The sequence below is a fragment of the Rhodococcus sp. IEGM 1306 genome, assembly GCF_036541985.1.
GTDB classification, from domain to species: Bacteria; Actinomycetota; Actinomycetes; order Mycobacteriales; family Mycobacteriaceae; genus Rhodococcus_F; species Rhodococcus_F qingshengii.
Map to the genome: position 1 here is coordinate 557,936 of NZ_JAZHFF010000001.1, position 57,115 is coordinate 615,050.

At 63.5% G+C, this 57,115-nt stretch carries 59 protein-coding genes (2 of these 59 cut by a window edge); 36 read left to right on the forward strand and 23 right to left on the reverse strand.

Going from position 1 to position 57,115, the window contains the following annotated elements:
* Window positions 1-510, forward strand: partial view of a hypothetical protein gene (locus V3587_RS02820; RefSeq protein WP_283376097.1) — the 3' portion only. It extends 417 nt beyond the left edge of the window; 510 of the gene's 927 nt are visible here — the last part of the coding sequence; the start codon falls outside the window, past its left edge; the stop codon is at window positions 508-510.
* Here V3587_RS02820 and V3587_RS02825 read toward each other — a convergent pair.
* Window positions 498-1,109 (reverse strand): phosphoribosylanthranilate isomerase, encoded by a 612-nt coding sequence (locus V3587_RS02825; protein ID WP_058037744.1) that lies wholly within the window; start codon window positions 1,107-1,109, stop codon window positions 498-500. The genes V3587_RS02820 and V3587_RS02825 overlap by 13 nt on opposite strands.
* Window positions 1,110-1,178: 69 nt before the next feature.
* Here V3587_RS02825 and V3587_RS02830 point away from each other — a divergent pair, with 69 nt between their 5' ends.
* From V3587_RS02830 to V3587_RS02840, 3 genes are all read left to right on the forward strand, one after another.
* Entirely contained in the window at window positions 1,179-2,480 is a 1,302-nt protein-coding gene (locus tag V3587_RS02830) for an alpha/beta hydrolase (protein WP_283376098.1), read from the forward strand.
* A 91-nt stretch (window positions 2,481-2,571) separates the two neighbouring features.
* Window positions 2,572-3,801 carry an acyl-CoA dehydrogenase family protein gene (locus tag V3587_RS02835; RefSeq protein WP_037128824.1) on the forward strand — a complete coding sequence of 410 codons (1,230 nt, stop codon included), beginning with the start codon at window positions 2,572-2,574 and terminating at the stop codon, window positions 3,799-3,801.
* 156 nt (window positions 3,802-3,957) lie between these two features.
* Window positions 3,958-4,554: a CatB-related O-acetyltransferase gene (locus V3587_RS02840; RefSeq protein ID WP_283376237.1), complete on the forward strand. Its 597-nt coding sequence runs from the start codon at window positions 3,958-3,960 to the stop codon at window positions 4,552-4,554.
* A gap of 12 nt (window positions 4,555-4,566) precedes the next feature.
* Here the strand turns inward: V3587_RS02840 and V3587_RS02845 are convergent, their stop codons facing one another.
* Window positions 4,567-5,172, reverse strand: coding sequence for a hypothetical protein (locus tag V3587_RS02845; protein ID WP_283376099.1), 606 nt, complete (start codon window positions 5,170-5,172; stop codon window positions 4,567-4,569).
* A gap of 67 nt (window positions 5,173-5,239) precedes the next feature.
* Between V3587_RS02845 and V3587_RS02850 the strand changes: the two genes are divergently transcribed.
* Window positions 5,240-5,593, forward strand: a complete 354-nt coding sequence (locus V3587_RS02850; RefSeq protein WP_020970627.1) for a VOC family protein — start codon at window positions 5,240-5,242, stop codon at window positions 5,591-5,593.
* A gap of 73 nt (window positions 5,594-5,666) precedes the next feature.
* Window positions 5,667-6,986 carry a M18 family aminopeptidase gene (locus tag V3587_RS02855; protein WP_283376100.1) on the forward strand — a complete coding sequence of 440 codons (1,320 nt, stop codon included), beginning with the start codon at window positions 5,667-5,669 and terminating at the stop codon, window positions 6,984-6,986.
* A 27-nt stretch (window positions 6,987-7,013) separates the two neighbouring features.
* On the opposite strand, the gene V3587_RS02860 is transcribed toward V3587_RS02855, so the two are convergent.
* On the reverse strand, window positions 7,014-7,991 hold the full coding sequence (locus tag V3587_RS02860) for a Dyp-type peroxidase (RefSeq protein WP_283376101.1): 978 nt from the start codon (window positions 7,989-7,991) through the stop codon (window positions 7,014-7,016).
* Between the two features lie 251 nt (window positions 7,992-8,242).
* Here V3587_RS02860 and purL point away from each other — a divergent pair, with 251 nt between their 5' ends.
* From purL to purM, 9 genes are all read left to right on the forward strand, one after another.
* Window positions 8,243-10,531 carry a phosphoribosylformylglycinamidine synthase subunit PurL gene (gene purL, locus V3587_RS02865; protein WP_003940379.1) on the forward strand — a complete coding sequence of 763 codons (2,289 nt, stop codon included), beginning with the start codon at window positions 8,243-8,245 and terminating at the stop codon, window positions 10,529-10,531.
* 3 nt (window positions 10,532-10,534) lie between these two features.
* Window positions 10,535-12,319, forward strand: a complete 1,785-nt coding sequence (locus V3587_RS02870; RefSeq protein WP_003940273.1) for an alpha/beta hydrolase — start codon at window positions 10,535-10,537, stop codon at window positions 12,317-12,319.
* On the forward strand, window positions 12,316-12,972 hold the full coding sequence (locus tag V3587_RS02875) for a CPBP family intramembrane glutamic endopeptidase (RefSeq protein ID WP_042451413.1): 657 nt from the start codon (window positions 12,316-12,318) through the stop codon (window positions 12,970-12,972). Before V3587_RS02870 ends, V3587_RS02875 begins: the two co-directional genes overlap by 4 nt.
* Window positions 12,972-13,361, forward strand: a complete 390-nt coding sequence (locus V3587_RS02880; protein ID WP_007733822.1) for a sterol carrier family protein — start codon at window positions 12,972-12,974, stop codon at window positions 13,359-13,361. Before V3587_RS02875 ends, V3587_RS02880 begins: the two co-directional genes overlap by 1 nt.
* 170 nt (window positions 13,362-13,531) lie before the next feature.
* Window positions 13,532-15,109, forward strand: a complete 1,578-nt coding sequence (gene purF / locus V3587_RS02885; RefSeq protein ID WP_003940541.1) for an amidophosphoribosyltransferase — start codon at window positions 13,532-13,534, stop codon at window positions 15,107-15,109.
* A gap of 144 nt (window positions 15,110-15,253) precedes the next feature.
* On the forward strand, window positions 15,254-15,862 hold the full coding sequence (locus V3587_RS02890; RefSeq protein ID WP_003940441.1) for an AIM24 family protein: 609 nt from the start codon (window positions 15,254-15,256) through the stop codon (window positions 15,860-15,862).
* A gap of 3 nt (window positions 15,863-15,865) precedes the next feature.
* Complete coding sequence (locus V3587_RS02895) at window positions 15,866-16,543, forward strand: AIM24 family protein (RefSeq protein WP_003939918.1); 678 nt, start codon at window positions 15,866-15,868, stop codon at window positions 16,541-16,543.
* A 13-nt stretch (window positions 16,544-16,556) separates the two neighbouring features.
* Window positions 16,557-17,303, forward strand: a complete 747-nt coding sequence (locus tag V3587_RS02900; RefSeq protein WP_003939813.1) for an AIM24 family protein — start codon at window positions 16,557-16,559, stop codon at window positions 17,301-17,303.
* Window positions 17,304-17,510: 207 nt separating this feature from the next.
* Window positions 17,511-18,590 (forward strand): phosphoribosylformylglycinamidine cyclo-ligase, encoded by a 1,080-nt coding sequence (gene purM / locus V3587_RS02905; RefSeq protein ID WP_003940225.1) that lies wholly within the window; start codon window positions 17,511-17,513, stop codon window positions 18,588-18,590.
* A 150-nt stretch (window positions 18,591-18,740) separates the two neighbouring features.
* Here the strand turns inward: purM and V3587_RS02910 are convergent, their stop codons facing one another.
* From V3587_RS02910 to ygfZ, 4 genes are all read right to left on the reverse strand, one after another.
* Window positions 18,741-18,944, reverse strand: a complete 204-nt coding sequence (locus V3587_RS02910) for a DUF3073 domain-containing protein (protein WP_003940337.1) — start codon at window positions 18,942-18,944, stop codon at window positions 18,741-18,743.
* A 202-nt stretch (window positions 18,945-19,146) separates the two neighbouring features.
* Complete coding sequence (locus tag V3587_RS02915; RefSeq protein ID WP_003940365.1) at window positions 19,147-20,100, reverse strand: asparaginase; 954 nt, start codon at window positions 20,098-20,100, stop codon at window positions 19,147-19,149.
* Complete coding sequence (locus V3587_RS02920) at window positions 20,097-20,765, reverse strand: MOSC domain-containing protein (protein WP_030535239.1); 669 nt, start codon at window positions 20,763-20,765, stop codon at window positions 20,097-20,099. The genes V3587_RS02915 and V3587_RS02920 overlap by 4 nt, the downstream gene beginning before the upstream one ends.
* Window positions 20,762-21,883, reverse strand: a complete 1,122-nt coding sequence (ygfZ, locus tag V3587_RS02925; RefSeq protein ID WP_283376102.1) for a CAF17-like 4Fe-4S cluster assembly/insertion protein YgfZ — start codon at window positions 21,881-21,883, stop codon at window positions 20,762-20,764. The genes V3587_RS02920 and ygfZ overlap by 4 nt, the downstream gene beginning before the upstream one ends.
* Before the next feature lie 79 nt (window positions 21,884-21,962).
* On the opposite strand from ygfZ, the gene V3587_RS02930 reads away from it, so the two are divergent.
* The 5 genes from V3587_RS02930 to cydC all read left to right on the forward strand — a co-directional run bounded on the left by V3587_RS02930 (window position 21,963) and on the right by cydC (window position 28,958).
* A complete protein-coding gene (locus V3587_RS02930; protein ID WP_099697820.1) occupies window positions 21,963-22,826 on the forward strand; it encodes an aminodeoxychorismate lyase in 864 nt (287 codons plus the stop codon).
* 154 nt (window positions 22,827-22,980) lie between these two features.
* A complete protein-coding gene (locus tag V3587_RS02935) occupies window positions 22,981-24,480 on the forward strand; it encodes a cytochrome ubiquinol oxidase subunit I (RefSeq protein WP_054827113.1) in 1,500 nt (499 codons plus the stop codon).
* A 9-nt stretch (window positions 24,481-24,489) separates the two neighbouring features.
* Window positions 24,490-25,533 carry a cytochrome d ubiquinol oxidase subunit II gene (gene cydB / locus V3587_RS02940; RefSeq protein WP_003939727.1) on the forward strand — a complete coding sequence of 348 codons (1,044 nt, stop codon included), beginning with the start codon at window positions 24,490-24,492 and terminating at the stop codon, window positions 25,531-25,533.
* 58 nt (window positions 25,534-25,591) lie between these two features.
* Window positions 25,592-27,280, forward strand: a complete 1,689-nt coding sequence (gene cydD, locus V3587_RS02945) for a thiol reductant ABC exporter subunit CydD (RefSeq protein WP_228401285.1) — start codon at window positions 25,592-25,594, stop codon at window positions 27,278-27,280.
* A complete protein-coding gene (cydC, locus tag V3587_RS02950; protein WP_193594976.1) occupies window positions 27,270-28,958 on the forward strand; it encodes a thiol reductant ABC exporter subunit CydC in 1,689 nt (562 codons plus the stop codon). Before cydD ends, cydC begins: the two co-directional genes overlap by 11 nt.
* A 233-nt stretch (window positions 28,959-29,191) precedes the next feature.
* Here cydC and V3587_RS02955 read toward each other — a convergent pair whose 3' ends face one another.
* From V3587_RS02955 to V3587_RS02985, 8 genes are all read right to left on the reverse strand, one after another.
* Window positions 29,192-30,232 carry a type IV toxin-antitoxin system AbiEi family antitoxin domain-containing protein gene (locus tag V3587_RS02955; protein WP_030535244.1) on the reverse strand — a complete coding sequence of 347 codons (1,041 nt, stop codon included), beginning with the start codon at window positions 30,230-30,232 and terminating at the stop codon, window positions 29,192-29,194.
* Between the two features lie 144 nt (window positions 30,233-30,376).
* Window positions 30,377-31,015 carry an FABP family protein gene (locus tag V3587_RS02960; protein ID WP_039973378.1) on the reverse strand — a complete coding sequence of 213 codons (639 nt, stop codon included), beginning with the start codon at window positions 31,013-31,015 and terminating at the stop codon, window positions 30,377-30,379.
* 258 nt (window positions 31,016-31,273) lie between these two features.
* A complete protein-coding gene (locus tag V3587_RS02965; protein WP_003939797.1) occupies window positions 31,274-31,579 on the reverse strand; it encodes a DUF1416 domain-containing protein in 306 nt (101 codons plus the stop codon).
* Between the two features lie 2 nt (window positions 31,580-31,581).
* A complete protein-coding gene (locus V3587_RS02970; RefSeq protein ID WP_003939859.1) occupies window positions 31,582-32,415 on the reverse strand; it encodes a sulfurtransferase in 834 nt (277 codons plus the stop codon).
* Window positions 32,416-32,489: 74 nt separating this feature from the next.
* The gene (locus V3587_RS02975; protein ID WP_003940408.1) at window positions 32,490-32,960 is read right to left on the reverse strand and encodes a DUF4395 domain-containing protein; all 471 of its coding nucleotides are present in this window, start codon (window positions 32,958-32,960) and stop codon (window positions 32,490-32,492) included.
* Between the two features lie 131 nt (window positions 32,961-33,091).
* Window positions 33,092-33,178: a putative leader peptide gene (locus V3587_RS30670; protein WP_350318872.1), complete on the reverse strand. Its 87-nt coding sequence runs from the start codon at window positions 33,176-33,178 to the stop codon at window positions 33,092-33,094.
* 10 nt (window positions 33,179-33,188) lie between these two features.
* Complete coding sequence (locus V3587_RS02980; protein ID WP_003939684.1) at window positions 33,189-33,665, reverse strand: thioredoxin family protein; 477 nt, start codon at window positions 33,663-33,665, stop codon at window positions 33,189-33,191.
* Window positions 33,662-34,441: an LmeA family phospholipid-binding protein gene (locus V3587_RS02985; RefSeq protein WP_003939847.1), complete on the reverse strand. Its 780-nt coding sequence runs from the start codon at window positions 34,439-34,441 to the stop codon at window positions 33,662-33,664. Before V3587_RS02985 ends, V3587_RS02980 begins: the two co-directional genes overlap by 4 nt.
* A gap of 141 nt (window positions 34,442-34,582) precedes the next feature.
* Between V3587_RS02985 and V3587_RS02990 the strand changes: the two genes are divergently transcribed.
* The 13 genes from V3587_RS02990 (at window position 34,583) to V3587_RS03050 (ending at window position 46,209) form a co-directional block, all read left to right on the forward strand.
* Window positions 34,583-35,335, forward strand: coding sequence for a winged helix-turn-helix transcriptional regulator (locus V3587_RS02990; protein WP_003939728.1), 753 nt, complete (start codon window positions 34,583-34,585; stop codon window positions 35,333-35,335).
* A 1-nt stretch (window position 35,336) separates the two neighbouring features.
* A complete protein-coding gene (mshD, locus tag V3587_RS02995; RefSeq protein ID WP_283376103.1) occupies window positions 35,337-36,236 on the forward strand; it encodes a mycothiol synthase in 900 nt (299 codons plus the stop codon).
* Window positions 36,237-36,429: 193 nt separating this feature from the next.
* Entirely contained in the window at window positions 36,430-37,548 is a 1,119-nt protein-coding gene (gene pstS, locus V3587_RS03000) for a phosphate ABC transporter substrate-binding protein PstS (protein WP_003940482.1), read from the forward strand.
* Between the two features lie 62 nt (window positions 37,549-37,610).
* On the forward strand, window positions 37,611-38,702 hold the full coding sequence (gene pstC / locus V3587_RS03005) for a phosphate ABC transporter permease subunit PstC (RefSeq protein ID WP_007733846.1): 1,092 nt from the start codon (window positions 37,611-37,613) through the stop codon (window positions 38,700-38,702).
* A 3-nt stretch (window positions 38,703-38,705) separates the two neighbouring features.
* Window positions 38,706-39,614 carry a phosphate ABC transporter permease PstA gene (pstA, locus tag V3587_RS03010; protein ID WP_003940100.1) on the forward strand — a complete coding sequence of 303 codons (909 nt, stop codon included), beginning with the start codon at window positions 38,706-38,708 and terminating at the stop codon, window positions 39,612-39,614.
* A gap of 58 nt (window positions 39,615-39,672) precedes the next feature.
* Window positions 39,673-40,449 carry a phosphate ABC transporter ATP-binding protein PstB gene (gene pstB / locus V3587_RS03015; RefSeq protein WP_003939968.1) on the forward strand — a complete coding sequence of 259 codons (777 nt, stop codon included), beginning with the start codon at window positions 39,673-39,675 and terminating at the stop codon, window positions 40,447-40,449.
* A 280-nt stretch (window positions 40,450-40,729) separates the two neighbouring features.
* Entirely contained in the window at window positions 40,730-41,032 is a 303-nt protein-coding gene (gene ureA / locus V3587_RS03020) for an urease subunit gamma (protein WP_003939800.1), read from the forward strand.
* On the forward strand, window positions 41,029-41,499 hold the full coding sequence (ureB, locus tag V3587_RS30675; RefSeq protein WP_411742217.1) for an urease subunit beta: 471 nt from the start codon (window positions 41,029-41,031) through the stop codon (window positions 41,497-41,499). The genes ureA and ureB overlap by 4 nt, the downstream gene beginning before the upstream one ends.
* A complete protein-coding gene (locus V3587_RS03030) occupies window positions 41,496-43,205 on the forward strand; it encodes an urease subunit alpha (RefSeq protein ID WP_030535249.1) in 1,710 nt (569 codons plus the stop codon). Before ureB ends, V3587_RS03030 begins: the two co-directional genes overlap by 4 nt.
* Before the next feature lie 4 nt (window positions 43,206-43,209).
* Window positions 43,210-43,899 (forward strand): urease accessory protein UreF, encoded by a 690-nt coding sequence (locus tag V3587_RS03035; RefSeq protein ID WP_007733855.1) that lies wholly within the window; start codon window positions 43,210-43,212, stop codon window positions 43,897-43,899.
* Complete coding sequence (ureG, locus tag V3587_RS03040) at window positions 43,892-44,635, forward strand: urease accessory protein UreG (RefSeq protein WP_020908922.1); 744 nt, start codon at window positions 43,892-43,894, stop codon at window positions 44,633-44,635. The genes V3587_RS03035 and ureG overlap by 8 nt, the downstream gene beginning before the upstream one ends.
* The gene (locus tag V3587_RS03045; RefSeq protein WP_047271073.1) at window positions 44,635-45,372 is read left to right on the forward strand and encodes an urease accessory protein UreD; all 738 of its coding nucleotides are present in this window, start codon (window positions 44,635-44,637) and stop codon (window positions 45,370-45,372) included. The genes ureG and V3587_RS03045 overlap by 1 nt, the downstream gene beginning before the upstream one ends.
* 90 nt (window positions 45,373-45,462) lie before the next feature.
* Complete coding sequence (locus V3587_RS03050) at window positions 45,463-46,209, forward strand: SDR family oxidoreductase (protein ID WP_003940029.1); 747 nt, start codon at window positions 45,463-45,465, stop codon at window positions 46,207-46,209.
* A gap of 58 nt (window positions 46,210-46,267) precedes the next feature.
* On the opposite strand, the gene phoU is transcribed toward V3587_RS03050, so the two are convergent.
* From phoU to V3587_RS03075, 5 genes are all read right to left on the reverse strand, one after another.
* A complete protein-coding gene (phoU, locus tag V3587_RS03055) occupies window positions 46,268-46,963 on the reverse strand; it encodes a phosphate signaling complex protein PhoU (RefSeq protein WP_003940130.1) in 696 nt (231 codons plus the stop codon).
* 72 nt (window positions 46,964-47,035) lie between these two features.
* Window positions 47,036-49,066: an LCP family protein gene (locus V3587_RS03060; RefSeq protein WP_042451384.1), complete on the reverse strand. Its 2,031-nt coding sequence runs from the start codon at window positions 49,064-49,066 to the stop codon at window positions 47,036-47,038.
* A gap of 150 nt (window positions 49,067-49,216) precedes the next feature.
* A complete protein-coding gene (gene dusB / locus V3587_RS03065; RefSeq protein ID WP_283376104.1) occupies window positions 49,217-50,359 on the reverse strand; it encodes a tRNA dihydrouridine synthase DusB in 1,143 nt (380 codons plus the stop codon).
* A gap of 81 nt (window positions 50,360-50,440) precedes the next feature.
* The gene (locus tag V3587_RS03070) at window positions 50,441-51,400 is read right to left on the reverse strand and encodes an acyl-ACP desaturase (RefSeq protein WP_003940492.1); all 960 of its coding nucleotides are present in this window, start codon (window positions 51,398-51,400) and stop codon (window positions 50,441-50,443) included.
* 131 nt (window positions 51,401-51,531) lie between these two features.
* The gene (locus V3587_RS03075; RefSeq protein WP_192712245.1) at window positions 51,532-52,407 is read right to left on the reverse strand and encodes a LysR family transcriptional regulator; all 876 of its coding nucleotides are present in this window, start codon (window positions 52,405-52,407) and stop codon (window positions 51,532-51,534) included.
* A gap of 147 nt (window positions 52,408-52,554) precedes the next feature.
* Here V3587_RS03075 and V3587_RS03080 point away from each other — a divergent pair, with 147 nt between their 5' ends.
* Window positions 52,555-53,739 (forward strand): MFS transporter, encoded by a 1,185-nt coding sequence (locus V3587_RS03080; RefSeq protein ID WP_283376238.1) that lies wholly within the window; start codon window positions 52,555-52,557, stop codon window positions 53,737-53,739.
* A gap of 56 nt (window positions 53,740-53,795) precedes the next feature.
* Here V3587_RS03080 and V3587_RS03085 read toward each other — a convergent pair whose 3' ends face one another.
* Both V3587_RS03085 and V3587_RS03090 read right to left on the reverse strand, forming a co-directional pair.
* On the reverse strand, window positions 53,796-54,386 hold the full coding sequence (locus V3587_RS03085) for a DUF937 domain-containing protein (RefSeq protein WP_003940105.1): 591 nt from the start codon (window positions 54,384-54,386) through the stop codon (window positions 53,796-53,798).
* 99 nt (window positions 54,387-54,485) lie between these two features.
* A complete protein-coding gene (locus tag V3587_RS03090; RefSeq protein WP_003939955.1) occupies window positions 54,486-54,932 on the reverse strand; it encodes a hypothetical protein in 447 nt (148 codons plus the stop codon).
* Between the two features lie 99 nt (window positions 54,933-55,031).
* Between V3587_RS03090 and V3587_RS03095 the strand changes: the two genes are divergently transcribed.
* The gene (locus tag V3587_RS03095) at window positions 55,032-55,409 is read left to right on the forward strand and encodes an MmcQ/YjbR family DNA-binding protein (protein ID WP_020908916.1); all 378 of its coding nucleotides are present in this window, start codon (window positions 55,032-55,034) and stop codon (window positions 55,407-55,409) included.
* A 45-nt stretch (window positions 55,410-55,454) separates the two neighbouring features.
* Window positions 55,455-56,039: a hypothetical protein gene (locus V3587_RS03100; protein WP_003940111.1), complete on the forward strand. Its 585-nt coding sequence runs from the start codon at window positions 55,455-55,457 to the stop codon at window positions 56,037-56,039.
* A 1-nt stretch (window position 56,040) separates the two neighbouring features.
* Here the strand turns inward: V3587_RS03100 and V3587_RS03105 are convergent, their stop codons facing one another.
* Window positions 56,041-57,115: the 3' portion of a low temperature requirement protein A gene (locus V3587_RS03105; RefSeq protein WP_075834255.1), read on the reverse strand. Its footprint extends 125 nt past the window's final position; the window shows 1,075 of its 1,200 coding nt (coding positions 126-1,200); the start codon falls outside the window, past its right edge; its stop codon occupies window positions 56,041-56,043.

The following is a 57,115-nucleotide window of genomic DNA, read 5'->3' on the forward strand; positions in this document are numbered from 1 at the left end:
GCCCGGATTCTCACCAATACGAACGGGCGGCCCCTCTATTCCGGCACTACGCCGTCGGTTCTGGCCAGTTACGGGTTGTACGTGAATCCCGACGGATTGCTGGAGAGTCCGGCCAACGCGGATGCGCCGACGCGACAGGTGAATACGCTGATCGCCCCTGGCGGTTTCGTGGGCACCTGGTTGCGCAACAACGGTGCAACGCACACTCTGATTGCGCTCTATCAGTCGGCATACACGGTGCAGGCAGTCTACGGATTTGCAGCGCAACAGATTTCGGGAGCAGCGCAGCTGGTGGCCAACACCAAAGGCGATGTGAATTCGGAAGTCGGCATGTCGATGGCACCGCCGCTCTGGATAGTGAACTTCGCACTGCTCTACATCTTGAAGCCGTCACTGGCGGCGGCCATGCCTGCGCACTGGGCTCCCATTCCGCCTGCCGTTGCCGACGCCGTGAAAGCGAGTCCCACCGGTCAAGTCGCTTTCAGTGACTACGCGTCCTATTTCGAGTGATCGGTCTGGCGGACAGCGCTCACGAACTTCTCGATCAACGCGTGGTCCTTGACGCCGCGGGAGGATTCGACGCCGCTGGAGACGTCGACGCCCCAGGCTCCGGTGGCATCGAGTGCGTCGCGAACGTTGTCCGGGGACAGTCCGCCCGCCAGGATCCACTTGCCTTGCGGGCGGGATTGCTGTTGGGCCCAGTTCCACGGCACCCCTGATCCGGCGTCTGCGCCGTCGATCAGGAGTTCGTCCTCGCCGAGGTCGAGATTGTAACCGTCGCGGACGTTGCTGGAGACGACCGCGCGGATGACGGTGAGGCCGGCATCGTGCAGTCGCTGCACTTGCTCGGCGTCGACAAGATCGTGAACCTGTACGGTGCGAAGCCCGGTGATCTTCGCGATCTCGAGGATCTGTCCGATCGGGTTGCCGAGAAAGACTCCGATTGCACGGATGTGATCGGGAACTCGCGCGAGCAGAGCGACTGCGAGTGTGGGGTCGACTTTGCGGACGCTCTCGGCGAAGACGAAACCGATGGCGTCGACGCCCAGGCCCACCGTGAGGTCGACCGTGTCAACGTCGCGTAGGCCACAGACCTTGATGAATGTCACCTGATACAGAGTACTAGCGTCGTCGTCTAGCCTCGTGCGTGCGACATTTCTACGCGCGAGAGGCTTGACGTGGACTGGCTCTACCGAATCAGTTTGATCTCGGGACCGCTGCCGGTGATCCTGACTGTCCTTGGGGTCCTGGGTGGTGTGTGGCTGCTCGGTTCGAACGTGCGCTGGTACTACCGCAGAGCGGTGCCGATCGCGGGGCTGATTGCGCTGGTGATCATGATCGCCGTGTGGATCACCGCCGAAAAGGTGATCGTGCCGTTCCCCGATCCCATCGAGATGTCGATCTACGTGTGGATCGGTCTCGGTATCTACGCGCTGCTACTTCTCGGGCCGCGAATCAAGGCGGGCGGAACCGTCGCGAAAGCGCTCCTGTCCGTGATCGCGACGGTTCTGGTCGTCATCACTGCCGCGACGCAGATCAATCTGGTTTTCGCCGCGTATCCGACTGTGGGAATTGCGTTCGGACACGACGATTTCGACCGCATCTCACTCAGTGAAGTTCCCGGTCCGACCGATCCTGTTGTCACCGGCGATCCCACCGACACTGTGTGGAAAGCGCCGGAGGGCATGCCGATTCGCGGACGGGTCACGACTTTGCCTGTCCCCGGGACGATTTCAGGATTCTCCGCGCGCGACGCGCAGGTGTATCTGCCGCCGTCGTACTTCACCAATCCGCGTCCGCTTCTTCCCGTGCTCGTGCTCATGGCAGGTCAGCCTGGCAAGCCCGAGGACTGGCTCCAGGGCGGAAAGCTGACCGCGACAATGGATGCCTTTGCACGAGATCACGAGGGGTTGGCTCCAGTCGTCGTGATAGCCGATGGAACAGGGTCGCAGATGGCCAATCCGCTGTGCACCGACTCGTCACAGGGCAAGGTCGGCACGTATCTGGCAAAGGACTTGCCCGCTGCGGTGGCGAATGCGTTCCAGATCGACACGAATCCGCGAGCGTGGGCAATCGGCGGGCTCTCCTACGGTGGCACCTGCTCACTGCAGATGGCGACCAATTACCCCGAGGTGTACCCGACATTCCTCGATCTGTCCGGTCAATTGGAGCCTTCGCTCGGTGACCGACAGCGAACCGTCGACGAGATATTCGGCGGCGACGAAGCGGCGTTCGTGAAGGTGAATCCGATGGACCTGCTGGCGACTCGGAAGTTCCCGAACTCGGGCGGAGTGTTCGTCGTCGGAACAGATGACAATGAGTTCAAGCCCGGTCAGCAAAAGGTGTACGAAGCGGCCAAAGCGGCCGGAATGGACGCCAGGTATCTCGAGCTTCCCGGTGGTCACAGCTTTTCGGTGTGGTCGGCCGGCGTCGAGCAGGAGCTGACGTGGATCTCGCAGCGAATGGGACTGATCAGCTGAATCCTGTTCCGGTTTTGGAACGTGTTCTATATTCGGTGTGTGGCTGCCGTTCGGCAGTCTCTCGATCGTTCACCGACTGGAGTTCAGGCACATGTACGAGTGGTCCGACACCGACCTGATGTTCCGCGACGCCTTGCGGGGCTTTATCGACAAAGAGGTGCGACCTCACGTCGACGAGCTCGAAAGCGGTGCGCTGCCGCCGTTCGACATCATTCGCAAGCTGTACTCGACCTTCGGTCTGGCCGACATGGCACGCGAAGGCCTCGAGAAGTCGCTGGCACGCGAGCGCGGCGAAGCGCCCTCCGGTGACGGTGAGAAGTCGAGCGCCTTCAGCGGCGCCGGCAGCATGGGCGTCGTGCTCAACAGCGAATTGGCCGGAGTCAGCCTCGGCCTGGTCGCATCGTTGGGTGTCAGCCTCGGATTGGCCGCCGGAACTATCCGCAGCCGCGGCACACTCGCGCAGAAGGAACGCTGGCTCCCCGGCCTGGTGACATTCGAGACCGTCGGCGCCTGGGCGATCACCGAACCGGACTCCGGCTCGGATGCCTTCGGCGGCATGAAGTCCTACGTACGCCGCGACGGCGACGACTACATTCTCAACGGCAACAAGACCTTCATCACCAACGGTCCGTACGCCGACGTGATGATCGTGTACGCAAAGCTCGACGAGGGCGATGCGTCGGTTGATCGTCGCGATCGCAAGGTGCTCGCCTTCATCCTCGACAAGGGCATGGAGGGTCTCACCCAGAGCCCGCCGTTCAAGAAGATGGGCATGAACTCCTCACCCACAGGTGAGCTGTTCTTCGACAACGTCCGCATCACCAAGGACCGTCTGCTCGGCGAGACCGAGGACAGCGGAAAGTCGGACGGCAAATCCAGCGCCAAGGAGAGCTTCGCCGCCGAACGCATCGGCATCGCGTCGCTCTCACTGGGCATCATCAACGAATGCCACCGTCTGAGCATCGAATACGCGAAGTCCCGCAAACTGTGGGGACGTGAGATCGGGCAGTTCCAGCTCATCCAGCTCAAGCTCGCCGAGATGGAGGTCGCTCGAATCAACGTGCAGAACATGGTCTTCAATGCGATCGAGCGCACCGCAGCCGGAGACAAAGTGAGCCTGGCGGAGGCGTCGGCGATGAAGCTGTACTCCTCGCGCGCAGCGACCGAGGTCGCGATGGAAGCCGTGCAGCTGTTCGGTGGAAACGGCTACATGGCCGAGTACCGAGTCGAGCAGTTGGCGCGTGATGCCAAGTCGCTCATGATCTATGCGGGCAGCAACGAAATTCAGGTCACCCATATCGCCAAGGGCCTCCTGGGCTGACACCGGTACGTTTTCGCTTGTCGGTCGATCGCAGCAGGAACCAGATAGTCTTGCTGCGGTCGGCGACACCGCGCCGACGGATCGGAGTAAGCAGTGAACGCGTCAGATCCCATTGCGTCAGATTTCACTGCGCCGGATCCCACCAATGTTCATCCGATGGCCGGGCAACCGCGAGTGGTGTTGCTGAGGCCGTTGATCGACAACCCGTTGATCGAGGTAGGGGAGTACACCTACTACGACGATCCGGAGTTCGCCGAAGAGTTCGAGACTCGAAACGTGTTGCATCACTACGGTCCCGACAAACTGGTGATCGGAAAGTTCTGCGCCCTGGCCACCGGTGTCACCTTCATCATGAACGGCGCGAACCATCGTATGAACGGTGTCTCCACCTACCCGTTTCCGATCATGGGCGGTGATTGGGCCAGGCACATGGATTTGGTGCAGGATTTGCCGTCGCGCGGTGACACCGTCGTGGGGAACGACGTGTGGTTCGGCGGGAAGGTGACAGTCATGCCCGGTGTCCGGATCGGTCACGGGTCGATCGTGTCCACTGGCGCCGTCGTAACGCGCGACGTCCCGGACTACGCAATTGTCGGCGGCAACCCGGCAACGGAGATCAAGCGCCGCTTCAGTGCCGAAGACATCGAGAAGTTGGTGCGAATTGCGTGGTGGGACTGGCCGATCGAGAAGATCACCCGCCACGTCCGGGTGATCTCGGACGGGAGTGTCGCGGAACTCGAAGCGGTCGAGTGATCTACCGATCTGCTAGTTCGATCGAGTGAGCGAGTAGTTCCGGACGTGAAGCAGAGCGGCGGCGAAAAGACCGACAGCAAGACCTGTGGCCGTGAAGGTGATCAGGTTCGGTTCGAGGTCGAAGTGGATGATGGCCGATTCGGGGTAGGGCTTCTGCGGGTCACGAGGTTCGGGAAGGACCACCGAATAGAAGGTGGGCGGCCAGATTCGTCCGACAACGGCGACCGCGACTCCGTAGGCTGTGCCGAAAGCTGAAAGTGCAAGCGGAAGAGCAAATTTTCTACCGCGTGTGTCACGGGCCAGCCGCCATCCCGTCGCGTTCAGTATCGCCGAGACGGCAACGGCGACAGCGGTTCCGACTGTCAGAAACCACGCAGTTGCGGGGAACCAATGTGGTGCGTCAGAGTAGCTGTAGCCGTCGATCACCCACATGTATCCGGTCTTGCCGTCCTCCAACGGCGGCGGTGGTGGGGGTTGGATTCCGACATGTTCTGTTCGCGTGGATGGCGTGGCAAATCGCCAGGCGAGCACTCCGAGGATGCTCAGGAGCAAGCCGGTCGCGATGAAAACTGCGAAGAGTGGTTCTGCAACACGGTCGCGCAGCGTTGTGAGTCGCATTCGACGATCGTCTCATCTCAGCCCGAGATCGAGAGTCTTTGTCGGTGGCTTCCATTAGCGTGTGCGCATGACTCTCACACTCGGCATGATCACCTTCGACAGTCTCGATCCCGGTCCGCTCGCAACGTGGTGGGCGGCGCAGTTGGGCGGAAACATCGTCGAGGAGAACGACGGTTGGTTCTACATCGTCGCGGTCCCTGACAGCGCCACCAACTTCGCATTCCAGAAGGTCCCGGACCCCACCGCCGGCAAGAATCGCATCCATCTCGATTTGGGGAGTCCGGATCTCGACGCCGAGGTGGCGCGGCTCGTCGAGGCCGGAGCAACCGAGCACCACCGCGAGAACATGGACGGTTTCCGCTGGGTGACGCTCCTCGATCCTGATGGGAATCAGTTCTGCGTATCCGGTCCTCACGCCTGAGCTAACCGATTCTGTGCTCACCTGATTCGTGGCCACCGATGTCCCGGACACCTGTTCGGGCATGATGAGAGGCATGACTTCTCAGACTTCTCGGACGGCTCGGGCCGGGGCGGCTTCTCCGACCGGGGCCGACGCAGACGGCTTGTGCAGCTTCGTCGATTCGTCACCGTCGCCGTTCCATGTGTGCGCGACGGTGGCGACCGAGCTGACGGCCGGCGGGTTCGTCGAAGTCCACGAAACGCAGTCGTGGCCAGCCGAGCCCGGACGGTACTTCCTCGTGCGAGGCGGTTCGCTGATCGCCTGGAGCACCGAGGGCGTGGGAAACGCCGCTCCGTTCCGGATTGTCGGAGGTCATACCGACAGCCCCAACCTGCGGGTCAAACAGCATCCCGACCTCACTTCGGCCGGGTGGCAGATGGTGGGCCTCGAACCGTATGGCGGTGCGTGGCTGAACTCCTGGCTCGACCGCGATCTCGGTATCTCCGGACGATTGAGTGTCCGGGTGGGAAACACTGTGGAGCAGAAGCTGGTTCGCATCGACGACCCGATTCTTCGTGTTCCGCAGCTGGCTATCCACCTGTCCGAAGATCGCAAGGGTGTGACGCTGGATCCGCAGAGGCACGTCAACGGAATCTGGGGCGTGGGTTCGAAGCCCAAGTCTTTCATCGGCTTTGTCGCCGAGCGTGCGGGTGTAGCCGCGTCGTCGGTTCTCGGCTGGGAATTGATGACACACGACCTTGCGCCCAGCGCAGTCGTGGGGGTGGACAAGGAATTGGTCAGCGCCCCCAGGCTCGACAATCAGGGCACGTGTTATGCAGGGACACAAGCACTTCTGGCCGCAGTCGAGTCGCCCGGTCAGCAGGTCCCAGTGCTTGCACTCTTCGATCATGAAGAGGTCGGCAGCATGTCCGATCGCGGAGCTTTCTCGGACCTGCTGAACACCGTGCTCGAGCGGATCGTGTTGGGACGCGGTGGTGGCCGCGAAGAATTCCTGCAGGCGATGGCCGGCTCGGTATGCGCGTCGGGCGACATGGCACACGCGACGCACCCCAATTACCCGGACCGCCACGAGCCCGCTCATCGGATCGAGATCAACGGTGGGCCGGTACTCAAGGTGAACCAGAATCTGCGCTACGCCACCGATGCGGCCGGTGCCGGCGAATTCGCGCTCGCGTGCGATCAGGCGGGAGTGCCGATGCAGCGCTACGTCCACCGCGCCGATTTGCCGTGCGGCTCCACCATCGGACCGATCACGGCATCACGCACCGGACTGTCCACCGTCGACGTCGGCGCGCCTCAGCTCGCGATGCACTCTGCCCGCGAGCTGATGGGCGCGGCAGATGTCCGCATGTATGCCGACGCGCTCGGTGCGTTCCTCACGCCGCGTAGTTAGAGGGCGGGTAGCTGGGGGAGCGGGCAGTTAACGGGCAGAGAGCCCAGCGGGTGTAGCCGGTAGATCCTCGAAGAAGTCGGCGCTCGGAGTGAAGAACATCGAGCCCGTCACGGCCGTCGAGAAATCGAGCAGACGGTCGTAATTGCCGCGAGGGTTGCCGAGAAACATGTTCTCGAGCATCCGTTCGGTGATCGCCGGCGTGCGGCAGTAGCCGATGAAAAAGGTGCCGATCTCGTCGTCGCCGAGGCGCCCGTACGGCATGTTGGCACGCAGGATCTCGAGAGCCTTGCCGTTCTCGTCCTTGATTGCGTTGAGGGCTACGTGCGAGTTGGCCGGCTTCACTTCGGACGTCATCTCGATGTCCTCGAGCTTGCTGCGTCCGATCACACGTTCCTGCTCGTCGACGGTGATTGCTTCCCAGTCCCGCATCTTGTGGACGTAGCGCTGGATATGGACGTAGCTTCCTCCGGTGAACGCAGGATCTTCGTCTCCGACAGTCACGGCGGCGACGGCGTCGCGGCCCACCGGATTTTCGGTGCCGTCGACGAAGCCGATGAGGTCTCGGTTCTCGAAGTACTGGAAGCCGTGAACCTCGTCGACCACCGTGGCTGCGCCGTGCAGTCGCTTCGTGATCTGCCGAGCCACCTCGAAACACGCATCCATGCTCATCGCGCGGATGTGGAAGAGCAGATCGCCGGGAGTCGACGGCGCCGAGTGAACGTCACCCTGTAGAGCGGCGAACGGGTGCAGTAGCGCGGGGCGCGGACCGGCGAACAGTCGATCCCAAACCGACGAACCGATGCTTGTCACCACATCCAAACCTGATCCGGGGACGCGCAGCCCCACGGCGCGCTGCAGGCCGGCGACGTCGGCGAGTAGTTCTCGTGTGGTGTTCTCACCACCCTGATTTACGGTCGCGACCAGGAAAATTGCAGCCGGAGTGAGGGGAGTGGTCACCGACTGGGACTGTGCCGTGAGGTCGGACTGACGAACATCCTGGGGCATGCGAGGCCTTTCGAGGGAGAGAGTGGGCCGGCCCTGACTTTAAGAAAACCGACCGGATCACCCAAACCGGGGCGGGTGTGACGGGCGATACTTCGCAGGCCCGGAGGTGTTGCGGGTGCTGCCGTCTGCGGAAGTCGTCGGCCCACACCGATAGACTGTCCCCCGGCACGTTCTTTCGTTGGGCACATTCGTGGTGTCCCGCTCCGCGCCGGCTTGCCTCTTGACTCCCGTAGGGAAGGGACCACTCTCCAGTGTCTGCTCACCAGGTCGATACCGTCACGCACGCATCGGCTGATCCCGATGCCGCTCAGCCGTTCAAGGAGCTCGGTCTCAAGGACGACGAATACGCACGCATCAAGGAGATCCTGGGCCGCCGTCCCACGGACGCCGAACTGGCGATGTACTCGGTGATGTGGAGCGAGCACTGCTCGTACAAGTCCTCCAAGGTCCACCTCGGATACTTCGGCAAGACCACCACCGACGAGATGCGCGCCAACATGCTGGCCGGTATCGGTGAGAACGCCGGCGTCGTCGACATCGGTGACGGCTGGGCAGTCACGTTCAAGGTCGAGAGCCACAACCACCCGTCGTACGTCGAGCCTTACCAGGGTGCGGCGACCGGTGTCGGCGGCATCGTCCGCGACATCATGGCCATGGGTGCTCGTCCGATCGCCGTCATGGATCAGCTTCGGTTCGGTGCTGCTGACGCCCCCGATACCCGTCGCGTCGTCGACGGTGTCGTGCGCGGTGTCGGTGGATACGGAAACTCCCTCGGCCTGCCGAACATCGGCGGCGAGACGGTCTTCGACGAGTCCTATGCAGGTAACCCGCTGGTCAACGCCCTCGCTGCCGGCGTCATGCGCGTCGAGGATCTGCATCTGGCCTTCGCTTCGGGCGCGGGCAACAAGATCATCCTGTTCGGCGCACGCACCGGTCTCGACGGAATCGGCGGCGTCTCGGTCCTCGCGTCGGCGACGTTCGACGACGAGGGTGGAGACACCGGCGGACGTAAGAAGCTGCCCGCGGTTCAGGTCGGCGACCCGTTCACCGAGAAGGTGCTCATCGAGTGCTGTCTCGACCTCTACAAGGCCGGCCTCGTCGTCGGCATCCAGGACCTCGGCGGCGCCGGGCTGTCCTGCGCCACCTCCGAGCTGGCTGCGGCCGGCGACGGCGGCATGCACATCAACCTCGAGAAGGTTCCGATGCGCGCCACCGGAATGACCCCGGCCGAGGTGCTCTCGAGCGAATCGCAGGAGCGCATGTGCGCCGTGGTCACGCCCGAGAACGTCGATGCGTTCATGGAGGTCTGCAAGAAGTGGGACGTCCTGGCCACCGACATCGGCGAGGTCACCGACGGTGAGCACCTCACCATCTCCTGGCACGGCGAGACCGTCGTCGACGTTCCCCCGCGCACCGTCGCGCACGAGGGTCCGGTTTACCACCGCCCCGTCGAGCGTCCGGCAACGCAGGATGCCTTGATCGCGAATACGACCGCCGGACTGAAGCGTCCCGAAACCGACGCCGAGCTCGAAGCGACCCTGCTGAAGATGATCGCCTCGCCTGCCCTGTGCAGCCGCAAGTGGATCACCGAGCAGTACGACCGCTACGTCCGCGGAAACACCGTCCTGGCCGAGAACGCCGACGGCGGTGTCATCCGCATCGACGAGAAGACCGGACGCGGGATCGCACTGTCCACCGACGCTTCGGGCCGCTACACCGCGCTCGACCCGTACACCGGTGCGCAGCTCGCGTTGGCCGAGGCTTTCCGCAACGTGGCAGTCACGGGCGCAACGCCCAAGGCCGTCTCCAACTGCCTGAACTTCGGTTCTCCCGAGGACCCGGGTGTCATGTGGCAGTTCCAGCAGGCCGTTCGCGGCCTTGCCGACGGCTGCGCCACCCTCGGCATCCCCGTCACCGGCGGCAACGTCAGCTTCTACAACCAGACCGGATCCACGGCAATCCTGCCGACGCCGGTGGTTGCCGTCCTCGGTGTGATCGACGACGTTCACCGCCGCATCCCGACGGGCCTCGGACTCGAGCCGGGCGAGACGCTGATCCTGCTCGGCGACACCCACGACGAGTTCGACGGCTCCATCTGGTCGCAGGTCGAGCACGGTCACCTCGGTGGCGTGCCGCCGAAGGTCGACCTCGCCCGTGAGCAACTGCTCGCCGACATTTTGCTCGCCTCTTCGCGTGACGGTCTCGTCACCGCAGCCCACGACCTCTCCGAGGGTGGACTGGCCCAGGCTGTCGTCGAAGCCGCGCTGGCCGGCGAAACCGGTTGCCGCATCCTGATTCCCGAGGGCGCCGATCCGTTCGTGACCCTGTTCTCGGAATCGTCGGGACGTGTCCTCGTTGCAGTTCCGCGTACCGAGGAGACTCGCTTCACCGGTATGTGCACCGCCCGCGGCTTGCCGTGGACGCGTATCGGGGTCGTCGACGAGGGCAGCGACTCAGTCGAGGTCCAGGGACACTTCTCCGTCACGATGGCCAAGCTCCGTGAGGCCTTCGAGGGAACGCTGCCCGCACTGTTCGGGTGATAGATGGTCGATTCCGGAGAACTGACTTCTTCTGACAGCCAGCCGCAGGAACACCACCTGCGGCTGGCTGTTCCCGCACCCCTCGAGAAGCTCGACAACCGCTTCACCGAGTGGGCGTGGGGGCTCCTCAAACTCGACTTCACCGGCATCGCGTTTGCCGCGTTCTTCTTCTGCTGGTCGTTGACCCCTTCGCTGTTGCCGCGCGATTGGCTTTTCCAAGGTCTGATCGGCGGTATCAACTCGGCCATCGGCTACGGCGTCGGTACTGCGATCGGTTGGGCTGTCGAGCGATACCTGCTCAGCGGGCGACGGTGGTGGCCACTGCCCGAGCCGGTGCCTTCCGCGATCAAGGTCTTCGTTCCGGTCGCGTCCATCGTCGCGGCGATCATCATGCTGGTCTACGCGGCCGGGTGGCAACGTGAAATCGCGGCACTGACCGATGCCGAAGGCACGACCACTTCCGGCTACATCCGAACCCTCGGACTGAGCCTGCTCGTCGGTGGCCTGCTCATCTCGATCTGGCGGGTCCTCCACGATCTGGTGAAACTGATTGCCCGACAGCTGATGCGGCGGTTCCACTGGTCACGGTCGGTGGCCAATGGCGTCGGTGTCCTGGTTGTCACCGTCCTGTTCTTCATGCTGGTCGACGGCGTCCTGGTCCGCGGAATCTATGCAGCGACCAACTCGATCTTCAGTCTGCAGAACTCGACCACTCGCGACGGCGTCGTCGAACCGCAGGATCCGATGAAATCGGGTAGCCCCGAATCAGCCGCTCCCTGGGACACATTGGGGTTCGAGGGACGAAACTTCGTCTCGCGCGGACTCGACGCGCAGGAACTCGAAGCGGCAACCGGTAAGCCTGCGATGGATCCGATTCGCGTATATGCCGGACTTGAAAGCGCCGAAGATCCCGAAGAGCGTATGGATCTGGTCATCAAGGAGCTGGAGCGAACCGGCGCCTTCCAACGCAAGGTCCTCGTGGTCATTCCGACGACGGGTACGGGGTGGGTCAATCCCACTGCGGCACAGGCAATCGAACTTGTGCACGACGGCGACACTGCTCTTGTCGCCAGCCAGTACTCGTACCTGCCGAGTTGGATCTCGTTCCTCGCCGACCAGGAGAAGGCGCAAGCTGCCGGACGCCTGTTGATCGAGCGGGTACACGAAAGATGGCTCCAGGAACCGGAAGCCACCAGGCCGAAGTTCATGGTCTACGGCGAGAGCCTCGGCGTCATGGCCGGCGCCGGAGCCTTCGACACACTGCAGGCGGCGCGCGATACCGCCGACGGAATTCTGTGGGTTGGCCCACCGAACGCGACGCAGTTGTGGCGTTCGATCGAGAAGAGGCGCGATCCAGGCACCCCCGAAGTAGCGCCCGTATACGCGGACGGCCTGGCCGGCGTGCGGTTCGCGGATCGCTCCGAAGACATTCCGACCGACGGGATGACGTGGCCGGAGCCGCGAGTTCTGTTTGTCCAGCACCCTTCCGATCCGGTGGTGTGGTGGTCGCCCGACCTCATGTTCAATCGTCCCGAGTGGCTCAAGGAAGTACCGGGATTCGACCGCTCACCGTCGATGAAGTGGTTCCCGGTCGTGACGTTCTGGCAGGTGTCGGCCGACCTCGGCAACGCCGCGGGAGTTCCGGACGGCCATGGTCACAATTACGGAACCTCCGTTCTGGACGCCTGGATCAGCGTTGCCCAGCCCGAGGGATGGACGGCCGCAGAAACCGAGCGGGTGCGATCGGCTTTGGTTGTCGCCGTGAAATCAGAGGGCCCCGAGAAGTGAGGGGAGTCGCCTCGATCGCGCTCTCCGCTACCGCGATCACCTGGAGCAACGTCGTGCTTCCGGCATTCGGTCTTTCGCCTCGTGCCCGCGCCGTGGTCAACACCGCGGCCGGTCTGTCGGCGATCGGAGTCCTACTCGCACGTGGTTACACCCGCGAGGAACTCGGCTTGGCGCACACCGGCATTCGTGGTGGTGCTCAGTTCGGCGGAGCCGCGGCGGGGGCGGTCCTCACCGGCTACAGCGTCGCTTTGGCCGTTCCGTCCTTGCGCGCGACTCTCGCTGCCGACGAGCGAGCAGACGGCCGCGAAGACTTCCTCGAATGGATCATCCTGCACATCCCGTTCGGGACGGTGCTCTCCGAGGAACTGTTGTTCCGTAGCGCGATGTCGGCCGTCTGGAGCCGCGAACTGAACAGGCCGACCGCGCAGGCTGTTCACGCACTGACCTTCGGGCTGTGGCACGTCGCCCCCGCCCGCGGTGCCGGCGACAACGTTCCCGCAGCCGTGGCGTTCACCGGCGCTTCGGCATTGCTGTTCGAGTGGCTGCACCGCCGTGGCGGCAGCGTACTTGCCCCCGCCCTGCTGCACCTGGCCACGAATGCCGGTGGCGCACTTGCCGTTCGTATCGCTACTCGCAGACATGGAGTGAACTGATGCCGCCCCGCCGCGCCGTCGACCCCGCCGAATTTCGTGCCGCCGTCCTGGCCGTCGGCCCGTGGCTTCGAGATCCGGAACTGCCGAAGCCTTCGCGCAGTGAACTCGGTGCGGCAGTGAAGATGAGTGCGCGCACTCTCGAACAGATCGCCCCCGGATCGAGCGTCGAGGTGCGGGTCCCACCGTTTGTTGCGGTGCAATGCATCGAAGGTCCGCGTCACACGCGCGGAACCCCGCCCAACGTCGTCGAGACGGACGCTCGGACGTGGTTGCAGATGGTCACCGGACTGCTCGAGTTCTCCGAGGCCTCAGGTGACGGAAGAGTCGACGCCTCAGGTAGCCGCGCTCCCGAAATTGCGCACTGGCTCCCACTGCTGCGGTTGACCTAGCAACAGAGGGGTTGGCGTAGTGACAGAGTGGTTGACGCAGTAACAGAGAGAGACCATCCGGTTCGCTTCGGCGTGATCTGAGACCCAAGGCAGCCCTCAGGGGAAGTGAGTCCCAAAATGGCCGTAGACTGTGGATGCCCCCCAACCCCTGCCCACAAAGGGAGCGCCCGGTGACTCGTGCCGATCTGTCGGTCAACAGTCCAAATCTCCTCGCTTCGAACCCGTCCGACGAGGACGAGAACGAGCCCCGCGAAGAATGCGGTGTATTCGGCGTCTGGGCGCCGGGAGAGGATGTGGCGAAGCTCACTTATTACGGCCTGTACGCACTTCAGCACCGTGGTCAAGAAGCTGCCGGCATTGCGGTAGCCGACGGCTCCCAGGTGCTGGTGTTCAAGGATCTCGGCCTGGTCAGCCAGGTATTCGACGAGCAGACCCTCGCAGCGATGCCAGGTCACGTCGCCGTCGGACATTGCCGTTACTCCACCACCGGTTCCACGACGTGGGAGAACGCGCAGCCCATCTTCCGTACGACCACTGCCGGCACCGGCATCGCGCTCGGCCACAACGGCAACCTGGTCAACACCGCTGAACTCGCGAGCCGCACCCGTGCAGCCGGCCTGGTCAACGACAAGCGCCCCAATGCCGCGACTTCCGACTCCGACCTCATCGGTGGTCTCCTGGCACACGCTGCCGGCGACAGCACCATCGAACAGGCCGCGATGGAATTGCTTCCCACGTTGGAGGGCGCGTTCTGCCTCACCTTCATGGACGAGCACACGCTGTACGCAGCGCGCGATCCGCACGGCATCCGCCCGCTCTGCCTCGGTCGACTCGACCGCGGTTGGGTAGTCGCCAGCGAGACCGCAGCCCTCGACATCGTCGGTGCGTCGTTCGTTCGCGACATCGAACCCGGTGAGCTGCTTGCGATCGACGCCGACGGCGTTCGCTCCTCACGTTTCGCGAATCCGACGCCCAAGGGCTGTGTTTTCGAGTACGTCTACCTTGCCCGTCCCGACAGCGTCATCGGTGGCCGTTCGGTCCACTCGACCCGCGTCGAGATCGGCCGTCTGCTCGCCAGCGAGCATCCCGCCGAAGGTGATCTGGTCATCCCCGTTCCCGAGTCCGGCACCCCCGCAGCAGTCGGGTACGCACAGGGCTCAGGCATTCCTTACGGCCAGGGTTTGATGAAGAACGCCTATGTCGGCCGCACCTTCATCCAGCCGTCGCAGACGATCCGTCAGCTCGGTATCAGGCTCAAGCTCAACCCGCTCAAGGAAGTCATCCGCGGCAAGCGCCTTGTGGTGGTGGACGATTCGATCGTCCGCGGCAACACCCAGCGTGCGCTCATCCGGATGCTCCGCGAAGCCGGCGCCCTTGAAATTCACGTCCGTATCGCCTCGCCACCGGTCAAGTGGCCCTGCTTCTACGGCATCGACTTCGCCTCACCAGCCGAGTTGATCGCCAACGGCGCGGGCGGACAAGACGCGACGTTCGAGGAGATGCTCGACGGCGTGCGTCGTTCCATCGGAGCGGACACGCTCGGATACATCTCCACCGAAGGCATGATCGCCGCCACCGAGCAGCCGGCCAGCCGTCTGTGCGCCGCGTGCTTCGACGGGACCTACCCGATCGCGCTTCCCAAGGAAACCTCGATCGGCAAGAACGTCCTCGAGGGGATGCTCGAGAGCACCGCAGGTTCGACGGCCACTCGCGACAACGACAACGCGAGCGCGCTCAGCCGCCCCTGAACATCAGAATCGTTGAAATTCGACAGCCGAGAATCTGCCGTCCACAGCATGTGGGCGGCAGATTTTCTGTTCACGACTTTCTGTTCCACGACACGGCATACGTCGTGAGCATCTGGCATAGTGCCCTCCGTGGCGCAACTGAGAATGGATGGGCACCGGGTCCTGGTCGCAGACCTGGTGGGGGACACCATCAAAGCGATCAACGGCTCGATGGTGGCGTACGAGGGTGCGATCACCTTCAAGAACGCCGGAATGGGCGGTGGCGGCGGGCTGCGTGCCGCGCTGAAACAGAAGGCGGCAGGTGAATCACTGTCCCTGATGGAAGTCAGCGGTCAAGGCACCGTCTACTTCGCGGTCGACGCCCAGGACATCACGATTATCGAGCTCAACAATGACGCTTTGCACGTCGAAGCCTCGCAATTGCTCGCATTGGTCGGCCAACTGCGAACCGACGTGAAATTTGCCGGTCTCCGCGGCGCAGGTTCCGGACAGGGCTTGTTCACGACGGTCGTCAGCGGCACCGGTCTGGTGGCGGTGCTGTCGAAGGGCGGACCGATCATCGCGCTCGAAGTCAGCCCGCAGTATCCGCTGGTTGCCGATCCCGACGCATTCGTCGCTCACCGTGGCCAGCTGAACCAGAGCTTCGTCACCGACGTCACCTGGCGCTCTGCGATCGGCGGTGGCAGCGGTGAAGCGTTCTCGCTGCGATTCGACGGATCCGGAGTCGTCTACATCCAGCCCGAGGAGCGCTGAACCATGCCGTTGGAATTGGTGAACAGCAAGGTCGTCAAGTCGACCCTCGCGCCGGGCCAGAACGTGCTCGCCCGCACCGGGTCGATGCTCTACTACACCGGTGACGTCCGCTTCATCCCGCACAGCATGGGCGGTGGGCCCGGCGCCATGCCGAACATGGGCGGTATCGCCGGGATGGCCGGCCGCATGATGTCCGGCGAGCATGCACGCATGATGGCGGCCGAGGGAAACGGTGAGGTCTTCTACGGGCATGCCGGCTTGTACGTCGAGGTCATCCACCTCGACGGTTCGTCGATGCTCACGGTCGAAGCCGACCGGCTCCTCGCACACGACGGTTACCTGCAGAGTTCGATAGTCGCTCTCACGTCGCAGGGCGGTGTGCGCGGAGCGGTACGTGGCGCCATGACCGGTCAAGGCCTGTTCACGACGCAGTTGCACGGACAGGGAAGCGTCGCGGTTCTCTCGCACGGGGGCGCGATTCCGTTGCAGGTCGGTCCGAACAATCCTCAGGTCGTCGTCGACCCGCAGGCATACGTGTGCCACATCGGTCAGATCAACGTCGACATCTCCGCGAACGTCGGCTGGCGCGAGGCCGTCGGCAAGGGCTCGGGGGAGTCCATCCAGCTGAAGATGACCGGCGCCGGCACCGTCTGGGTCCAGGCGTCCGAGCAGAAGTTCTGAGAGGGCACAGAGCATGGGTATCGAAATTCACAATCCGGCAACTCTGCCCGCCAACGACAACGTCCCGGGCAACGATTACGCCTTCTGCGTCGAGATGGCCGGGCAGCCGTGGTTCACGTCCAAGGGCGCGATGATCGCGTACTACGGAAACATCAACTTCGAGCCGCTCGGGCGCACGAGCATGACGGCGATCGTCGCGGCCAGGTTCTCTTCACCGCTCTACGCGGACGACTGGGTGCTCGCTCAGGGACAGGGCAAGTTGATCCTCGGGGACCGCGGATTCAACATCAATTCCTACGACCTCGACGACGGCAACCTCACGATTCGCGCGGCCAATCTCCTCGCCTTCGAGACGAGCCTGGACCTCAAACAGTCCATCGTCCCAGGCTTTTTGACGCTACTGGGGACAGGCAAGTTCCTGGCGTCGTCCAATGGCCCGGTCATGTTCGCGGAGCCGCCGCTGCGCATCGACCCGCAGGCGTTGGTGGGTTGGGCCGACTGCCCGTCGCCGTCCCACCACTTCGACGCCGACTGGATGCAGAGCTTCCTGGGCGCGGTTCGCGGAAGCATGTTCGGCGCGAACACCGGTGAAGAACGCCAGTTCGATTTCACCGGAGCCGGGACGGTACTGATCCAGTCGAGCGAGAAGGTCGTCCACGACGGACACCTCCTCAAACACATCGAATCCGAGACGGTCGCACTCGGGCAGAACAGTCTGCGCGCACTGCATGCCTCGATCGGTGCCCGGCTGCAGAACTGACGTCTCGGGGTACGCGAGGTCTCACCGAGGGGGCCGGTCCGGTAGCGTATGGGCGTAATCGTCGGTATTTGTGTGCGCGCTCTGGGTCTCGAGTCGAACGATCCATCTCGCGTCACGAGGATTGCAAACACTTCACATTGCAAGACCACTTACCTGTGCACGAGCAATACGTGCTCGCGAGAAATACAAGGCTGGAGTAGTAACCCGATGACCGAGGACAGTCACCGCACCGCAGGCGCCTCCTACGCGGCAGCAGGAGTCGATATCGCCGCAGGCGACCGGGCGGTGGAACTCTTCGCCCCTCTGGCCAAGAAGGCCAGCCGCCCCGAGGTCATGGGTGGCCTCGGTGGTTTCGCCGGCTTGTTCTCCCTCAAGGGTGACTACAAGGAGCCGTTGCTCGCCGCATCGACCGACGGCGTCGGAACCAAGCTCGCTGTCGCGCAGGCGATGGACAAGCACGACACGGTCGGACTCGACCTCGTCGCCATGGTTGTCGACGACCTCGTCGTCTGTGGCGCCGAGCCGCTGTTCCTCCAGGACTACATCGCCGTCGGCCGGGTCATCCCCGAGCGCGTCGCGGAATTGGTCAGCGGAATCGCCGAGGGCTGCATCCAGGCCGGCTGCGCTCTCCTCGGCGGCGAGACCGCCGAGCACCCCGGCATCATGGCCGACGGTGACTACGACCTTTCCGCCACCGGTGTCGGCGTCGTGGAGGCAGAGAAGCTGCTCGGACCGGATCGCGTTCGCCCCGGCGACGTCGTCATCGCGATGGGTTCTTCGGGACTGCACTCCAACGGTTACTCACTGGCCCGCAAGGTCCTGCTCGAGATCGACCGCATGAACCTGAGCGCACACGTCGACGAGTTCGGCCGCACGCTCGGTGAGGAACTGCTCGAGCCCACCAAGATCTACGCCAAGGACTGCCTGGCACTCGCTGCCGAGACCGACGTGCGCACGTTCTGCCACGTCACCGGTGGCGGCCTCGCCAACAACCTCGCGCGCGTCATGCCCAAGGGCTTGGTCGCCGAACTCGATCGCGGAACCTGGAGCCCCGCTCCGGTCTTCGCCATGATCGCGCAACGCGGACGCGTCGAGCGCGCCGAGATGGAGCAGACGTTCAACATGGGCGTCGGCATGGTCGCCGTCGTCGCACCCGAGGACGTCGACCGCGCACTTGCCGTCCTCACCGCACGCCACATCGACTGCTGGACGCTCGGTAGCGTCAAGAAGGCGTCGGACGCCGCTGCAGAGCGTGCGTTCCTGGCCGGAGACCACCCGCGCTTCTAGACCGCAACGTCAGCTGCCCCATCGGAGAGATCCGGTGGGGCAGTTTTGTGTGTCCGTACAAGTAGGCGCGAGGCGGAAAATCGAACGCAAAAATGAGGAAGAGCGATCAGCTCTTCCTCATTTCACAGTCTGCGCGGTGGCAGTGCGCGGTCAACGCCGCCAGTCGTCGTAGTCGTCCTCTCGCGCATGCCCTTCCCTATCGGAAGTCTGGTCCGATCGGACACTGCTCCGATGCGAGTTGGTCGATCCACCTGCGAGCTCTCTTTGCAGGCTGTCGAAATCCGTGGTCGGTACGCTGTATTTCAATTCGCGTGCAACCTTGGTCTGCTTTGCCTTAGCCCGGCCGCGGCCCATGGCTGACCCCCTCGCGCTTTCGCGGGGCGGCCTGGGGAATTTGGCGGCCCCGTTTGAGTGTGTAAGTTTCCTGACACACACTCTAGCGTGGAAAAGTCGCTTCCGCTTCCACGAAGGCCTCACCGCCGTGTCTGATTGCTCTCACTATGGCCGCGAGCTGCCAGGATGCTGAAAGAACTCGTCAGAACTTTGTGAGAACTGCTCAGAAGTTTCCGGGAATTGCGCGAATCGTCCCCACTCGGGCGTCGCCGCCGAAGACCGGAGCGGATGCGAGAGCCGCCAACTCCTCGGTCCACTCGGTGTTCATCCGCTTGAGCAGAGCTGCCGCCAAGGGCAGGAGCGCCCGCTCGTGACCGTCGTCGATCTTGAGGGCGAAAGCGGAACCGTCGGGAAGCGCTCCGGCGTAGATGCCGTCGTATCCGGTCTTGGAGAACAGACCCGGCACGGCGGACATCAGGCGCTGATCGTTGCGGCCGGTGCCCGAGACGAGGAAGGGGTTCTCGCGGACCGCGTCGGCCACAGCTCGTTCGGGTGAGTCGGGCTCAGCCGAGGGCAGGCGTCCGAATGCCCGAGCCAGGTTCGTGAGCGAGAGCGGCACGATCGGGAGACCACAACCGTCGATGCCGAGTTCCTGCTCTTCCTCGCCGCTGAGATCGAAGATCGTCTCCTGGATCGCGAGTTGGAGGGGATGAGTCGGCTCCATGTACGTCTCGAGCGGCCAGTCGTTCACGACGCACGTGGCGAGCATCGCGGAGTGCTTGCCCGAGCAGGTCATGTAGATCGGGCTGGGAAGCTCGCCCGCTGCGATCAGTTCGGCTCGGGCCAGTTCGTTGCCCGGCAGATCGGAGGGGCACTGCAACTGGTCGACACCGAGTTGGTAGCGAGCGAGAAGCGCTGCGACCAGTTCGATGTGATCGGCCTCGCCCGCATGTGAGGACGACGCGACGGCCAGCTCTTCCGGACTGGTGGGTGCAAAGCCGTTACGAAGCGCAGCGACGGCTTGCAGCGGCTTGTTCGCCGAGCGCGGGTAGATAGGTGTGTGAATTTCCCCGAGTCCGACAACGACCTCGCCGTCGGCGCCGAGAATGACGGCCGATCCGCGATGCACGCATTCGCGGAATCCGGAGCGGACCACTTCCACCAATTCGATACTCACGAGTGCACCTGCGCTTCTGCTTGTTCGATGAACCTCTGGACGCGCGCGGTGACGTTCGGTGCAAGGTCGGTGTGTTCTGCGAGCAGCCGTCGAAGCCGCTCAGGGTCCGTTCCGGCGAAGACCTCTCGAACAGTCACTCCGTGATCCGGTACGTGGACTCGGGTGACCGAATCGCCCGCGGCGATCGTGCCGGTCCGGTTGACGCGAAGGTAGGCGCCGACGTCGGTCCGCTCGGTGAATCTTTTGACCCAGCCCTTTTCCGCGGCCCAGATGCCGAAGGTGCCGCACGGGACGCGGGGAGCAGTCACCTCGAGTTCGAGAACGTCCGACGCCTCGGCTCCGGTGATGTGCCAACGCTCGCCGATCACGGCGTCCGTGACGAGCATCCCGCTGATGTGAAGATTCTCGCCGAACCATCCGGGGCCGAGAGGTCGGCCCAATTCGTCCGACCAGCGCTGCGCTTCGTCGCGCTGATACGCGTAGACAGCTTGGAAGGCGCCGCCGTGGAACTCGGTGTCGCAGACGTAGTCGCCACCCAGACCGAGTCGGCCGACCGCGACGCGGCCGTCGACGGGACGCTTGTCGATCGCGGTACGGGGGACTCGCCTGACGCCACTGTCACGTTCGGTGTGGACGACGCAGACCGCGTCGACCGTGCCCGTCACTTTCCGCGCAATCGGTTGACAGCCTCACGTCCGGCCTGGGGTGCGTCGTCCGCGACGATCGAATCCGGATCGATGGACGCAGCGCTGGGGCCGGCCATCAGTTCGGTGTCGACCGGGATGTTGCGCTTGATCAGAGCGAGTGCGATGGGGCCGAGTTCGTGATGATTGACGACGGTCCCGACGCGTCCGACGGCCCGTCCGCCCGCCGTGATCGGGTCACCCGGTTCCGGGACGGCTTCGGCGCTGCCGTCGAGGTGCAACATGACGAGATGGCGCGGGGGCTTGCCGAGATTGTGAACTCGGGCGACGGTTTCCTGACCGCGGTAGCACCCCTTGTCGAGGTGGACGGCGCCGTGCTCGGCCGGCCCACCGATCCAGTGGACCTCGTGCGGGATGGTCCGTTCGTCGGTGTCCAGTCCGAGGCGAGGCCTCGTCGCTTCGACGCGCAGTGCCTCGAAGGCCCAACTGCCGGCGGGCTTGGCGCCGGCATCGGTCAGCCTGGTCCACCACGCTGCCAGTTGCTCACGTGGGACGAGAAGATCGAAAGAGTTCTCGGTAGGCCACGGCATGCGGCGGACAAATCCGCCGTCGGCCAAGGCGTGAGCGTCGTAGGCCTCGGTGGGTGTCTGAACCTCGAGTGCGGCGAGGACAGTTGACGCTTCGGGTCCGATCAGGCTCAGGACCGCGAGTTCGTTGCCGTCTCGGGGTTCGGCCTTGGACCAGAACACCATCTTCTTCAAGAAGGAGAGAAGGTCGGGTCCGCGGTTCGCCTCGGTGTCGATCCAGGTGACACCTGCCAGGTCCGTCTGCACGAAGTGGTGCTCGACGCGTCCGTTGACGTCCAGGCTCAAGTTCTCGGCACTCTTGCCGTCGGGGAGCGCGGTGATGTGCTGGCTCGAAATCGTGTGCAGCCACGTGAGGCGTTCGTCGCCGGGAATGGCGATCACGAATCTGTGACTGCGGTCGACCACCACTGCTGCGCGCTGCGCGGTTCGCTGTTCGCCGAGGGGATCGCCGTAGTGCCACGCGACACCGATGTCGGCCGAACCGTCCGGTGCGGTGACCGCGCCGGGGGAAGTCAGAAGTGGGCTGTTGGGCACAAGAGCGTTGTCGACCACGAGACCAGTCTAGGAGTGTGGGCGGGATCGCGGTTACAGGGCGGCCCCGGCGGCTTGGCGGATCGTTAGGGTTGATGGCATGCCTGATCGCGTATTGGTGACTCTCGACCATGAGGTGCTCGATGCTGACGCACCGTTTCTGCACGCCGACGACCTGGCGGTGGTGCGCGGCGACGGAGTCTTCGAGACGCTGTTGGTACGCGACGGCCGCGCCCGGGTGGTCGAGGGACACCTGAGTCGACTGGTTCTGAGCGCACGGGCACTCGGCCTGCCCGCTCCGGTTCTCGATGATTGGCGTCTGGCGATCGAGATGGCTGCCGAGGAATGGGGGACCGAGAAGGAAGGCGCCCTTCGTCTCGTTCTGACCCGCGGCCGTGAGAGCGGCGACAAGCCGACAGCCTTCGTGATGGTCGGTCCGGTGGCCGATCGGGTCAGACAGGTCCGCGAATCGGGGTTGTCGGTGATGACTCTCGAGCGAGGTTTCTCTGTCGATCTCTCTGCCCGGGCACCCTGGCAGCTACTGGGCGCGAAGACGTTGTCGTACGCAACCAACATGGCAGCGCTTCGATATGCGGCGAATTTGGGTGCTGACGATGTGATCTTCGTCAGTTCCGAGGGCAATGTGTTGGAGGGACCACGCTCGACGGTGGTGGTCGTTCGGGACAGGACTTTGATCACACCGCCTCCCGCACAGGGCATTTTGATGGGTACGACGCAGCGTGCCCTGTTCGACGTTGCCGGCAGCGCTCGCTTCGATTGCCGGTACGAAACCCTCCGACCTGCGGATTTGATTGCGGCCGACGGAGTGTGGATGGTTTCGAGCGTCACGCTGGCCGCACGCGTCCATACACTCGACGGGCTCACATTGCCAGAGCCGAAGGTCTCCGGGGAATTCGCGGAATTGGTTGAACGTGCAATTGATTCGGATTCAGCAGGGCGATAGGCGAATAGGAATCGCGACAGGTCTCTACTACATTTGGTAGTAGCAAAGTCCTGCGGTCCAAACCGGACAGCAGTACCGTGTCCGCAGGGGCCGAGCGACTGCCCGCGTCTCGAACCCCGAAGCCTGTCCCAGGGCCCTACTCTCGGAGTAGCCAATGGATACTTTGGACGTCTCCAGGTGGCAGTTCGGTATCACTACCGTCTACCACTTCATCCTTGTTCCGCTGACCATCGGACTTGCACCGATGATCGCGATCATGCAGACGATGTGGGTGGTCACCAAAAAGGACCACTGGTATCGGCTCACCAAGTTCTTCGGCAAGCTTTTCCTCATCAACTTCGCACTCGGTGTAGCCACCGGCATCGTGCAGGAGTTCCAGTTCGGCATGAACTGGAGCGAGTACTCGCGATTCGTCGGTGACGTCTTCGGAGCTCCGCTCGCATTGGAAGGCCTTGTCGCCTTCTTCATGGAGTCCGTCTTCATCGGACTCTGGATCTTCGGTTGGGGCAGGCTGCCCAAACTTGTACACCTGGCGTGCATTTGGCTCGTGGCGATCGGCGTCAACGCGTCGGCGTTCTTCATCATCGCGGCCAACTCGTTCATGCAGCATCCGGTCGGTGCGACGTACAACCCTGAAACGGGTCGTGCCGAGCTCACCAGTATCTGGGAGCTGCTGACCAACAACACCGCTCTCGCTGCCTTCCCGCACGCGGTTGCCGGCGCCTTCCTGACGGCGGCGACGTTTGTTGCCGGCATCAGTGGTTGGTGGATGGTGCGGAACATGCGCCGCGCCAAGCAGGCTGAGGCCGCCGAAGCCGAACGCCTCGAGTCCGACGCGCGCACGATGTACCGTCCGGCAACACGATTCGCGTTGCTCGTCATGATCGTGGCCGGAATCGGAATCATCTACACCGGTGACGTCCAAGGCAAGCTCATGTTCCAGCAGCAACCCATGAAGATGGCGTCGGCAGAGTCGTTGTGCGAGACCGAGATGGATCCGGACTTCTCGATCCTCACTATCGGCACTCACAACAACTGTGACAGCGTGACGCACGTTCTGAAGGTGCCGTTCGTTCTGCCATGGTTGGCCGAGGGCAAGTTCACCGGCGTCGAACTGCAAGGCGTGAACCAACTGCAGGAGCAGGCGGAGCAGGACTTCGGACCGGGTAACTACCGACCGAATCTCTTTGTCACGTACTGGTCTTTCCGCGCCATGATCGGCCTCGCCGCCGGTTCGGCAGCACTGGCTCTCGCGGGGCTGTGGGTCACACGTAAGGGGCGAGTCCCGGACCAGAAGTGGTTCGGAGTCCTCAGCCTCGTCGCGATTCCCACTCCGTTCATGGCGAACAGTGCCGGTTGGATTTTCACCGAGATGGGCCGTCAGCCCTGGGTGGTGCATCCCAATCCGACCGGCGTCGACATGATCAGACTCACTGTCGACCAAGGTGTTTCGGACCACGCGTCGGCTACCGTCTGGGCTTCGCTGATCACCTTCACCCTCCTGTACGGAGCGCTGGGTGTGGTCTGGTTCAAGCTGATCGTGCGGTACGCGAAGGAAGGCCCGTTGGAGCACGACATGCATCCACCAGGCGATGCAGATCATGACGAGCCGGAAGATCCGGACAAGCCCAAACAACTGTCGTTCGCGTACTAGGAGGCGATCATGGGACTTCAAGAAGTATGGTTCGTGCTCGTCGCAGTACTGTTCATCGGTTACTTCGTCCTCGAAGGGTTCGACTTCGGTGTCGGGATGCTCATGCCGATCGTCGGCAGAGGCAGTGACCTCCCGGCCGATACGCGTCGACGGGTGGCGCTCAACACGATCGGCCCGGTGTGGGACGGCAACGAAGTGTGGCTGATCACCGCCGGTGGCGCGATGTTCGCGGCATTCCCGGAGTGGTACGCGACGTTGTTCTCCGGGTTCTATCTACCGCTGCTGATCATCCTGGTGGCCTTGATCGTTCGTATCTGTGCCATCGAATGGCGAAGCAAGATCGACGACGACAAATGGCGTCAGCGTTGCGACTGGGGCATCATCTTCGGCTCCTGGGTCCCGGCGGTTCTCTGGGGCGTGGCTTTCGCGAACATCGTTCGGGGCGTGGCGATCAACGCCGACAAGCAGGTCGAGTCGGGATTCTTCGATCTGCTCAATCCGTACGCGCTGCTCGGCGGTCTGACCACCGCGCTGGTGTTCGCTCTCCACGGCGCTGTGTTCCTGGCGCTCAAGAGTGCCGACGAGGTTCGTGAAGATGCCGTGAAAATTGCTGCACGACTGGCAATTCCGGCTATTCCGGTCGCCGGCGGATTCGTTCTGTGGACGCAACTCGCCTACGGCAAGGGATGGACGTGGATTCTGGTAGCTGCCGCTGCTGCGGCACTGATCGGCGTCGTCTTCCTGACGCGGGCCGAGCGCGAAGGCTGGGCTTTCGTTCTCACCTGTGTGGCCGTCATCGCCACTGTCGTGCTGCTGTTCGCCTCGCTGTTCCCGAACGTCATGCCGTCGACGCTTGATCCGGCGTACAGCCTGACCATCGAGAACGCGTCGTCGAGTCCGTACACGCTCAAGGTGATGACGTGGGCCGCGGCATTCATGACACCGGTGGTGATCATCTACCAGGGCTGGACGTACTGGGTGTTCCGACAGCGCATCTCCTCCAAGCAGATTCCGGCGTCGATCGGTCTCCGATTCAAGGAGAAGACTTGGTAGTCACGAACCCTGAATCACGACACATTCGAAACACGAAAGAACTGACGGTCGAATTCACGTGACAATCGAAGTAGGCGACGCTCCCACCACTCGGGAGCGTCGCCGGGGGCCGATCGACCCGCGGCTGTGGCGACATTCCGCTTCTGCGCGCGGCTACCTGATCCTGACTGTTGCTCTGTCGATGGTGAACGTCGTGATGGTCATCGTCGCGGCGCTCATGATCGGCCGGGTGCTGGCCGGAGTGATCACCACTCGAACTGTGGATGTTTCCTCGTGGACAACCGAATTGGTTGTTCTCGCCGCAGCTGTGGCGGTCCGAGTTCTGGGGACTTGGCTGCAGACCAGGTATGCGCACCGGGCGTCGACTCGCGTCGTTGCCGAGATCAAGAACGGCGTGCTGACGTCGGCGACGGCGATGAGTCCTCGCGATCTGGATCCGCGGCGTGACGAGATCGCGACCGTGGTCACCCGAGGTGTCGACGGCCTTGGTCCGTACCTGACGGGATACCTTCCGGCCCTGGTCTTGTCGGTGACGCTGACACCCATCACCCTGATAGTCATTGCGGTGCAGGACATGACGTCTGCGGTCATCATCTTCGTGACGCTGCCGCTGATCCCCATCTTCATGATTCTGATCGGCCTGCTGACAAAGGGTAAGTCGGAGAAGACGCTGGCAGCGATGACCACGTTGTCTTCGCAACTGCTCGATCTCCTTGCCGGTTTGCCGACGCTGCGGGCGCTCGGTCGTCAGCAAGGTCCTGCCGAGCGCGTCCGTGAACTCGGTGACGCTCATCGGCGAACGACGATGTCCGCCCTCCGCGTTGCGTTCCTGTCCTCGATGGTGCTGGAACTGCTCGCAACGCTCTGCGTCGCATTGGTGGCTGTGAGTATCGGCTTGCGACTGGTGTACGGCGACATGTCACTCGAGCCGGGGATAGTCGCGTTGATCCTCGCCCCCGAGGTGTACCTGCCACTTCGGATGGTGGGAACCCAGTTCCACGCCGCCGAGGACGGAATGGCGGCAGCCGACAAGGCATTCGAGGTTATCGAGGCGGATTCTGCCGCACCGGAGGGTGGTAGCACGACGGTGGTCGCTCGCGGTGCCGACATCGCCTTCGACGGACTCGGCGTGACCTCTCGTGGGGGAGTCGCACCGTCTCGACTTTCCGCCGTGGCGTTGCCAGGGGCGATCACCGTGCTCACCGGTCCCAACGGCTGCGGCAAGTCGACGGCAGTGCACGCGCTACTCGGACTGATCGAACCGAGCAGTGGCCGCGTGACGGTCGCCGGCGTCGATGTCCGAGACCTGGACGAGCACGCGTGGTGGAGTCAGTTGGCCTGGCTTCCCCAGCATCCGGTCCTCCTACCTGGCACCGTTCGTGAAAATCTCGATCTCACCGGGGTCGTCGATGCGCAAGCACTGACCCGCGCCGCTGCTGCGACGGGATTCGACGCGGTACTGGCCGAGCTGCCTGCGGGCGTCGAGACCGTGATCGGCGTCGGCGGTACAGGTCTGTCTTTGGGGCAGCGGCAACGGCTGGCACTGACACGCGTGCTTGCCTCGGAGCGCGCAGTTCTTGTCCTGGACGAACCCACCGCTCACCTCGACTCCGATTCGGAAGGCACAGTGTTGGCTTCTCTGAGAGCACGGGCGGAGCGCGGCGACACCGTGGTCGTGATCGGCCACCGTCCGAGTGTGCTTGCCGCAGCTGACCGGATCGTCGAGGTACACGCTCATGAGAAGTGACACTCACGATCCGCTCCTGCGTGCTCTGCGGCTACTGGAACTTCGGCCACGACGCGTACTGACGGCGGTAGCGGCGGGTGTGGCAACACTCGGTAGCGCACTCGCCTTGGCCGCGCTGTCCGCATGGTTGATCACGCGTGCTTGGGAGATGCCTCCCGTTCTCGATCTCAGTGTTGCGGTAGTTGCCGTACGCGCATTGGGAATCTCACGTGGTGTCTTCCGCTATCTCGAACGATTGACGACGCACGACGTCGCGTTGCGCGGAACCACCGCGGCGCGATCGAGGATCTACCAGCAGTTGGCCGCAGGAGATCCCGCGGCAGCAGCCGGACTACGACGCGGTGACCTGCTCTCACGTACGGGCGCCGACGTGGATGCACTGGGCGACGTCGTCGTCAAAGCACTGATCCCGATTGCGGTCTCGATTGTCCTCGCGTTTGCTGCGGTGGGAATCCTGTTGTTCATCTCGGTTCCGGCCGCGCTCATCCTGGCTGTTGCGCTGGCGGTGTCTGGGATCGCGGCACCCTGGCTGTCGGCTCGTGCTGCTCGTCTCGCCGAGGCCGACAGTTCTGCTGCCGCAGCGCGATTCAGTGAGTCCGCGGTGACCGCTCTTGACCATTCCGCCGAGCTCCGGGTATCGGGTCGCTTGGATCAGGCGGTGAGCGAGGCGGTCTCTGCCGAGAACGATGTGGTAGAGGCAACCGATCGCGCGGCGATCCCGAGTGCCTTTGCCGCAGCTGCCACGCCCCTGGCAATCGGAGTGAGCGTCCTCGGTGCCCTGCTGATCGGAATTACGCTGTACGGAACCACCGACATGTCACCGATGTCCATGGGAATCCTTGTACTGCTTCCGCTGTCGGCTTTCGAGGGAACCGCGATACTGCCCAGCGCGGCGGTGGCATTGACCAAGGCGCGGCTGGCGTCGGCACGCATCATGGCGGTACTCGATCGAGCCGACGCCGAACACGTTGAAGGAAATCGTGCGTGGCCGGAGGACGGGATTCTCAGCGTGCATGCATTGCAGGCGGGTTGGCCCGGGGGAAAGGTGACCGAACCGCTCTCCGTGGATCTTCCTCGCGGTGCCCGCGTTGCCGTCGTCGGCGAGAGTGGATCGGGAAAGACCACTGCGCTGATGACGATGGCGGGACTGCTGCCGCCCGTCGCGGGAACAGTTCGTGTTGACTCGGTGGACGTTTCGGATATCGATCCGGCCGAGCTGCGTCGGCACGTCGGGTACTTCGCCGAAGACGCACACCTCTTCGAGACGTCGGTACTCGAGAACCTGCGCGTCGCGCGGGGTGACCTCACCGCCGAGGACGCGGAGAAGGCACTTGCCGCAGTTGGTCTCGGCGACTGGCTGTCGGAACTGCCTGAAGGGCTCGACACCTACCTGGTCGGCGGCATGCGAGCGGTTTCGGGCGGTGAGCGTCGTCGGTTGCTGTTGGCACGCGCGATCGTCTCGCCCGCGGAGGTACTGCTGCTCGACGAGCCGACCGAGCACATGGACGCGGAGGCCGGCGCTCAGTTGCTGCGCGAGTTGCTCGATCGCGACGGAATGCTGGTCGATTCTTCACGAACGGTTGTTGTCGTTACCCATCAACTTCCGGCCGGTACTGGAGCTGACCAGGTGATATGCGTCGGAAAAGTTTCTGTGGAAAATACGTTGCCGTCATCGTGAAGTGGGCGTACTTTCTCCTGTACACAAGGAAGGAGGTGGTCTGAAATTGAAGTACAGACGGACGCGTGAGGTGGCTGCCAGCTAGCCGCAATCGCTGATGGAATTCACTTACCGCGTGAGCGGCCGGCGAATCCCAGGCAGCCACCCGACCCCCGAGCCCCCGATCAGTCCGACCGGGATCCGCGCGAAAGCGTGGGTGTGGCTCGGGGGTCGCTTCGTGCCGTGCGCCTTTATCAACCCCCGGCGGTTAATAAAGGCGCACAGCGTGGACAAGGATTAGGCCCCCACCATCCACCGCGCTCGAGGATCGCTCTGACCTCGGCTGCAGTTCGGCACGAGGCCCCCTCCACCTCCTCCCAACCGAAGACCAGTGTGGCGTTGCCTGACAGTTCGGATGCGTTTCCTCGCCGACGATCCCGCAGCGCAGTCGCCCGAGAAGCGTGGAAGGCAAATCCGTCGAGTCGAACGATCAGTGCGACACCGCAATTGCGGTAGTCGACGTCCTCGTAGAGAGTTCTCCCATCGACGAGGACCGGTGATTGCCGTCGTGCTTCCGGCAAACCGTGTGCGCGCTCGACCTCGATTGCGTAGCGATGTTCGAGTACCGACTGGACACCGCGATCCAACAGGTCCAATGTCGAGGACAGCGCTTTGACATATCGCCTCGGCCGGCGGCATTCCATTCGGGTGCGCAATTCCATCCGTGACACTTTGCACGCCGTGGCGGAGCGAACCAGAGAACGAGCGGCGTCGCGAGCCGACGGCTCTGCAACCGCCAGGTCAATTGCGGTGTCGGCCAGCGAAGTACGAGCAGGCTGAGTGGCAACGCCGATGTATGCCTGAGCGCGTGAACGATGAACGATCACTCCGGGATGGGCAGTGGACCACCCCAACGGAACGGGGCGCGCCGGGGAGCGTTCGGGTCTGACCGTCGGACTCTGACAGCGCGAGGATCTGCCGTATCGGACCGTGATGTGGACCGGCAGTTCGGACTCGATGTGCGTGAGTCCCCACTCTTCAGCTGCCGTCCGGTGACTCAGGTAGGTCTCTCCGCCGCCGAACAGAAGGGCGGCCTCGAGAATCATTGCTCGGTTGAGTGGGCCGTTGGTGCTGGATTGAACGCCGTGGAGGACGGTTGTCCATTGACCCGATTCGACCAGGTGTTGGATTCGCCGCGGTGAATAGCCGAAAGGGCGTAGTTGTTTGTTGGTCGCGAGTCCGTGCTGGAAGTCGAAGAGTCTTCGGAGATCAGGATCGATGTAGTCGCAGCTCATGCGAATACCGTGAGATCGCGGACCGACAAGAATCGGTCGAAGATGCCGCTCCGAAGTCCGCCTGTGGAATTTGTCGGTGCCTGTGGATAAATCTGCTGTGCGCCTTTATTAACCGCCGGGGGTTAATAAAGGCGCACAGCAGAGCTAGCCGATGTAGCGCGTCAGGCGGGCCGAGAGACGCGGTTCCAGGCCACCGTCAGACATGATCCGCTCTTCGACGTACGCAAGGTCGCCGCCTTCGACGATGCCGTAAAGACGCTTCGCGCCGCCGTACAGTGCACCGGACTGGCTGCGGATCACCACGTCGGTGGCAAGTTCCCACGACGCTTGGGTGAGTGCGCGCCCGTAGTACATTTCGACGACACCGGAGCTGTGGCTGAGCAGGAGTTCGACCACTTCCTGGTTGACGCTGCCCGGGATGCCGTCGCCGCCCATGCGCCAGTAACCGCTCTCGCGCAGATCGGGGCTCACGTACTTGCCCTCGGCGTCGAGGCGCCAAGACCGGGACTCCCAATTGAGGTAGGGGCCGCCGTCGTGCGAGATGACGATCTGCTGACCGAAGGCGTAGTCGCCGTTCTCGTCGTGTCCTTCACCTTCGCCGCGCCAGACACCGACGAGGGGGAGAAGCGCGAGGAGTTCGGGATTGATGTCCGGGCCGAGGCGCAGGTTTGCGGTGTCCTCCGGCAACGGAAGGTCCGGCAGGGTCGGAATGTTGAGCGACGCCGTCGACTTGGAGCGCTCGACGGCGATGGCGACAGCTTCGTCCCCGCTGCCGCGCCTCACGGCACCTGCAGCGGCGGAATCGTCAGCGGTCGCGTCGGACCCTGAATCCGGAGCCTGACTCACGACTCGTCGGTGACCAAGCGGTACACGACGTACACGGAGAACCAAGCGATCATGACGGATGCGAGTGCGAGGAGTACCTCGAAGAAAATGACCACGGGTACATCTTAGACCGCGGCGACCGACCGGAAAAATCGGGAGCCGGAATGCAGAAGGCCCCGCACCGGAGGGGTGCGGGGCCGCCTGACAAAGCAGGAATTACTTGCTGACGGTCACGTCCACGTTGTGCACGCCCGAGCCCTCGGGAGCGACGGTGGAGGTGCCGTTGCCCGAGCTGGACAGTGCACGCACGGTCCACTCGCCCGGAGCGGCGAAGAAGCGGAAATCGCCGGTTCCCGATGCCACGACCTCGGCCGTGAACTCTCCGGAGCCGTCGAGCAGACGCACGAATGCGCCGCCGATGGGCTGGCCGTCAGCTGCGAGAACGCGGCCGGTGATGACCGTTTCCTTCTCGACGTCGACGCCGGCAGGCAGGGTCTGGCCCTGGGTAGGTGCTCCACACATGATCAGGCTCCCAATTCGATCGGTGCGCCGACGAGTGAGCCGTATTCGACCCAGCTGCCGTCGTAGTTCTTGACGTTGTTCTTGCCGAGGATCTCTTGCAGGACGAACCAGGTGTGGCTCGAACGCTCGCCGATGCGGCAGTAGGCGATCGTTTCCTTGGTGTCGTCGAAGCCCTTTTCCGCGTACAGCTTGGCGAGGTCGTCGTCCGACTTGAAGGTGCCGTCCTCGTTGGCGGTGGTGCTCCACGGGATGTTGATGGCTCCGGGGACGTGGCCACGCTGCTGCGCCTGCTCCTGCGGAAGGTGGGCGGGAGCGAGGATCTTGCCGGAGAACTCGTCAGGACTACGAACGTCGACGAGGTTCTTGCTGCCGATGGCGTCGATGACCTCGTCGCGGAATGCGCGGATCGAGAAGTCGGGGGTCTCGGCCTTGTACTGCGTGGCTTCGCGGTTGACTGCGTCCTTGGAGAGCGGGCGTCCGTCGAGTTCCCACTTCTTGCGGCCGCCGTCGATCAGCTTGATGTCCTGGTGGCCGTACAGCTTGAAGTACCAGTACGCGTAAGCGGCGAACCAGTTGTTGTTGCCACCGTAGAGAACGACGGTGTCGTCGTTCGCAATGCCTTTGGCGGAGAGCAGATCCGAGAACTGCTCCTGGTTCAGGAAGTCGCGTCGGACGCCGTCCTGGAGGTCCTTGCGCCAGTCGAGCTTGACTGCACCCTCGATGTGGCCGCCGTCGTATGCGCTGGTGTCCTCGTCCACCTCGACAAAAACGGTCTTGGGGGTGTTGAGGTTCTGCTCAGCCCAGTCAGCGGAGACTAGGACGTCGGAGCGAGCCATGGTGTTCCTTTCGATGTGGTCTTGCATCGGTCGTTATCTAGCAGGGGTTCAGCAGGGTTGTGGGGCAAGCGTTTTCACGCGGTGGTAGCGCGGCCGGTATTTCGCAGCCTTGCGACGAGTGGATAGATCTGGCAGCCGAGGCAGATGCCGAACGCGGCGTTGAGCAGGGCCGCGAACAAGGCGAAGCCGGTGGCAACGGTGCCGACGATCGTCGACCCGGCCAGGAAACCGACCGTGCCGGCGAGTGCGAAGACGAAGCCGACGAACTGCGCGAAGCGCAGCGGCGCCACGGGTTCGCGTTCGCTGACCGGCGAGAGTCGCGGGGCGACGAGCTTGCCGAAGATCTGGCCGTACGGGCTGCGCTTGGGGCCGAGTACCGCTCCGACCGCGAAGACTATGGCCTGCAGTGCGAGAACGACGGTGGCGGCGGGCAGTGAGAAGGTCGAGAGGATGAGCGTGAGTACGAGAACGCCGGTGGTGACCCACGCGGCGAATCGAGGTCCGCGGACGTCGACCTGCTCGAGCTGGGGTGTGGTTGTGGACATCGGGAGTGCTCCTGCGCTGGATTGCATGATGCTGTGCCTGGACCGAGAAAACGGGACGTCAAAGTCCCACTCGGTGGATTGATCACGTGAGCGAAAGCTCGAAGGTCAGAGAGATCTGACGGATGAGGTGATCAGCAACAGGTACAGCAACAGCCCCCGAGGCGGCACAGGTCTACTGCGCGGCGTCGGGTGAGCATCAGCTCGTGGCGGGTTTGCACGTCGGCGAGTTTACCCCGAATTCTCGGATTTTGGCTCGTGGGGTCCGGATAGTGGTACGAGTGCAGCTTTCAGATCGGCTGCGGATGGCACTCCGGACACCCGGAACTGTTCCTCCAGGCCACCGTCGAGGATGAAGGTGGTGGGCAGCGAGAGGACACTCATCTCGCGTGCCAGAGCCGGTTCCTTGTCGATGTCGAGCTCGATCTCCACCGGCGGACGGGGAGCGTCGGCCATCGAGATCACGACCTGACCGACGACGCGGCGTACTGCGGCGCACGGTCCGCACCAGTCGGCAGAGAAATGCAGTACGACGGGTCCGCCGTTCGGCGAAGAGACTCCAGCGGCGCGGAGCAGTTCGAGGCGACTGTCCGCCGCGCCGGTCGCGGCCGGCGTGGTGACTCGGACCTTTCCGTTGCGCGACTTGAGAAAGAGCCCGACCGCGACGACGGCGACCAGCGCGACCAGCAGAATTGTGATCCCGGTCATCGGTTCTGCAGCTCTGCGAGATCGATCGTCGTGTTTTCGGCGCTGCCTTCGATCACGATTCTTCCGCCTTCCGCGTAGACCAGGCTCGGCTGAATTCCGTAGGGGAGTGCCTGCGGATCGATCGTGTAGCTGAACAGTCCGAGGACGACGGGTTCGAGTGCTGCGGGGATCGAGAAATCGGCTTTGCCCTCCGGACCGAAGTACAGATTGCTGGCGACGATCTTGACCTGCCCACCTTCCAGAACCAGGTTGGCCTGCACACTCACTGCAGTCTCGACCGGGCCGACGGCAACCGTTCCCGTCAGCACGACGGCGCCCGCGGTGCTCGCTCCGGTTCCGCCGCTGCCCCCGGTGCCATCCGACTTGTTGGCCGGCGGCGAAGATACCTGCAGGTCAGGGATATTGAGCAGCTTTCCGAGGTCGGTGGCGTTGATTCCCATCCGGCCGTCGAGTTTGTCGACGGGGAGTTGGGTGACATTGCCGTTCACGATGTCGGAGAAGGGAACGGTGACCCCGCGCAGATCGGCCTCGACGGTCACTTCGCCCACCACGTCGCTCTGGACGCCGGTAGCTCTGACGTAGACGTCCTTGTATTTCCCGCCGAGTGCCTGGGTGAGGAAGGGGAACCCGTTGAAGGTGACCTCCGGATCCGACTCGAGTGATGCGCCGGTTCGGAGCTCGCGGGAAACCCGGTACTCGGCGTACGCGGCCGCGCCGAAATCGGCCACCAGTCCGAGGCCGAGGAGAAAGACGATGCCGATGATCAGTTTGCGCACCGCACCATTGTGACGGACTCCGGTCGGGGTTCGATGCGACGGCCCCGGTACCAGGCACGCTAATGTAGGGACCGACCAAAAGCGTCGAACTACTCGAGCGTTGCCCTCACGGGTTGCGCGGGCTACTAGATAGGAGGCCGTGTGGAACTGCTCCTCCTCACCTCCGACCCCAACCCGGAAGCTGTACTACCGGCGTTGGCGTTGCTGGCGCACTCGGTTCGGCCTGCCCCCACAGAGGTTTCCTCGCTACTCGAGGCAAGTTCCGCGGACGTGGCATTGGTGGATGCGCGCACCGATCTGGCTGCCGCACGCGGGTTGTGTCGATTGCTCGGAAGCACAGGATCCGCAGTACCTGTGGTCGCCGTCCTCACCGAAGGCGGACTCGTTGCCGTCAACGCCGACTGGGGGTTGGACGACATCCTGCTTCCCGGTACCGGTCCGGCTGAGGTGGACGCCCGATTGCGGTTGTTGGTCGCCCGCAGCGGCGGTGTGGCCAGTCCGGAAGCGTCGGGAAAGATCACGCTGGGCGAACTGGTTATCGACGAGGGGACGTACACGGCACGACTGCGTGGACGGCCCCTTGATTTGACTTACAAGGAATTCGAGCTGCTCAAGTACCTCGCGCAGCACGCCGGACGGGTATTCACCCGGGCGCAGCTGCTGCAGGAAGTGTGGGGCTACGACTTCTTCGGCGGCACCAGGACGGTCGACGTCCACGTGCGTCGTCTGCGGGCGAAACTCGGCACCGAATACGAGTCCTTGATCGGTACAGTCCGAAATGTCGGATATAAGGCGGTGCGTCCGACCAGGGCCAAGGGTGGCGCCGCTGCTCCCGTTCAGTTCGAGGACGACGAGGACGTCGACTACGACGCGGCCGACGGATCGGTGGTCTGACGTGGGTTGGACAGATTCACTGCCGGCTGGATTCGCCGAGCAGGTTTCCGCGCTTCTCGATCGCGCAACCGAGTTCGACGGCAAGGCGCCCGTGTCGGAACAGGGGCGCCATGCCGTTGCCGGGCGCGGTGCCGCGCGACACTTCCTCGAACTCGACGGCGATGCAATCATCGGTTATGCGCAGCTGCAAGCCGGTTCGGACGAGCATCCCGACATGGCCGAGTTGGTGGTCGACCCGCAGGCGCGGCGTCGCGGCATCGGAACCAGGCTTGCTGCAGCGGTATTCGACGAGGGCCGGCCGGGCACGCGTGTCTGGGCGCACGGAAACGTCGACGCCGCAGTCGAATTCGCCAAGACCCTCGATCTGGTCAGCGTTCGTGAACTCCTGCAGCTGCGTCGACCACTCGATGCTCCGCAGCTTCCGGAAATCGTTGTGCCCGAAGGTGTGACGATTCGGACGTATCGTGGACCCGAAGACGATTCCGAGATCCTTCGCGTCAACAATGCGGCCTTCTCCTGGCATCCCGAGCAGGGCGGCTGGACCCAGGCGGAGATCGACGAGAGAACGGCCGAAGGTTGGTTCGACCCTGCTGGTCTGTTCATGGCGTTCGCGGACACCGATCCCGATACTCTTCTCGGCTTTCACTGGACCAAGGTGCACGCACCCGAAGGTGACGATCCGGAGCTGGGGGAGGTGTACGTCGTGGGGATCGATCCCGCGGCGCAGGGACGAGGTCTCGGCCGAGTGCTGACTCTCGCGGGCATGCATTACCTGCGTGATCGCGGCCTCGGAACCGTCCTTCTGTACGTCGAAGGCGACAACACGGCCGCCCTCCACACGTACGAACGACTCGGCTTCGATCGCTTCCACGTGGACATGGCTTACGCCCGCGCGCTCTGACGTCACAGTCGGACACGCAGAAATGTCCAGTCTGTTCATTCTCCGTTAACCATGTGTGGTCCAGCCGGACACCGCGCCCGCCTACTTTTCTCTGTGGGCAGCGCCGTGTTGCCTGATGCAGATTTCAATCATTCTGCGTCTCATGTCGCCGCCCGATCGTGGGCGTGGCGGTAGCGATTTCCGGAGGATCTTGGTGAATCTCAAGCGCAGTGGTGCCCTGCTCGGTGTAGTGGCCGTGGGCGCCATGACCTTGGCCGCATGTGGCAGCGACAACAACTCGTCGTCGACGGGTGTGGACGCGTCCGCATCGAACGCAACGTGCGAAGGCAAGAGCAACCTCTCTGCCGCTGGTTCCTCGGCACAGAAGAACGCCATGGACCAGTTCGTCGCCACTTACATCTCCGTGTGCCAGGAAAAGGGCAAGACGGTCAACGTCGCGTACAACCCCAGCGGTTCGGGCGACGGTCGTACACAGTTCATCGCCGGCCAGATCGACTTCGCCGGCTCCGACTCGGCCATCAAGGACGAGCAGGCCGACAAGGCCAAGGAGCGTTGCGTCGGCGGCGAAGCCTGGAACCTTCCCCTCGTCTTCGGCCCGATCGCAGTTGCATACAACCTCGACGGCGTCGACAAGCTCGTTCTCAACGCAGAGGTTCTCGCGAAGATCTTCAACGGCGGCATCACCAAGTGGAACGATCCGGCAATCGCCGCGCTCAACTCCGGTGCATCGCTTCCCGACGAGAAGATCACCACCGTGATCCGCTCCGATTCCTCGGGTACCACCGACAACTTCCAGAAGTACCTCGACGCGGCATCGAACGGTGCTTGGACGTCGGGCGCAGGGTCCGACTTCACCGGTGGCGTCGGTGAGGGCGCCAAGGGTTCGGCGGGCGTTGCACAGGCAGTTGCCACGGCACCGGGTTCGATCACCTACGTCGAGAAGTCGTTCGCCGATCAGAACAAGCTCTCGGTTGCCGAAATCAACACCGGCTCCGAGGCAGTGGCACTGACCAACGACACGGCCGCGAAGTCGATCGCAGGCGCGAAGTTCAAGTCCGACGCAACCGGCGACCTGACGCTCGACCTCGCGTCGATCTTCAAGACCAACGAAGCCGGCGCCTACCCGCTGGTTCTCGCCACGTACTCGATCGTCTGCTCCAAGGGCTACGACGCGGACACCTCCGCAGCAGTGAAGTCGTTCCTGACGAGCGCGGCCAACGAGGGTCAGGCCAACCTGGCCGAGCAGGGTTACGTCCCGCTGCCGTCCAACGTCCAGGATCGCCTCAACGCGTCCATCACGGCAATCAGCTGACCTAGAGACTCGTGCGGACAAGCTCATGGATCTACATTCAGACGTGAAGGAAGTGAGCGCGCATGAGTGACGCGCCCATCACCTCGACATCTCGTTCTCCCGGCCCCGCAACCAGCGGGGCCGGGGTGGGCGGTCCGAACGGCACCACGGAGGACACGATTACTTCCACCAAGGCTCCAGAAACCGAGCATCCTCCGAAGGGTGACGGTCCGGGTAGCGGCAACAGCAAGACGGTGACCCGTCCGGGTGACCGCATCTTCAGCTCGCTCGCATCCGGTTCGGCAATCTTCATCACGGTTGTCATCGCGGCGATCGGCGCGTTCCTGATCTGGCGTGCTGTTCCTGCTTTGAGCCGGAACCAGGTCAACTTCCTGACCAGCCGTGAATGGGTCACGCAGAACATCAACGCGATGGCGTTCGGTGTCCTCGACCTTTTCCAGGTCACGGTGTTGGTCTCGCTGTTCGCACTGGTGCTCGCGATGCCGATCGCACTGGGCATCGCGATCTTCCTGACTTCGTACTCACCCAAGTGGCTCACGCGGCCACTGTCGTACACGATCGACCTTCTGGCAGCTGTGCCGTCCATCGTCTACGGCCTGTGGGGACTTCTCGTCTTCGCTCCGGCGATCACCCCGGTCGCGGTGTGGCTCAACGACACTCTCGGCTGGTTCCCGCTCTTCGCCGACGGCAGCGGATCGATCACCGGTGGCGGCACCATCTTCACCGCAGGCATCGTCCTCGCCGTGATGATCCTTCCGGTCATCACTGCAGTGACCCGCGAGGTGTTCATCCAGACCCCGCGATCACAGATCGAAGCCGCACTCGCCCTCGGCGCCACGCGCTGGGAAGTTGTGCGCACCACGGTCATCCCGTTCGGTAAGTCCGGCTACATCAGCGGCTCGATGCTCGGTCTCGGACGCGCACTCGGTGAGACGATGGCGCTCTACCTGATCCTGCGCACCACCTCTCAGGCCTTCGGCTGGTCGCTGTTCGACGGCGGCTCGACCATCGCCTCCAAGATCGCCCTCGGCTACGCGGAGTTCAACAACGACATCCAGGCAGGCGCGTACATCGCGGCCGGACTGGTGCTGTTCGTACTGACCTTCGTCGTCAACGCGGCTGCCCGCGCAGTGATCGCCGGAAAGAAGGACTGACCCATGACCTCCACTCTGGACCGGCCGGTCAAGGCCCCCACTTTCCAAGGCGTCGGCGCTCGTCGTCGTGCCAAGGACGTCATCGCGACCATCCTGGTGAGCCTGGCAGTCGTCATCGCGCTCATCCCGTTGGTCTGGGTGCTCTTCACGGTCATCGCCAAGGGCCTGCCCGCTCTGACGTCGCCTACCTGGTTCACCAACTCGCTGAGCGGATTGACGGCGTCGGCCGACGGCGGCGGTATCTATCACGCATTGATCGGCACCCTGCTGCAAGGCATCGTGTGCGCGGTCTTCTCCATCCCGCTCGGTATCTTCGTCGCGATCTACCTGGTGGAGTACGCCGACCGGAAGTCGAAGCTGGGCAAGCTGACCACGTTCATGGTCGACATCCTCAGCGGTGTTCCGTCGATCGTGGCCGCGCTGTTCATCTACGCCCTGTGGATCGCGACCTTCGGCTTCCCCAAGTCCGCGTTTGCGGTGTCACTGGCTCTGGTCCTTCTGATGGTCCCGGTCGTCATCCGCTCCACCGAGGAAATGCTGCGCATCGTCCCGATGGATCTGCGAGAGGCGTCGTACGCGCTCGGTGTGCCGAAGTGGAAGACCATCTCGAAAATCGTTCTGCCGACGGCACTTCCCGGCATCATCACCGGCGTCATGCTGGCCCTGGCCCGCGTGCTCGGTGAGACCGCACCGCTGCTGATCCTCGTCGGCTACGCACCGTTCATCAACTTCGACCTGTTCAACGGCGAAATGGGCACACTGCCTTCCGTCATGGTCGCCGAGATGAACAACCCCACCGACGCCGGCACCAACCGCATCTGGGGCGCAGCACTGACCCTGATCCTGCTGATCGCGATCCTCAACATCGTCGCGAAGCTGATCGGTCACTTCTCACAGGTCAGAAGTAAGTGATGCGGCCTCGGAACATGTTCGTACTCAACAGCGTCAACAACTCAGTAGGGAGCCGGTAATGGCCAAGCGTCTGGATCTCAAGGACGTCAACATCTACTACGGCAAGTTCCACGCCGTCGCCGATGTGGGCCTGTCCGTCCCGCCCCGGAGCGTCACCGCCTTCATCGGCCCGTCCGGTTGCGGCAAGTCCACCGTTCTCCGTTCACTCAATCGCATGCACGAAGTGATTCCCGGTGCGCGCGTCGAGGGTTCGGTGCTGCTCGACGGCGAGGACATCTACGGCTCGAACGTCGATCCGGTCGGTGTTCGCAAGACCATCGGCATGGTGTTCCAGCGACCCAACCCCTTCCCGACCATGTCCATCAAGGACAACGTCGTCGCGGGCTTGAAGTTGCAGGGCGAGCGCAGCAAGAAGAAGCTCGACGAGGTGGCCGAGCGTTCGCTGCGCGGTGCCAACCTGTGGAACGAGGTCAAGGATCGCCTCGACAAGCCCGGTGGCGGCCTCTCAGGCGGTCAGCAGCAGCGTCTGTGCATCGCGCGTGCCATCGCGGTCTCGCCCGACGTCCTGCTCATGGACGAGCCGTGCTCCGCGCTCGACCCGATCTCGACTCTCGCGATCGAAGACCTGATCACCGAGCTGAAGAAGGACTTCACGATCGTCATCGTCACGCACAACATGCAGCAGGCTGCGCGTGTGAGTGACCAGACGGCATTCTTCAACCTCGAGGCAACCGGCAAGCCCGGTCAGCTCGTCGAGATCGACGACACCGAGAAGATCTTCTCGAACCCGACGCAGAAGGCCACCGAGGACTACATCTCCGGCCGCTTCGGATAGGTCCCGGGATCAACCCTGCACGATCATGTTTCACCCCCGTTTCCAACAGGAGACGGGGGTGAAACTTTTTGGTTGTGGTGATAGTTCCCACTCCGGTGCGCAGAGCTGAGCGTCGTTGGGCGCCCGAATAATTCGATGAGCAGCGCAAGTGCGCCGAGTTGGCGCTGAAGTAGCCGACGACGTGAATCTCGTGGATACTGACGACGCTTCGGACAATGCTAATCTCGGCCCGACAGCACGCTGTCGATCGATGTCGTTTCACAACCGGAAGGGCTTGTCAGTGCACCTCACCCCTTCAGATACCGAAAAGCTGCTCCTGAGCGTCGCGGGCATGGTCGCCCGTGACCGCCGCGAGCGCGGGGTACTGCTGAACTACCCCGAAGCGATGGCACTGATCTCGTGCTGGATTCTCGAGCGCGCGCGTGACGGAATGACGGTTGCGGAACTGATGAACGCCGGTCGGCAAGTGCTCACCCGCGACGACGTGATGGAAGGGGTACCCGAGATGATTGCAAACGTCCAGGTGGAGGCCACTTTCCCGGACGGTCGCAAGCTGGTCACCGTGACGGAGCCCATTCGATGATTCCCGGCGAAGTACGTGTGTCCACCGAACCGCTCGAGTTCGGCATCGACGCGGAAAAAATCACGATGGTCGTCGTCAACGACGGCGATCGCCCCATTCAGATCGGTTCACATCTCCACCTTCCCGCGGCCAACCCGGCGTTGACCTTCGATCGCGAAGCGGCAGACGGCTTCCGGCTCGACATCCCCTCGGGAACGTCGGTTCGGTTCGAACCCGGGGTCAGCAGAACGGTGACACTGATCGCGCTCGGCGGACTCAAAAGGGTTCCGGGCCTGCAGATCGTGCCGGACGAAGACCTACCGACACATGCGCGCGAGCCCAAGACCGTCATGCCGTTCGGCACGCCCGGCGTCGAGGTCGAAGAACCTTTGCGAGCGTCCTCGGTGAACGTGCGTGTGAGTGATGTTCCAGTCGAGGCGGATTCACCGGATGACGCCGCGACGATAGTTGAGAGGACAGCCGAATGAGCAGGATCGATCGACGCGGCTACGCCTCCCTGTACGGCCCGACCGCAGGCGACCAGATCCGTTTGGCCGACACAGATCTGTGGATCGAGATCGAGCACGACTACACCGCGACCGGCGACGAGATGGTCTTCGGCGGCGGTAAGAGCATCCGCGAGTCGATGGGCCAGGGCCTGACCACTCGCGACCAGGGTGCTCTCGACGTCGTCATCACCAACACGGTGATTCTCGATCACTGGGGAATCGTCCGGGCAGACGTGGGAATTCGCGACGGACGCATCGTTGCGATCGGCAAGTCCGGTAACCCCGACATCATGGATGGCGTGCATCCCAAGTTGCTCATCGGGCCGAGCACCGACGTGATCGCCGGCGAGGGGAAGATCCTCACCGCGGGTGCGATCGACACTCACGTGCACTTCCTCAGTGAAATCGAGATGATGGAGGCGCTCGCGACCGGTACGACGACGGTGGCGGGCGGCGGAACGGGCCCCACCGAGGGAAGCAAGGCAACCACCGTCACACCCGGCGCCTGGTCCTTGACGATGATGCACCGCGCCCTCGACCACATCCCGCTCAACGTTCTTCTCCTCGGCAAGGGCAGCACCGTCAGTCATGAGGCCATGCGTCAGGAAGCTCTCGCCGGCGCAGGCGGATTCAAGGTCCACGAGGACTGGGGTTCCACTCCGGCTGCGATCGACGCAGCTCTGCGCGCAGCCGACGAGTTCGGCCTCCAGGTAGCGCTGCACGCCGATAGCCTCAACGAAACCGGTTACGTACAGCACACTTTGGATGCGATCGCCGGACGTGGGATCCACGTGTTCCATGCGGAAGGCGCCGGCGGCGGGCACGCACCGGACATCATCGTGACGGCAGGTGAGCCGAACGTTCTTCCGGCATCGACCAATCCGACGTTGCCGCATACCGTCAACACGGTTGCCGAGCACCTCGACATGCTCATCGTGTGTCATGCGCTCAATCCCCGGGTTCCGGAGGATCTTGCCTTTGCCGAGTCCCGGATCCGGCCGACAACGATTGCAGCAGAAGACTTTCTGCACGACATCGGAGCCATCTCGATCACCTCGTCCGACGCCCAAGCGATGGGCCGTATCGGTGAGGTGACCCTGCGGACATGGCAGGTGGCTCACGTCATGAAGGCCCAGTACGGCAAGCTGGGCACCAGCATGCCGGCCGACAACGAGCGTGCGCGGCGTTACGTCGCCAAGTACACGATCTGCCCCGCGGTGGCGCACGGTATCGATCACGAGATCGGCTCGGTCGAGGCAGGGAAGATGGCGGACCTGGTGCTGTGGGATCCCGCGTTCTTCGGAGTCCGTCCTTCTGCCGTGATCAAGGGCGGGGCGATAGTTGCTGCGCCGCTTGGTGATCCGAATGCTGCTATCCCGACCCCGCAGCCGGTGTTCGTTCGCCCGGCCATCGCGGCGACTCCGGGATCGGCCCCGCACCTGTCCACGACGTTCGTCTCTCCGATGGCCATCGAGGACGGTCTGGCCGACCGTCTCGGTCTCACGCGCACCCTTACCGGTGTTCGTCCGACGAGGCACCTCACCAAGGCAGACATGCCGAACAACACGGCGCTGCCGTCCATCGACGTCGATCCGGAGACGTTTGCCATCAAGGTCAACGGCGACCTGATCGCGCCCAACCCCGTTGACGTAGTGCCGATGGCTCAGCGCTACATGCTGTTCTGAAACCATGTCGATCGAGACGGCGTCTGCCGAGATAGCATCGATGCTCTTGGCAGACGGGCGTCTGCCTACCGGCGGTCACGCGCACTCGTCGGGGTTGGAACCGGCACTGGCGGGCGGACTCCTGCAGAGTCAGGTCCCTGACTTCATTCGCGGTCGACTCGAAACAGTCGGACTTGTCGAGGCCGCTTCAACGGTGGTCACGCGCCGCTGGGCCGTAAGTGAGGGTAGTGCAGGCGAACTCGAGGACATCTCGAGGGAACTGCTCGCTCGGACTCCCAGCGCACCGCTGCGTGAGGCGTCGATTCAGCTCGGCCGTGGGCTGGCGAGACTGGCGTCGCGATTGTGGCCGCAGCACCCCGCGGTGCAGATGCTCATGGCGCTGCCTGGGCATCCGATGCGTCCGCTCGCGTTGGGCGTCTTCACGGCGGTCTCCGGGATGGACGACCTACAGGCAGCCAGATCTTGTTTGTACGACGACGCCCAAACGGTGGCGTCGGCGGCATTGAAGCTACTGCCGGTGGATCCGGCAGAACCGGTCGAATGGTTGCTCCGAGCAGCCCCGACCATCGAAACCGTCGCCGCGGCTGCCGTAGCCGTCGAGGGCGTCGCAGATATACCCGCAACAACAGGGCCGTTGGTCGAACAATGGTCACTCGAACACCACGCTCGATCCAGGAGGATTTTCCGTGCTTGACAACCTGAACAACACCACCACTGCTGCAAGAGGTTTGAGGCTCGGCGTTGCCGGCCCCGTCGGCACCGGCAAAAGCACCCTCATCGCCACCATCTGCCGCGAACTCGCGTCGGAGTACGAGATCGCGGTGGTCACCAACGACATCTACACCGACGAGGACGCGCGACTGTTGCGCGCGGCCAACGTACTTCCGATCGAGCGCATCGTCGCAGTCGAGACCGGTGCGTGCCCGCACACGGCTATTCGTGACGACGTCACGCCGAACCTCATTGCGGTCGAAGACCTCGAGCGTCAGTTCCATCCCCTCGACATGGTGATCGTGGAAAGCGGCGGTGACAATCTGACCGCCACGTTCAGCCCGGCACTGGTCGACGCCCAGATCTTCTGCATCGACGTCGCGGGCGGCGGAGACGTCGCACGTAAGGGTGGTCCCGGCATCGAGCGGGCAGATCTGTTGGTGGTCAACAAGATCGACCTGGCCCCGTACGTCGACGTCGACGCGGTCCAGATGGTGGCCGATGCCACGGCCGCGCGAGACGGACTTCCCGTTCTCGCGCTCAGCCAGAAGGATCACGCGACGATCGACCAACTCAGTGCGTGGCTTCGCCAGGTCATCGCAGCTCACCGTGCGGGTAGTCACACCCCGCAGGATCCGGGGCCGATGGCGCCGCACTTCCATGCCGATGAAGAAGACCACGGACACGGTCACGGGCACAGCCACTCTCACGCTCACTGATGCGCACCGGAGCTACGCGGGTCGTCGTCGAGAGAGTGGGTGACACCGCTGTTGCGCGAGAGCTGATCTCGGGCGACTTCCTGGCCCCGCGGTTCGTCGACGCTCGCGGGCTCACCGTGCGAATTGCCTTGGTAGGCCACAGTGCAACGCTGCTGGCCGGCGACGACCTGCGTATCGAATTCGTAGTCGCTCCGGGTACGTGCCTCGAGGTGATCGAGCCGTCGGGGACCGTCGCGTACAACGCGCGTGGCGGCCGGGCGTCGTGGTCGGCTTCGGCGAGCGTCGGCGCCGGTGCGGCGCTGATCTGGCGCGCGGCACCGTTTGTCGTCGCGGGCGGCGCGGATGTGACCAGGCGCGTGGATATTTCACTGGAATCCGATGCGGTTGCGCTGCTCGACGAGATGATCGTGTTCGGCCGGACCGGCGAAACCGGCGGTGCCCTTCGCTCGGATCAGCGCATTACCGTCGACGGTGACGCGCTGCTCGTGGAAACTCTCGACCTGCGTAGCGTGCCGGGCCGTTCGCTGCCGGGAATTCTCGGTGGCCATCGCGTGCTCGGTACGACCATGCTGTTGGGGATCAAGACTTCCGACGACGTCGAAGGGCACGTGACGCCGCTGGCGGGAGCAGGGATGCTGGCACGGGCCGTGGCCGATCACGCACACGAGGCGAGCGCAGCGTTGGATCCGATCTGGTCGCGGTGGCGTGGGCGGGTTTCGCAGAAGTACAGCGACTGATTCGCCCGACCGTCACACTTCGGGAGGCTGCGTCGTCCAGTATGTGACCAGGCCGAAGAGAGCCGGGCGCACGGGTTTGACGGAGGCATCATGCGAATTGTTGTTCTGGGCGGAACCGGCCAGATGGGAAAGCTGGTCGTCGAGCAGGCGAAAATCGGGGGCCATGACGTCGTCGCCGCCGCTCGATCGACGGGAGTAGACATCTCCACGGGTGCGGGGTTGGACGAAGCATTTGTCGGTGCCGACGTGGTCGTCGACGTGAGTGATCACGTCACCAACAGTGCCAAGAAGGCAATCGAGTTCTTCGAGACGGCAGCGAAGAACATCGCCGCGGCCGAAGCCAGAGCAGGCGTTAAGCATCACGTGCTGCTCTCGATCGTGAACTGCGACGATCCGCGATTGAAGTCCTTCGGTTACTACCAGGGGAAGGCTGCGCAGGAACGCGCGGTGGAAGCGTCGAGTATTCCTTTCACGATCCTGCGATCCACTCAGTGGTTCGAGTTCGGCGAGAAGACGATCGCGCTGTTCGGACTGGGGCCGATCGCGATGGTTCCTCGGATGCGGTCACAACCGGTGGCAGCGAAGACCGTTGCCGAGGCGCTCGTGACCTGCGCTCAGAACGGTCCGACCGGGAGGGCTCCGGACCTGGCCGGGCCCGAGGTCCTCGAGATCCCGGCCATGACGCGCGAGATCTTGAAATACCGTGGCCGACGTAAGTGGCTGATCCCGATCTCGATGCCGGGAGCGGGTAAGGCGATGAAGGGTGGGGCGTTGCTGCCCGCGCCGGGATCCACAACTGCAGGACCCACGTTGGAAACCTGGTTGCACGAGAACTGAATAGGAAAGGCGGCCGCGCAAGTGCGCGGCCGCCTTTTACTCACGTGGACGGTTGGGTTCAGAGATCCGGGTACGAGGTGAGGTTGTCGACCTTCTCGGTGGTTTCGGGCTCTTCGGGCAGCTTGCCGGTCACCAGGAAGATGACACGTCGGCCGACCTCGACGGCGTGGTCGGCGAATCGCTCGTAGAAGCGGCCGAGCAGCGTGACGTCGACTGCGGCGGCAACGCCGTGCTTCCACTCACGGTCCATGAGGACGGTGAAGAGGTGGCGGTGGAGGTCGTCCATCGCTTCGTCTTCTTCGCGCAGACGGGCAGCGCGCTCGGGGTCGCGGGTCTCGAGGACGACCTTGGCGGCCGCACCGATGGAGACAGCGATGCGTCCCATCTCGGCGAAGTAGCCGTTGACCTCTTCAGGAAGCACGTGGTTGGGATGTCGGCGGCGCGCGATCTTGGCGACGTGCAGGGCGAGTGCGCCCATGCGGTCGATGTCGGCGACGATCTGGATTCCGCTGACCACCGAGCGCAGATCTCCGGCAACGGGAGCCTGCAAGGCGAGCAACGCAAACGCGCGCTCCTCGCAGATGGTGCTGAGTTCGGTGATCTTGTCGTGTTCGCCGATTACTTGTTCTGCCAGGGACAGGTCTGCCTGGAGCAGGGACTGGGTGGCGCGCTCCATAGCGGCACCTGCCAGTCCTGCCATCTCGCCGAGCGTGTCTGCAAGCTCGGTCATCTGTTCGTTGTAAGCCACGCGCATGAGGTCAGAGCCTACGTGCCGTGAAAGACCAAGTCACAAGCACCAGGTGAACGCAAGGTGAATGAACGCGTGTCAGTCGCAGGTGGTGTCGCCGGCGTTGACGCTGGCGATGTCGGCGGGCAGAGCCGTCGAGGTGCTGGTGTCGACCGACGTCGGATTTGCCGCCAGGATGGTTCCCGGGTCCGCGGGGGCGACGACGGTGCCGGCGAAATTGCTTCCGACGACGACCTCGATCATGTCTCCCATGCTCGGAGCGAGAACCAGAACCGCGCCGGGAATCGACGACGCGACGGTCACCGCTTCAGCCTCGTAACCTGCGGCGTAGCGCACGACGGTGGTCGACGCTTGGGCATTCGCCAGGCCGGTGGCTGCGCTGAAGTTACCGACTGTGGAGATCTGGAAACCGTAGGCCGCGAGGCTGTCGGCGATTGTCGCGGCCTGCCCGGCGATTCCCGAGGCGTTGGAGACGTCGACCGAGATGTTGTAGGCGCTCATTGCCTCGACGGAAGTGGCGGCCGGCGGCGTGCTGGACGTAGGAGCGGTTGTCGTGGAACTGGTCGACGACGGTGTGGTGTCCTCGCGCTCTTCACCCGGAAGCGGATCGTCGTCGATGATCGCCTGGAAGAGGGACTTGATCTCGTCCGTGCGAGGAATCTCGTTGCCCCAGTCGTTGGTGCCGTCCGTGGGGACCGTCAAGAACGTGACCGCGCCTGCGTCGACGTTCTGGAGCGAGCGACCGAGGGTGACCAGTGACTTGGTGTCGATGTTTTCGACGAACGTGTCGCTGGTGAAGGCGTTGATGAATCCGTTGAGCTTGCTCGGATTCAGGAGGACCTGGTTGGACAGGGCCGAGCGGAGCAGCGCCGACAGGAACTTCTGCTGGCGGGTGATGCGCCCGTAGTCGCCGTTGCCCTCGGCTTCGACGTGGCGAGCACGCACGTAGTTGAGGGCGGTACGGCCGTCGAGCATCTGCGTGCCGCCGGAGGCGAGGACGGTTCCGAGGATGCCGTCTTCGATCGGTCCGGGGGAGCAGACGTTCACACCGCCGACGGTGTCGACCATGCGCTCGAAACCTGCGAAGTCCATTCCGACGAAGTGCCCGATTTTCAGGCCGGACATCTTCTGGATGACCTTGACCAGGCATTTGGGGCCACCGAGTGCGTACGTCGCATTGAGTTTGTCCCCGCTCGCTGCCGGGAAGGTTTCGCTGGTGTACTTGCCGGCGTCGTTGTCCCATCCCTGACAGATCGGACGTTCGACGTCGAGGTCACGCGGGAAGGAGACGGCGACGACGCGGCTTCGGTCGGCGGGAATGTTCACCAGCATGACCGTGTCGGCTCGGGCGCCTTCGGCGTCTTCGACGGTTCCGGCGCCGATCTCACCGCTCGCACCGGCGCGGGTATCGGTGCCGATGATCAGGTACGTCTCGTCGCCGAGTTGACCACCGGCGTCGATGATGTCGTCGGACTCGGTGTCGAGTGCCGCAATCTGATCGAATCCGCCTTCGACCGAGCGCAGATAGCCCCACACGACGCCGGTCAATGCGAGAGACATGACGGCCAGGAACGCTACTGCCGATCGGCCGATCACTTTTGCGCGATGGCGGCGGCGAATCTTGCTTTGCGCCAGACGAGTGGCGCCGGTGTCACCGACTACCCGCGGCACTGCGGAGGTGACGGGATGTTCTTCGGTGATCCAGTCCGCAGCGGCGGGCGGAACGGTCGGACGGGCGGGAATCGGCCGGGCGGGGGGCGGCGACGACGCTGCTGAAGATTGAGTCTTGGGTGGTACGGATTTGTTCGGCGCCGGCTTGGGCGGCGTAGCCGGGGCTGGTGGCGGCTTCTTGTCGCCTACCCGACGGACCAACTCGGCGACCGAAACAGAGTCGTCGGTCGGAGGCGAGTCCCGTCGCCCGGTACGTCCACTGCTGCGACGCTCCGGGGGACTGGGTGGTTGCGGTGTTGGTCGCTGGGGTGTGGCAGGGCGCTGGGGCGTTGCCGGTTGGTCCGGTCGGGCGTTGCGGAAGCGCTTGTCTGCGAGCGGACGTTCCCAGGGGGCGCGGCTCTCGGGCGGAGGTGGGCCCGAATCGTGATCATCACCCACCGATGCAACCTGTCCCGTCGTCGACTGTCAGTAACTCGTCATTCAGATGCCGGCGTCAACCGGTTGTCGACGAAGCTGGAGCCATATTACTGGTGAATCCTGAGTGCTTCACTCAGAAAGTGATGTGAGTAATCCGACGGCGTGTTTTCGCTAGCCACCAGAGTGCATCATGTCAGCTCCCACCGGCACAAGGTCGTCTTCGGGATCGTCGAGCCAACCTTCCGGGAGTGTTACCTGACCGGGTGAGCCTTGGCGTCCGCGCGGGCCTTCGGCGTCCTTGGGGAACGGGACGTCGTGGTCGAGCTGTCCGAGCAGATCGTCCAGTTCGGACAACGTGCTGACCAGAGCCATCGAGACCCGCAGATCCGATCCGACCGGGAACCCACGCATGTACCAGGAGACGTGCTTGCGAAGTTCGCGCAGACCCTTCATTTCACCGTGATGTGCGGCGAGCAGTTGGGCGTGACGGGCGATGATCTTGGTGACTTCGCCGAGCGTCGGCGGCGTGGCGATCTGTTGTCCGTTGAGAGCTGCGCTGAGTTCCGCGAACAGCCATGGCCGTCCGAGGCAGCCGCGTCCGACGACGACGCCGTCGCAGCCGGTCTCGTTCATCATGCGGGCAGCATCCGAGGCGTCGAAGATGTCGCCGTTGCCGAGGATCGGCACGTCGGTGACGTGTTCCTTGAGGCGCGTGATCTCGTTCCAGTCAGCAGTGCCGGAGTAGCGCTGCGACGCGGTACGTGCGTGAAGTGCGACGGCAGCGGCGCCTTCAGCTGCCGCGATCCGGCCGGCGTCGAGGTGCGTGTGATGTTCGGGGTCGATGCCGACGCGCATCTTGACGGTGACCGGAATGTCGGTGCCTTCGGTGGCGCGCACGGCTGCCGCGACGATCTGACCGAACAGTCGACGCTTGTACGGTAGAGCCGATCCGCCGCCCTTGCGGGTCACCTTGGGTACCGGGCAGCCGAAGTTCATGTCGATGTGATCGGCCATGTTCTCGTCGACGATCATCTTGGCCGCGGCGTAAGTCGTATCCGGGTCGACGGTGTACAGCTGCAGCGACCTGGGCGTTTCGGTCGGACCGAACGTGGTCATGTGCATCGTGGCGGGTTGGCGTTCGACGAGCGCGCGGGCGGTGACCATCTCGCAGACGTAGAGCCCGGACGTGCTGCCTGCACGTTCGAGTTCGAGTTCACGGCACAGCGTGCGGAAGGCGACGTTGGTGACGCCCGCCATGGGTGCGAGAACCACGGGGCTGTGCAGCTCGAGTGAACCGATACGAAGGGATGACATGTCTACCTCTGAACAAATACTTGTGACAATTGGAAGTGCCCGGTACCGAATCCGGTACCGGGCACAGAATAGCTGGTGAAACTAAGAAGCCTGCTGTTCGCGCTTGGCGGCTTCGCGTGCGAGCATGCGATCGCGCTGTTCCTCGAACTTCGTCGCGTTGGCGGCGAGTGTCTCGAGGAAGGCCGCCAACTCTTCGCGCGTGTTCTCGCCTTCGGCGCTGAAATCGTTGCGCTCGAAGATGTTCCACTTGCGCAGGACAGGCCAGACGACCTCGTCGAGGTGTTGGCGAAGGTCGTAGATGCCGTGCTTGGCCATGAGGGCGCCGTTACGGCGGAAGTTCGGCATGCCGGCACCGGGCATCTGGAAGTTCTGGACGATGTTCGCCACAGCCTTGAGCGCCTGATCGGGAGCAAGATCGAGCGCGGCGGCGCAGATGTTGCGGTAGAAGATCATGTGCAGGTTCTCGTCGGCCGCGATGCGCTGAAGCATCTTGTCGGCAATCGGCTCGTCGCAGGCCTTGCCGGTGTTGCGGTGGCTGACGCGCGTCGCGAGTTCCTGGAAGGTCACGTAGGCGACCGAGTGCAGCAGGCCGGCGTCGCCCTCGTCGATGGGTGCGCTGTAACCGTTTGTCATGTGTTCCATGCGGAAGCGCTCGAGCTCGACGGGGTCGACTGCGCGCGTGACGACGAGGTAGTCACGCATCACGATGCCGTGGCGGTTCTCCTCGGCGGTCCACCGGCCGACCCACGTTCCCCAGGCACCGTCCTGCGAAAAGTTCTCGGCGATCTCACGGTGGTACGACGGCAGGTTGTCCTCGGTGAGCAGGTTGGTGATCATCGCGGCGCGAGCTACCTCGCCGAGTTGTGACTGTTCGAGACTCCAGTCTTCGCCACCCATGGCTGCGAAGTTACGGCCCTCGTCCCACGGAACGTAGTCGTGTGGATGCCATTCCTTGGCCATGGAGATGTGGCGGTTGACGTTCTCCTCGGCAACCGGCTGCAGCTCTTGTAGCAGCTCCAGCTGCGTCAGAATCCTCGTCATTTCTTGCCTCCATGTTGAGTGAATGCGCGACTTCGCCCCAGCCTACGGCACCGTAGGTTTGAAAAGAATGGCATGAAAATTGCTCCCCTCGAGGGATGTTACCGATCCGTAGTTATCCGGGGGCACTTTCACTACCAAGTCGTTCTTTCGACGTAGTCGCGGAACGTCCGGGCGGGATCGGACAGCTCGCGGCTCTTCGACCAGATCAGCCCTATTTTTCGCTGTGCTCCTTCGATCGGTACGTAGACGACTCCTTCGGCCCAGATCGGTGGATCCTGAACCGGCATGACCGAGACACCGAAGGACGCGGAGACCAGTCCGCCGACCGTTGCCAGCTCGCTGCTCTCGAAGACGAAATTCGGAGTGAATCCTGCGGCCGCGCACAGTTCATCGAGAATTCTTCGCATCCCGAAGTTCGGATGCATACCGATGAACGGTTCGTCGGCCGCGTCCGCAAGCTCGACCGAATGCAACTTCGCAAAGCGATGATCAGCCGGAACAGCCAATGCCAGTGACTGCTGGGCGATCTGCATCCACGCCACCTGCGGATCGCGCGGCTGAGGCGAGACGACGGCCAGGTCGGACGTGCCGGCGGCGATTCTGTCGACCAGGAACTGCGCGCTGTCCTGATGCAGTTCGAATCGCACTCCGGGATACTCGACGCGGTATCCGCGCAGCATGTGCGGCACCAACCAGGTGCCGAACGAGTGGAGGAAGTCGAGTCGGACCGTGCCGCTCTCGGGGCTCGCCAGCGACTGGATTTCGGTCTGCGCGGCGTCGAGGGCACGCAGTGCGATGCGAGCATGTCGATAGAGGATCTCGCCGTACCGGTTCAGTTCGAGTCGGCGTGCCTGACGGTCGAAGAGTGTCACGCCGATCTGTCGTTCGAGGCGAGCGAGTTTGCGCGAAAGGGTCGGCTGCGACAGGTGAGTCAGATCCGCGGTAGCGGTCACCTGTTGGGTTTCGGCGAGCACGACAAACCATTCGAGGTCTTCGGTCAGCATCACGAACCCAATCTATATACCCCCAGAGCATATAGAACACCAAGTTTATGCATTTTCTTTTGCCGAGTCTGGGCGGGAGGATTCTTGCCGGAGGTAAGTGATGCCTGGAGGTACGTGGTGACTGTCGAGAATGTGATCGAATCCGAAGTGATGCCGCTTCGCCGCGGAACATCGGGATATCGAACCGTGACCGTTGCGTTGTTCGCGGCCGGGCTGTCGACGTTCATCTCGATGTACGCGGCACAGGCGTTGCTGCCTGCGTTCGCCGAAGACTTCCACGTCTCGCCTGCGGTGTCTGCGCTGTCCGTCTCGGCGACGACGGGCATGTTGGCGTTGGCAATCATTCCGGCCAGTGCGCTCTCCGAGCGCTTCGGTCGCACGCGGGTGATGATCGCGTCGGCGTCGGCGTCCTGTGTGATCGGTTTACTTCTGCCGCTGAGTCCGACGATCGAGGTTCTGCTGGTCGGACGCGCAGCACAAGGATTGGCTCTGGCCGGTGTCCCGGCGGTGGCGATGGCCTATCTGGCCGAGGAGGTCGATCGGAAGGACCTCGGTGCAGCGATGGGAAGGTACGTCGCCGGCACGACGATCGGTGGGCTGATCGGACGGCTCGTGCCGTCGGCCGTCGTCGATTTCAGTACGTGGCGTTGGGCGCTGTTGACTGCGTCCGCGCTGTCGGCATTGTTCGCGCTCAACATTATCCGGCGGCTTCCCGCGTCGAAGTTCTTTCGCCCGCAACCGATATCGGCGCGCACGATCGCGTCGAATCTACGACGCCACCTTGCGAACCCGTCGCTGCGAACACTCTTCGCTTTGGGATTCATCCTGATGGGCGGCTTCGTGTCGATTTACAACTTCCTCGGGTTTCGGCTCACGGCAGCACCTTTCGGCCTTCCTGAAGCGCTTGTGGGCCTGGTGTTCCTTTTCTACCTTGCCGGAACTTTCACCTCGGCGGTAGCCGGCGGGGCCTCTGACCGACTGGGTAGGCGCAGCGTGCTGCTCGGGTCGGTTGTCGTCATCGGTATCGGCCTGGCACTGACCGTTCCGGACAATCTGGCGTTGACGCTCGTGGGGATGCTGCTCTTCACCGGAGGATTCTTCGCCGCACATTCGGTGGCCAGCGGTTGGGTGGGGCTGATCGCTACCGATCACCGGGCCGAGGCGTCGGCGTTGTATCTGTTTGCCTACTACGCGGGTTCGTCCGTGGCGGGCGCCCTCGCGGGTCTTGCATACGCGGGTGGCGGTTGGGTCGGGGTCAGTACTTTTGTGGGCGCGCTGCTGTTGGTTGCGTTTGCCTTGTCACTGAGGATGTTTCGATCTTCGACGATTGACTGAACAGAGCACTGCGGCGACCCCGAACGGGATCGCCGCAGTGCGTTCTGTCGAGCGTCTTACTTCTTGCCGCCGCCGAGGAGGCCGCCGAGCAGGTCTCCGAGGCCGCCGCCACCGGATCCACCCAGGATGCCGCCGAGTGCGCCGCCGATGCCGCCGCCGGAATTGCCGCCGCCGCCGAGAATTCCGCCGAGGAGATCCCCGAGCCCGCCGCCACCGGAGGCCTGAGTCTGCGCGCCGGCACCGCCACCGGTGAACTGCTTGGCGAGGTAGGCCAGGACGATGGGAGCGAGGATCGGCAGCAACTGCTTCACCAGATCGTTTCCACCGCCGCCACCGACACCGCCCAGTGCGCTGGCGACCTGATCGGTGTTGCCGCCGAAGATGTTCGAGACGATCTTCTGACCGTCAGCGGTGTCGACTTTGCTGATGTCGACGCCGTCGTCGAGAAGGCTGGTGTCGGCGTGAGACTGCAACGCGCTTTCCAGCGAGGCTGCACCGGCGGGATCCTGCGCGTTGGCGCCGAGGCCACCGACGAGGGTCGGAAGTGCAGTCTTGACCGCCGATTCGGCAGTTGCCTGGTCGACGCCGAGTTGCTGCGCGATCTGGTCGATGGGGATCTGGGATAGAAGGTCGTCAAGCGATGCCATTGATGCCCTACCTCTTCTGGGGTACTACTCGTCAGTACCCGGCTGTTGCAGACACTAGTGAATGTCGGCGTCGACGGTAACCCTCCGGTTGCCGAGCGGTCAGGCTCGGGTCTTCTCGCGGGGGACCAGGCACGCTAGGAGAGCGAGAATCAGTCCGCCGGCCGTCAGAATGAATCCTGTCTGATTTGTCAGGATCGTGGAGTAGTTTTCCCTGATGACATTGTCGAACTGATCGTTCACGCGGTAGTAGAACGTGCCAAGAGTCCCCAATCCCACGATAATTCCGATCCATGCTGCGATGCGAGAACCGAACAATGCGGCGATCAGAATCAATACGGCGGCGGCGAGCAGAAGTATCGCCATCGACCGGTAGAAGGTCACGGACTGATCGCCGAGTTGCTCGATTGCCCACCCGGCCGGAAAGCCGTCCCGCAGGTCCTCGAGGCGAACGTTGTCGGGTTTGACCCCGGCCAGTACGTACATGAACGAGCCGACGGCAACGGCGATTCCACAAATGAGCAGAACGAGATGAACTAACGTGCGCATGCCAGTCTCCCTGTGTTCGGAGTTCGGTGACGCGGTCGTCGCCGAGCCTAGCTGTGTCGCGGGTGTCAAGCTCGGTATCGGGCGTGCAGAATCGTCTCCATGCCCGACAACATGCGTCGACTCGAAGAGATCTCGCTGTCGCTGCCGGAAGCGGAGCGCGTCGACATCGAAGCGTGGGACGGCCACCCGACGTTCCGGGTCCGCGGCAAGAACTTCGTGTTCTGCAACCTCGAAGCCACCTCCTTGACCGTCAAGCTGAGCAAGGAGGAAGCCGAAGCGGTGGTGGCCACCGAACCAGGCGCAAGTGCTGCGGGCTACGGACTCGGTCGACACGGGTGGGTTGCACTCGACATCGGCACCGACGTTTCCGAGGAGAAATGGTCGCAACTGGAGGAGTGGATCTACACCTCGTTCACCCTCGTTGCGCCGAAGCGGCTTGCCCGGATCGTTCTCGATGCGGATGAGGAACGCCCGTAACGGATAGATTCGTCAGTACAGACGCCGACTAGACGAGGAATTGTCATGACGACACCGGAAACTTCACCGGCCACCGCAAAACCGGGCATGCCGCCGTGGGCGAAGAAGGCCATCGGGATCGCAGTGATGGCGGTGGTCCTGGTCATCGCTTACTTCATCCTTGCCGCCTTCCTTCCGCGTTGGTGGGCGCAGCGCATTGCGTCGTTGGCGAACGGCAGTTTCAGCGCCGGAATCGCGTGGGGGCTGCTGTTCGGTCTCGTGTGCACCCTGGTCCCGCTCATCTTCTTCCGGGCGGTCTGGCAGGTGCGCAAGCGCAAGCATGCTCGAATCATGCAGATCACGGCTCTCGCGTTGGGTGTGATCTTCGCGCTGCCGAATCTGCTCTCTCTGACAGTTGTTCTCGGCAACAACAACGCTGCGCATGCGGGCGAGCGGATCCTCGACGTCGACGGCCCCGGATTCCGCGGAGCATCCGTTGTCGGTGCCGTCCTGGGCGTTGCGTTGTTCCTGGGTCTTGTCGCGCTCGGCTACATGTACAAAAAGCGTGGCAAGGATCTCGACAAGATGCGCGGTGAGCTCAAGCAACACGAGCCGCAGAGTAAGGGCGAGGCTCCAGCCCCGGAAATCTGAGTCAGCTCTTCGACCGAGTACTCAGGCCGACACCGACTCCGACGGTTCCCGCCGCCACCAGTCCGGCGAGCGGGACCGCCCAGTGTCCGGCAAATGTGCAGGCGAGAACCAGGATTGCGCTCACCGGTAGAACAGCCTGCTCGATCCTGTCACGCTTGAAGTGTCGTGAGTGCATGAGCCACACGAAGATCAGGAACATCGCGGCGGGGATCGTGACCGCGGCAGATGCTGCGAACGTCGAAATGTGCGCTTCGCCAACTGCTTCCTCGACGGCTACTTCGATGCCGGCGCCGATGGCCGCAGCGGATCCGAATACGAAGTAGTGCCCGTATCCCCACAACAGGACGGCGCGATTGCCTTGGTCTGCGAGGTACTCGTGGATCGGGACGGCGAAGTAGATCCACAACGCGGAGAACACGATCAGAACTCCGCCGACGGCAATCGGAATCAGTAGATCGGCGGCGTCGAAATCCCGGATGCCGGATTGGACCGCGATGGTGGCGGCAGCGATGGTTTCGCCGAGCATGATGATGGTGAAGAGGCCGTAGCGTTCGGCGATGTGATGCGGGTGCCACGGCGTCTGGTGGTTGCGTTCGGCGATCGCAGGCACCGCGAGTTCGGCGATCATGAGAACGAAGAAGCCCGGAATCCACGCCGACGCCGGCATCAGGAGCAGCACGATCCAGCCGGCCTGGACGATCACGAGCCCGGCGGCATATTGCAGAGCAGTGGTTCGCGCTGCACCGGATTCACCGCTGGCGGCTCGAAGCCATTGGCAGGTGAGCGCAATTCGCATGATGAGGTAGCCGACGATGGCCGTCGTACGGTCGGTTCCGTCGAATGCGTCGGGGATTCCGGCGGCGAAGACGAGCACGCCACAAATCTGTACGAAGGTCGCGACCCGGTAGGGGACGTCGTCCGTGTCGTAGGCAGACGCGAACCAGGTGAAGTTCACCCACGCCCACCACAGCGCGAAGAAGACGAACATATAGCCGGCGATGCCGTCGGCGTAGTGGCCCTCGGCGACAGCATGCACCAGTTGAACTCCGGCCTGTGCGGCTGCAACCACGAAACAC

Coding starts and splice junctions, on each gene's coding strand:
- V3587_RS02935 (WP_054827113.1), top strand. CDS start 22,981: ATGGATACTTTGGACGTCTCCAGGTGGCAGTTCGGTATCACTACCGTC.
- V3587_RS02910 (WP_003940337.1), bottom strand. CDS start 18,944: ATGGGCCGCGGCCGGGCTAAGGCAAAGCAGACCAAGGTTGCACGCGAA.
- pstB (WP_003939968.1), top strand. CDS start 39,673: ATGGCCAAGCGTCTGGATCTCAAGGACGTCAACATCTACTACGGCAAG.
- V3587_RS02980 (WP_003939684.1), bottom strand. CDS start 33,665: ATGACCGGGATCACAATTCTGCTGGTCGCGCTGGTCGCCGTCGTCGCG.
- V3587_RS03035 (WP_007733855.1), top strand. CDS start 43,210: ATGTCGATCGAGACGGCGTCTGCCGAGATAGCATCGATGCTCTTGGCA.
- V3587_RS03045 (WP_047271073.1), top strand. CDS start 44,635: ATGCGCACCGGAGCTACGCGGGTCGTCGTCGAGAGAGTGGGTGACACC.
- V3587_RS03050 (WP_003940029.1), top strand. CDS start 45,463: ATGCGAATTGTTGTTCTGGGCGGAACCGGCCAGATGGGAAAGCTGGTC.
- V3587_RS03100 (WP_003940111.1), top strand. CDS start 55,455: ATGACGACACCGGAAACTTCACCGGCCACCGCAAAACCGGGCATGCCG.
- V3587_RS03090 (WP_003939955.1), bottom strand. CDS start 54,932: ATGCGCACGTTAGTTCATCTCGTTCTGCTCATTTGTGGAATCGCCGTT.
- V3587_RS02870 (WP_003940273.1), top strand. CDS start 10,535: ATGGTCGATTCCGGAGAACTGACTTCTTCTGACAGCCAGCCGCAGGAA.
- V3587_RS02850 (WP_020970627.1), top strand. CDS start 5,240: ATGACTCTCACACTCGGCATGATCACCTTCGACAGTCTCGATCCCGGT.
- V3587_RS02970 (WP_003939859.1), bottom strand. CDS start 32,415: ATGGCTCGCTCCGACGTCCTAGTCTCCGCTGACTGGGCTGAGCAGAAC.
- V3587_RS02900 (WP_003939813.1), top strand. CDS start 16,557: ATGGGTATCGAAATTCACAATCCGGCAACTCTGCCCGCCAACGACAAC.
- V3587_RS02860 (WP_283376101.1), bottom strand. CDS start 7,991: ATGCCCCAGGATGTTCGTCAGTCCGACCTCACGGCACAGTCCCAGTCG.
- V3587_RS03030 (WP_030535249.1), top strand. CDS start 41,496: ATGAGCAGGATCGATCGACGCGGCTACGCCTCCCTGTACGGCCCGACC.
- V3587_RS02855 (WP_283376100.1), top strand. CDS start 5,667: ATGACTTCTCAGACTTCTCGGACGGCTCGGGCCGGGGCGGCTTCTCCG.
- V3587_RS02890 (WP_003940441.1), top strand. CDS start 15,254: ATGGATGGGCACCGGGTCCTGGTCGCAGACCTGGTGGGGGACACCATC.
- V3587_RS02965 (WP_003939797.1), bottom strand. CDS start 31,579: ATGTGTGGAGCACCTACCCAGGGCCAGACCCTGCCTGCCGGCGTCGAC.
- V3587_RS02955 (WP_030535244.1), bottom strand. CDS start 30,232: ATGAGCTGCGACTACATCGATCCTGATCTCCGAAGACTCTTCGACTTC.
- V3587_RS02975 (WP_003940408.1), bottom strand. CDS start 32,960: ATGTCCACAACCACACCCCAGCTCGAGCAGGTCGACGTCCGCGGACCT.
- V3587_RS03085 (WP_003940105.1), bottom strand. CDS start 54,386: ATGGCATCGCTTGACGACCTTCTATCCCAGATCCCCATCGACCAGATC.
- V3587_RS02880 (WP_007733822.1), top strand. CDS start 12,972: ATGCCGCCCCGCCGCGCCGTCGACCCCGCCGAATTTCGTGCCGCCGTC.
- V3587_RS03095 (WP_020908916.1), top strand. CDS start 55,032: ATGCCCGACAACATGCGTCGACTCGAAGAGATCTCGCTGTCGCTGCCG.
- V3587_RS02835 (WP_037128824.1), top strand. CDS start 2,572: ATGTACGAGTGGTCCGACACCGACCTGATGTTCCGCGACGCCTTGCGG.
- V3587_RS03070 (WP_003940492.1), bottom strand. CDS start 51,400: ATGACGAGGATTCTGACGCAGCTGGAGCTGCTACAAGAGCTGCAGCCG.
- ureB (WP_411742217.1), top strand. CDS start 41,029: ATGATTCCCGGCGAAGTACGTGTGTCCACCGAACCGCTCGAGTTCGGC.
- V3587_RS02840 (WP_283376237.1), top strand. CDS start 3,958: ATGGCCGGGCAACCGCGAGTGGTGTTGCTGAGGCCGTTGATCGACAAC.
- pstC (WP_007733846.1), top strand. CDS start 37,611: ATGAGTGACGCGCCCATCACCTCGACATCTCGTTCTCCCGGCCCCGCA.
- V3587_RS02895 (WP_003939918.1), top strand. CDS start 15,866: ATGCCGTTGGAATTGGTGAACAGCAAGGTCGTCAAGTCGACCCTCGCG.
- V3587_RS03080 (WP_283376238.1), top strand. CDS start 52,555: ATGCCGCTTCGCCGCGGAACATCGGGATATCGAACCGTGACCGTTGCG.
- V3587_RS02930 (WP_099697820.1), top strand. CDS start 21,963: ATGCCTGATCGCGTATTGGTGACTCTCGACCATGAGGTGCTCGATGCT.
- dusB (WP_283376104.1), bottom strand. CDS start 50,359: ATGTCATCCCTTCGTATCGGTTCACTCGAGCTGCACAGCCCCGTGGTT.
- phoU (WP_003940130.1), bottom strand. CDS start 46,963: ATGCGCGTGGCTTACAACGAACAGATGACCGAGCTTGCAGACACGCTC.
- V3587_RS02845 (WP_283376099.1), bottom strand. CDS start 5,172: ATGCGACTCACAACGCTGCGCGACCGTGTTGCAGAACCACTCTTCGCA.
- purM (WP_003940225.1), top strand. CDS start 17,511: ATGACCGAGGACAGTCACCGCACCGCAGGCGCCTCCTACGCGGCAGCA.
- pstA (WP_003940100.1), top strand. CDS start 38,706: ATGACCTCCACTCTGGACCGGCCGGTCAAGGCCCCCACTTTCCAAGGC.
- cydB (WP_003939727.1), top strand. CDS start 24,490: ATGGGACTTCAAGAAGTATGGTTCGTGCTCGTCGCAGTACTGTTCATC.
- cydC (WP_193594976.1), top strand. CDS start 27,270: ATGAGAAGTGACACTCACGATCCGCTCCTGCGTGCTCTGCGGCTACTG.